The organism is Chryseobacterium shigense, assembly GCF_900156575.1.
GTDB lineage: Bacteria > Bacteroidota > Bacteroidia > Flavobacteriales > Weeksellaceae > Chryseobacterium > Chryseobacterium shigense.
Genome location: NZ_FTNY01000003.1, coordinates 691,284 through 747,190, shown reverse-complemented (window position 1 = coordinate 747,190; position 55,907 = coordinate 691,284). Strand labels below are relative to the sequence as shown.

At 38.1% G+C, this 55,907-nt stretch carries 65 protein-coding genes and 2 tRNA genes (2 of these 67 cut by a window edge); 33 read left to right on the top strand and 34 right to left on the bottom strand.

Translation table 11 applies throughout. The features are described from left to right. On the bottom strand, positions 1-385 hold the start of the coding sequence (locus BW964_RS12895) for an ATP-dependent Clp protease ATP-binding subunit (RefSeq protein WP_076507719.1). It extends 2,144 nt beyond the left edge of the window; 385 of the gene's 2,529 nt are visible here — the first part of the coding sequence; its start codon is at positions 383-385; its stop codon lies beyond the left edge, outside the window. 152 nt (positions 386-537) lie between these two features. Between BW964_RS12895 and BW964_RS12890 the strand changes: the two genes are divergently transcribed. Genes BW964_RS12890 through BW964_RS12875 form a run of 4 tightly spaced genes read left to right on the top strand, consistent with a single transcriptional unit; the run spans position 538 to position 3,297 of the window. Beyond that, positions 538-762, top strand: a complete 225-nt coding sequence (locus BW964_RS12890; RefSeq protein WP_073328390.1) for a uroporphyrinogen decarboxylase — start codon at positions 538-540, stop codon at positions 760-762. Beyond that, a complete protein-coding gene (locus tag BW964_RS12885) occupies positions 762-1,856 on the top strand; it encodes a glycosyltransferase (protein WP_076507717.1) in 1,095 nt (364 codons plus the stop codon). Before BW964_RS12890 ends, BW964_RS12885 begins: the two co-directional genes overlap by 1 nt. Positions 1,857-1,903: 47 nt before the next feature. After that, positions 1,904-2,323, top strand: a complete 420-nt coding sequence (locus tag BW964_RS12880) for a SufE family protein (RefSeq protein WP_073328384.1) — start codon at positions 1,904-1,906, stop codon at positions 2,321-2,323. Between the two features lie 2 nt (positions 2,324-2,325). Beyond that, the gene (locus tag BW964_RS12875; protein ID WP_228432014.1) at positions 2,326-3,297 is read left to right on the top strand and encodes a glycosyltransferase family 9 protein; all 972 of its coding nucleotides are present in this window, start codon (positions 2,326-2,328) and stop codon (positions 3,295-3,297) included. On the opposite strand, the gene BW964_RS12870 is transcribed toward BW964_RS12875, so the two are convergent. The 4 genes from BW964_RS12870 to BW964_RS12855 all read right to left on the bottom strand — a co-directional run bounded on the left by BW964_RS12870 (position 3,287) and on the right by BW964_RS12855 (position 5,963). Next, positions 3,287-4,408 (bottom strand): hypothetical protein, encoded by a 1,122-nt coding sequence (locus BW964_RS12870; RefSeq protein ID WP_123911959.1) that lies wholly within the window; start codon positions 4,406-4,408, stop codon positions 3,287-3,289. The genes BW964_RS12875 and BW964_RS12870 overlap by 11 nt on opposite strands. A gap of 84 nt (positions 4,409-4,492) precedes the next feature. After that, a tRNA-Val gene (locus BW964_RS12865) sits at positions 4,493-4,567 on the bottom strand. A 35-nt stretch (positions 4,568-4,602) separates the two neighbouring features. Continuing rightward, a tRNA-Val gene (locus tag BW964_RS12860) sits at positions 4,603-4,677 on the bottom strand. 41 nt (positions 4,678-4,718) lie between these two features. Continuing rightward, complete coding sequence (locus BW964_RS12855) at positions 4,719-5,963, bottom strand: bifunctional folylpolyglutamate synthase/dihydrofolate synthase (RefSeq protein ID WP_076507712.1); 1,245 nt, start codon at positions 5,961-5,963, stop codon at positions 4,719-4,721. Between the two features lie 97 nt (positions 5,964-6,060). Here BW964_RS12855 and BW964_RS12850 point away from each other — a divergent pair, with 97 nt between their 5' ends. Genes BW964_RS12850 through BW964_RS12830 form a run of 5 tightly spaced genes read left to right on the top strand, consistent with a single transcriptional unit; the run spans position 6,061 to position 10,282 of the window. Beyond that, positions 6,061-7,407, top strand: a complete 1,347-nt coding sequence (locus BW964_RS12850; protein WP_076507711.1) for a TolC family protein — start codon at positions 6,061-6,063, stop codon at positions 7,405-7,407. Position 7,408: 1 nt separating this feature from the next. Further along, positions 7,409-8,008, top strand: coding sequence for a SprT-like domain-containing protein (locus BW964_RS12845; RefSeq protein WP_076507709.1), 600 nt, complete (start codon positions 7,409-7,411; stop codon positions 8,006-8,008). Further along, positions 8,002-9,084: a mannose-1-phosphate guanylyltransferase gene (locus BW964_RS12840; RefSeq protein WP_228432012.1), complete on the top strand. Its 1,083-nt coding sequence runs from the start codon at positions 8,002-8,004 to the stop codon at positions 9,082-9,084. Before BW964_RS12845 ends, BW964_RS12840 begins: the two co-directional genes overlap by 7 nt. Positions 9,085-9,117: 33 nt before the next feature. Next, complete coding sequence (locus tag BW964_RS12835) at positions 9,118-9,780, top strand: hypothetical protein (protein WP_076507708.1); 663 nt, start codon at positions 9,118-9,120, stop codon at positions 9,778-9,780. Beyond that, positions 9,749-10,282 (top strand): GNAT family N-acetyltransferase, encoded by a 534-nt coding sequence (locus BW964_RS12830; protein ID WP_076507706.1) that lies wholly within the window; start codon positions 9,749-9,751, stop codon positions 10,280-10,282. Before BW964_RS12835 ends, BW964_RS12830 begins: the two co-directional genes overlap by 32 nt. A 76-nt stretch (positions 10,283-10,358) precedes the next feature. Here BW964_RS12830 and BW964_RS12825 read toward each other — a convergent pair whose 3' ends face one another. Further along, entirely contained in the window at positions 10,359-12,272 is a 1,914-nt protein-coding gene (locus BW964_RS12825; RefSeq protein ID WP_123911958.1) for a T9SS type A sorting domain-containing protein, read from the bottom strand. 191 nt (positions 12,273-12,463) lie between these two features. Beyond that, entirely contained in the window at positions 12,464-12,913 is a 450-nt protein-coding gene (gene bcp, locus BW964_RS12820) for a thioredoxin-dependent thiol peroxidase (RefSeq protein WP_076507703.1), read from the bottom strand. 33 nt (positions 12,914-12,946) lie between these two features. Between bcp and BW964_RS12815 the strand changes: the two genes are divergently transcribed. After that, entirely contained in the window at positions 12,947-13,567 is a 621-nt protein-coding gene (locus BW964_RS12815; RefSeq protein WP_076507702.1) for an endonuclease III domain-containing protein, read from the top strand. A 79-nt stretch (positions 13,568-13,646) separates the two neighbouring features. Here BW964_RS12815 and BW964_RS12810 read toward each other — a convergent pair whose 3' ends face one another. Beyond that, the gene (locus BW964_RS12810; protein WP_076507700.1) at positions 13,647-14,093 is read right to left on the bottom strand and encodes a DinB family protein; all 447 of its coding nucleotides are present in this window, start codon (positions 14,091-14,093) and stop codon (positions 13,647-13,649) included. Between the two features lie 116 nt (positions 14,094-14,209). Then, positions 14,210-16,006 carry a DUF885 domain-containing protein gene (locus BW964_RS12805; RefSeq protein ID WP_076507699.1) on the bottom strand — a complete coding sequence of 599 codons (1,797 nt, stop codon included), beginning with the start codon at positions 16,004-16,006 and terminating at the stop codon, positions 14,210-14,212. Between the two features lie 168 nt (positions 16,007-16,174). Between BW964_RS12805 and BW964_RS12800 the strand changes: the two genes are divergently transcribed. The 4 genes from BW964_RS12800 to BW964_RS12785 all read left to right on the top strand — a co-directional run bounded on the left by BW964_RS12800 (position 16,175) and on the right by BW964_RS12785 (position 18,923). Continuing rightward, a complete protein-coding gene (locus BW964_RS12800) occupies positions 16,175-16,636 on the top strand; it encodes a hypothetical protein (RefSeq protein WP_076507697.1) in 462 nt (153 codons plus the stop codon). Positions 16,637-16,807: 171 nt separating this feature from the next. Then, complete coding sequence (locus tag BW964_RS12795) at positions 16,808-17,512, top strand: MotA/TolQ/ExbB proton channel family protein (RefSeq protein ID WP_076507696.1); 705 nt, start codon at positions 16,808-16,810, stop codon at positions 17,510-17,512. A gap of 91 nt (positions 17,513-17,603) precedes the next feature. Continuing rightward, positions 17,604-18,002, top strand: coding sequence for an ExbD/TolR family protein (locus BW964_RS12790; protein WP_076507694.1), 399 nt, complete (start codon positions 17,604-17,606; stop codon positions 18,000-18,002). A 33-nt stretch (positions 18,003-18,035) separates the two neighbouring features. After that, the gene (locus tag BW964_RS12785; protein ID WP_076507692.1) at positions 18,036-18,923 is read left to right on the top strand and encodes an energy transducer TonB; all 888 of its coding nucleotides are present in this window, start codon (positions 18,036-18,038) and stop codon (positions 18,921-18,923) included. Between the two features lie 12 nt (positions 18,924-18,935). Here the strand turns inward: BW964_RS12785 and BW964_RS12780 are convergent, their stop codons facing one another. The 10 genes from BW964_RS12780 to BW964_RS12735 all read right to left on the bottom strand — a co-directional run bounded on the left by BW964_RS12780 (position 18,936) and on the right by BW964_RS12735 (position 27,042). Next, positions 18,936-19,328, bottom strand: coding sequence for a hypothetical protein (locus BW964_RS12780; RefSeq protein WP_076507691.1), 393 nt, complete (start codon positions 19,326-19,328; stop codon positions 18,936-18,938). 108 nt (positions 19,329-19,436) lie between these two features. After that, positions 19,437-19,802 carry a four helix bundle protein gene (locus BW964_RS12775; protein ID WP_076507944.1) on the bottom strand — a complete coding sequence of 122 codons (366 nt, stop codon included), beginning with the start codon at positions 19,800-19,802 and terminating at the stop codon, positions 19,437-19,439. A 75-nt stretch (positions 19,803-19,877) separates the two neighbouring features. Further along, positions 19,878-21,281, bottom strand: coding sequence for a nucleoside recognition domain-containing protein (locus BW964_RS12770; protein WP_076507689.1), 1,404 nt, complete (start codon positions 21,279-21,281; stop codon positions 19,878-19,880). 239 nt (positions 21,282-21,520) lie between these two features. Further along, on the bottom strand, positions 21,521-22,030 hold the full coding sequence (locus BW964_RS12765; protein ID WP_076507688.1) for a DUF6973 domain-containing protein: 510 nt from the start codon (positions 22,028-22,030) through the stop codon (positions 21,521-21,523). Positions 22,031-22,084: 54 nt separating this feature from the next. Continuing rightward, positions 22,085-22,939: an acetyl-CoA carboxylase, carboxyltransferase subunit beta gene (gene accD / locus BW964_RS12760; protein ID WP_076507686.1), complete on the bottom strand. Its 855-nt coding sequence runs from the start codon at positions 22,937-22,939 to the stop codon at positions 22,085-22,087. Between the two features lie 99 nt (positions 22,940-23,038). Further along, positions 23,039-24,109 carry a class II fructose-bisphosphate aldolase gene (fbaA, locus tag BW964_RS12755; RefSeq protein ID WP_076507684.1) on the bottom strand — a complete coding sequence of 357 codons (1,071 nt, stop codon included), beginning with the start codon at positions 24,107-24,109 and terminating at the stop codon, positions 23,039-23,041. Positions 24,110-24,179: 70 nt separating this feature from the next. After that, complete coding sequence (locus tag BW964_RS12750) at positions 24,180-25,046, bottom strand: NAD kinase (protein ID WP_076507682.1); 867 nt, start codon at positions 25,044-25,046, stop codon at positions 24,180-24,182. 1 nt (position 25,047) lies between these two features. Then, positions 25,048-25,698 (bottom strand): CBS domain-containing protein, encoded by a 651-nt coding sequence (locus tag BW964_RS12745; protein WP_076507680.1) that lies wholly within the window; start codon positions 25,696-25,698, stop codon positions 25,048-25,050. Between the two features lie 187 nt (positions 25,699-25,885). Continuing rightward, complete coding sequence (locus BW964_RS12740; protein WP_076507679.1) at positions 25,886-26,416, bottom strand: RNA methyltransferase; 531 nt, start codon at positions 26,414-26,416, stop codon at positions 25,886-25,888. A 5-nt stretch (positions 26,417-26,421) separates the two neighbouring features. After that, the gene (locus tag BW964_RS12735) at positions 26,422-27,042 is read right to left on the bottom strand and encodes a toxin-antitoxin system YwqK family antitoxin (protein WP_076507942.1); all 621 of its coding nucleotides are present in this window, start codon (positions 27,040-27,042) and stop codon (positions 26,422-26,424) included. A 55-nt stretch (positions 27,043-27,097) separates the two neighbouring features. On the opposite strand from BW964_RS12735, the gene BW964_RS12730 reads away from it, so the two are divergent. Beyond that, positions 27,098-27,697: a hypothetical protein gene (locus BW964_RS12730; RefSeq protein ID WP_076507677.1), complete on the top strand. Its 600-nt coding sequence runs from the start codon at positions 27,098-27,100 to the stop codon at positions 27,695-27,697. A gap of 9 nt (positions 27,698-27,706) precedes the next feature. On the opposite strand, the gene BW964_RS12725 is transcribed toward BW964_RS12730, so the two are convergent. Continuing rightward, positions 27,707-28,588, bottom strand: coding sequence for a bestrophin family protein (locus tag BW964_RS12725; RefSeq protein ID WP_076507675.1), 882 nt, complete (start codon positions 28,586-28,588; stop codon positions 27,707-27,709). A gap of 527 nt (positions 28,589-29,115) precedes the next feature. Between BW964_RS12725 and BW964_RS12720 the strand changes: the two genes are divergently transcribed. Continuing rightward, positions 29,116-29,997 (top strand): cupin-like domain-containing protein, encoded by an 882-nt coding sequence (locus BW964_RS12720; protein ID WP_076507674.1) that lies wholly within the window; start codon positions 29,116-29,118, stop codon positions 29,995-29,997. Between the two features lie 132 nt (positions 29,998-30,129). Here the strand turns inward: BW964_RS12720 and BW964_RS12715 are convergent, their stop codons facing one another. Further along, on the bottom strand, positions 30,130-30,660 hold the full coding sequence (locus BW964_RS12715; RefSeq protein ID WP_076507672.1) for a GNAT family N-acetyltransferase: 531 nt from the start codon (positions 30,658-30,660) through the stop codon (positions 30,130-30,132). Between the two features lie 143 nt (positions 30,661-30,803). On the opposite strand from BW964_RS12715, the gene mutS reads away from it, so the two are divergent. After that, the gene (gene mutS / locus BW964_RS12710) at positions 30,804-33,392 is read left to right on the top strand and encodes a DNA mismatch repair protein MutS (protein WP_076507670.1); all 2,589 of its coding nucleotides are present in this window, start codon (positions 30,804-30,806) and stop codon (positions 33,390-33,392) included. 19 nt (positions 33,393-33,411) lie between these two features. Here mutS and BW964_RS12705 read toward each other — a convergent pair whose 3' ends face one another. From BW964_RS12705 to BW964_RS22375, 3 genes are all read right to left on the bottom strand, one after another. After that, positions 33,412-33,915 (bottom strand): energy transducer TonB, encoded by a 504-nt coding sequence (locus tag BW964_RS12705; protein WP_076507668.1) that lies wholly within the window; start codon positions 33,913-33,915, stop codon positions 33,412-33,414. Between the two features lie 101 nt (positions 33,916-34,016). Beyond that, complete coding sequence (locus BW964_RS22380) at positions 34,017-34,175, bottom strand: bacteriocin (RefSeq protein WP_123911957.1); 159 nt, start codon at positions 34,173-34,175, stop codon at positions 34,017-34,019. A 27-nt stretch (positions 34,176-34,202) separates the two neighbouring features. Then, positions 34,203-34,367: a bacteriocin gene (locus BW964_RS22375; RefSeq protein WP_123911956.1), complete on the bottom strand. Its 165-nt coding sequence runs from the start codon at positions 34,365-34,367 to the stop codon at positions 34,203-34,205. Positions 34,368-34,609: 242 nt separating this feature from the next. On the opposite strand from BW964_RS22375, the gene BW964_RS12700 reads away from it, so the two are divergent. The 3 genes from BW964_RS12700 to BW964_RS12690 all read left to right on the top strand — a co-directional run bounded on the left by BW964_RS12700 (position 34,610) and on the right by BW964_RS12690 (position 36,270). Then, positions 34,610-35,098 (top strand): TlpA family protein disulfide reductase, encoded by a 489-nt coding sequence (locus BW964_RS12700; RefSeq protein WP_076507666.1) that lies wholly within the window; start codon positions 34,610-34,612, stop codon positions 35,096-35,098. A 7-nt stretch (positions 35,099-35,105) separates the two neighbouring features. Further along, positions 35,106-35,762, top strand: a complete 657-nt coding sequence (locus BW964_RS12695; protein ID WP_076507665.1) for a thioredoxin family protein — start codon at positions 35,106-35,108, stop codon at positions 35,760-35,762. A 121-nt stretch (positions 35,763-35,883) separates the two neighbouring features. Further along, the gene (locus tag BW964_RS12690; protein WP_076507663.1) at positions 35,884-36,270 is read left to right on the top strand and encodes a ribosomal maturation YjgA family protein; all 387 of its coding nucleotides are present in this window, start codon (positions 35,884-35,886) and stop codon (positions 36,268-36,270) included. An 18-nt stretch (positions 36,271-36,288) separates the two neighbouring features. Here BW964_RS12690 and BW964_RS12685 read toward each other — a convergent pair whose 3' ends face one another. From BW964_RS12685 to BW964_RS12670, 4 genes are read right to left on the bottom strand one after another with little or no spacing between them, the layout of a single operon-like run. Next, positions 36,289-37,206 carry a YARHG domain-containing protein gene (locus BW964_RS12685; RefSeq protein WP_076507661.1) on the bottom strand — a complete coding sequence of 306 codons (918 nt, stop codon included), beginning with the start codon at positions 37,204-37,206 and terminating at the stop codon, positions 36,289-36,291. After that, positions 37,203-37,841 carry a DUF2306 domain-containing protein gene (locus BW964_RS12680; RefSeq protein ID WP_185117118.1) on the bottom strand — a complete coding sequence of 213 codons (639 nt, stop codon included), beginning with the start codon at positions 37,839-37,841 and terminating at the stop codon, positions 37,203-37,205. Before BW964_RS12680 ends, BW964_RS12685 begins: the two co-directional genes overlap by 4 nt. Before the next feature lies 1 nt (position 37,842). Further along, positions 37,843-38,268 carry an energy transducer TonB gene (locus tag BW964_RS12675; protein WP_076507660.1) on the bottom strand — a complete coding sequence of 142 codons (426 nt, stop codon included), beginning with the start codon at positions 38,266-38,268 and terminating at the stop codon, positions 37,843-37,845. A gap of 31 nt (positions 38,269-38,299) precedes the next feature. Then, entirely contained in the window at positions 38,300-39,502 is a 1,203-nt protein-coding gene (locus BW964_RS12670; protein ID WP_076507658.1) for a BaiN/RdsA family NAD(P)/FAD-dependent oxidoreductase, read from the bottom strand. Positions 39,503-39,615: 113 nt separating this feature from the next. On the opposite strand from BW964_RS12670, the gene BW964_RS12665 reads away from it, so the two are divergent. The 6 genes from BW964_RS12665 to BW964_RS12640 all read left to right on the top strand — a co-directional run bounded on the left by BW964_RS12665 (position 39,616) and on the right by BW964_RS12640 (position 45,029). Further along, positions 39,616-40,110, top strand: coding sequence for an acyl-CoA thioesterase (locus BW964_RS12665; protein ID WP_076507656.1), 495 nt, complete (start codon positions 39,616-39,618; stop codon positions 40,108-40,110). A 75-nt stretch (positions 40,111-40,185) separates the two neighbouring features. Next, entirely contained in the window at positions 40,186-41,250 is a 1,065-nt protein-coding gene (thiL, locus tag BW964_RS12660) for a thiamine-phosphate kinase (RefSeq protein WP_076507939.1), read from the top strand. A gap of 13 nt (positions 41,251-41,263) precedes the next feature. Then, entirely contained in the window at positions 41,264-41,791 is a 528-nt protein-coding gene (locus BW964_RS12655; RefSeq protein ID WP_123911955.1) for a hypothetical protein, read from the top strand. Between the two features lie 2 nt (positions 41,792-41,793). Continuing rightward, complete coding sequence (locus BW964_RS12650; protein WP_076507653.1) at positions 41,794-42,612, top strand: helix-turn-helix domain-containing protein; 819 nt, start codon at positions 41,794-41,796, stop codon at positions 42,610-42,612. A 169-nt stretch (positions 42,613-42,781) separates the two neighbouring features. Beyond that, positions 42,782-43,972: a multidrug effflux MFS transporter gene (locus BW964_RS12645; protein ID WP_123911954.1), complete on the top strand. Its 1,191-nt coding sequence runs from the start codon at positions 42,782-42,784 to the stop codon at positions 43,970-43,972. Between the two features lie 154 nt (positions 43,973-44,126). Next, complete coding sequence (locus BW964_RS12640) at positions 44,127-45,029, top strand: DUF6268 family outer membrane beta-barrel protein (protein ID WP_076507649.1); 903 nt, start codon at positions 44,127-44,129, stop codon at positions 45,027-45,029. Between the two features lie 149 nt (positions 45,030-45,178). Here BW964_RS12640 and BW964_RS12635 read toward each other — a convergent pair whose 3' ends face one another. The 6 genes from BW964_RS12635 to pepT form a co-directional block, all read right to left on the bottom strand. After that, on the bottom strand, positions 45,179-45,913 hold the full coding sequence (locus BW964_RS12635; protein WP_076507648.1) for a LytR/AlgR family response regulator transcription factor: 735 nt from the start codon (positions 45,911-45,913) through the stop codon (positions 45,179-45,181). Next, a complete protein-coding gene (locus BW964_RS12630; RefSeq protein WP_076507646.1) occupies positions 45,903-46,964 on the bottom strand; it encodes a sensor histidine kinase in 1,062 nt (353 codons plus the stop codon). The genes BW964_RS12635 and BW964_RS12630 overlap by 11 nt, the downstream gene beginning before the upstream one ends. A 77-nt stretch (positions 46,965-47,041) precedes the next feature. After that, positions 47,042-47,638 carry a porin family protein gene (locus tag BW964_RS12625; RefSeq protein WP_076507645.1) on the bottom strand — a complete coding sequence of 199 codons (597 nt, stop codon included), beginning with the start codon at positions 47,636-47,638 and terminating at the stop codon, positions 47,042-47,044. A 150-nt stretch (positions 47,639-47,788) separates the two neighbouring features. Next, a complete protein-coding gene (locus BW964_RS22370; RefSeq protein WP_123911953.1) occupies positions 47,789-48,034 on the bottom strand; it encodes a hypothetical protein in 246 nt (81 codons plus the stop codon). 150 nt (positions 48,035-48,184) lie between these two features. Continuing rightward, the gene (locus BW964_RS12615) at positions 48,185-48,754 is read right to left on the bottom strand and encodes a hypothetical protein (protein ID WP_076507642.1); all 570 of its coding nucleotides are present in this window, start codon (positions 48,752-48,754) and stop codon (positions 48,185-48,187) included. A gap of 5 nt (positions 48,755-48,759) precedes the next feature. Then, complete coding sequence (gene pepT, locus BW964_RS12610) at positions 48,760-50,007, bottom strand: peptidase T (RefSeq protein ID WP_076507640.1); 1,248 nt, start codon at positions 50,005-50,007, stop codon at positions 48,760-48,762. Positions 50,008-50,152: 145 nt separating this feature from the next. On the opposite strand from pepT, the gene BW964_RS12605 reads away from it, so the two are divergent. From BW964_RS12605 to cobA, 7 genes are all read left to right on the top strand, one after another. Beyond that, positions 50,153-50,569: an RrF2 family transcriptional regulator gene (locus tag BW964_RS12605; protein WP_076507638.1), complete on the top strand. Its 417-nt coding sequence runs from the start codon at positions 50,153-50,155 to the stop codon at positions 50,567-50,569. An 84-nt stretch (positions 50,570-50,653) separates the two neighbouring features. Continuing rightward, complete coding sequence (locus BW964_RS12600; RefSeq protein ID WP_084175839.1) at positions 50,654-51,367, top strand: phosphoadenylyl-sulfate reductase; 714 nt, start codon at positions 50,654-50,656, stop codon at positions 51,365-51,367. Positions 51,368-51,377: 10 nt separating this feature from the next. Continuing rightward, entirely contained in the window at positions 51,378-52,286 is a 909-nt protein-coding gene (gene cysD / locus BW964_RS12595) for a sulfate adenylyltransferase subunit CysD (RefSeq protein ID WP_076507636.1), read from the top strand. Between the two features lie 102 nt (positions 52,287-52,388). Beyond that, positions 52,389-53,627: a sulfate adenylyltransferase subunit 1 gene (locus BW964_RS12590; protein ID WP_076507635.1), complete on the top strand. Its 1,239-nt coding sequence runs from the start codon at positions 52,389-52,391 to the stop codon at positions 53,625-53,627. Between the two features lie 3 nt (positions 53,628-53,630). Beyond that, entirely contained in the window at positions 53,631-54,461 is an 831-nt protein-coding gene (gene epsC / locus BW964_RS12585) for a serine O-acetyltransferase EpsC (protein WP_076507633.1), read from the top strand. Between the two features lie 35 nt (positions 54,462-54,496). Then, complete coding sequence (gene cysK / locus BW964_RS12580; RefSeq protein ID WP_076507631.1) at positions 54,497-55,408, top strand: cysteine synthase A; 912 nt, start codon at positions 54,497-54,499, stop codon at positions 55,406-55,408. A 25-nt stretch (positions 55,409-55,433) separates the two neighbouring features. Then, positions 55,434-55,907, top strand: partial view of a uroporphyrinogen-III C-methyltransferase gene (gene cobA / locus BW964_RS12575; protein ID WP_076507630.1) — the 5' portion only. It continues 372 nt past the right edge of the window; the window shows 474 of its 846 coding nt (coding positions 1-474); the start codon lies at positions 55,434-55,436; the stop codon falls past the right edge of the window.

Below are 55,907 nucleotides of genomic sequence, written 5' to 3'. Positions count from 1 at the left end.
AAGCGCCTAAAATATTTGAAGTAGGATCCTCATATTTATAAAGAATGCCTAAAAGCAGGTGAACGGTATTAATTTCATTGCTTTTATATTGTCTGCATTCCAGCTCTGCACGTTTGATGGCATGATCTGCCATCTTGGTGAAAGAAATATTGGTAACCTCTTCAGAAATAGGATTAAGACTTGCTGTATTTAAAGTTTCAATTTTTCTTCTGATTTGTGTTAAATCCGCATTAAGGCTTTGAAGGATTTCTTTTGCAGAGTTTTCCGTTTTTATAATACCTAAAAGTAGGTGTTCTGTATTAAGAAATTCACTTTTCAGCCTTTTAGCTTCGCTCTTGCTTTGTTTGAACACTTGGCTCAAACCTTGTGAAAACTTATAATCCATAATATATCTCATTAGAATAATGGCGGCGGTGCCATTTATTCATTATCTAAATTACAAATATTTTACCAAAAATCAATTAATGACTTTATGGCAGAAAAAATTTTATTATCTTATTGAAAATGATTAAGTTTGTTATCCTTTAAAATTTCCCCATGAATCCCGAAATTACTACTTATATTGGATATTCTGCATCAATTTTCATAGTACTGAGTTTTATACTGAAAGATGTAAGAAAAATTAGAATAGTCAATATGATAGGGTGTATCTGCTTTGTCATTTATGGTATCTTCAATGGAATGCTTTGGCCTGTCATCATTCCGAATGGACTGATCTGCTTTATTCAGGTGTATTATTTGATGGCCGGAAAGAAAAAGTAATGAATAAAAAGATAATTACTTCTGCTTTCAGTAATCTGTATACAGACCAGCGCATAGAGAAGGTATGCCAGACCCTTCACGAAAAGGGATATGAAATAGAATTGATCGGTAATGACTGGAAAGGGGCAGAACAAATGGAACGTCCTTATCCTTTTTCCAGAATCCATTTAGCTTCTAAAAGCTTGAAAACAGCTTATTTTGAGTTTAACTGGAAGCTGTACCACCAATTAAGGAAAAAAGCAGATCATCATACTATACTTCATGCTAACGACCTTGATGCTTTGCTTCCCAATTATCTTATTTCTAAAAAACTCAATATTCCGCTTATTTTTGACAGTCATGAGATTTTTTCAGAAATGCCTGCTATTCAGGGCAAAATGTCACAAAAATTGTGGAGGTATTTGGAAAAAGAAATCGTTCCCAGGCTTAAATGGATGATTACCGCTAGTGAAAGCTACGCAAAATGGTTCCACAAAAAATATGGAGTAAGTGCTGTTGTTGTTCAGAATGCACCAAGAAGTTTAGATCCTATCTGTGAAATTCCTGAAAACAATCCTAAAATATTTTTATACCAGGGATCAATTAACCCTTTCCGTGGGATCGATAAGGCTATTATGGCAATGCATCATCTGGACGGAGTCGTTTTAAAAATAGCCGGAACCGGGCCAAGAAAAAAGGAATATGAAGATCTTGTATTGAAAGAAAACCTTCAGCATAAAGTTACGTTTTTAGGCCAACTGAAGCCTGAAGATTTAAGGAAGATAACAGCAGTAGCAGATGTGGGGATGAGTATAGAGGAAAACGGAGGAGAAAGCTACCTGTATTCTCTGCCTAATAAAGTTTTGGATTATATTCAATCACGGGTTCCCGTATTATTGGCGGATCTGCCGGAGATGCAAAAGATCAAAAAACAATTTGATGTAGGAGAAATAATCCTTGATCATCATCCGGAAAATATTGCGATCGCGGTAGATAAAATTCTGAACAAAGGAAGAAAAAACTATCAGGTAGAACTTCAAAAAGCATCGAAAGCACTTTGCTGGGAAAATGAAGAAGTAAAACTTCTGGAAGTATTTGAAAAAGCATCAGAATAATAATCTTTATAAAAATGGTTATCTTTGCAGAAGATAATTGTTAAAACATGACCATTAAAGAAAAACAGCAGGAAATAATCGAAGAATTTGCATTTCTTGATGACTGGGAACAAAAGTATGAGTATATTATTGATCTTGGTAAAGAGTTAAAAGGTCTGCCAGAAGACAGAAAGACCGATGACAATCTCATCAAAGGCTGTCAGAGTAAGGTTTGGATTGATGCTGAATTTAAAGATGGGAAGCTTTTCTTTGATGCTGATTCAGACGGAATTCTTCCTAAGGGAATTGTTTCTCTTTTAGTAAGCATCTACAGTGGACATTCTATGCAGGAAATTTTAGATTCTGATTTTGAGTTTATTTCAGAAATCGGACTTCAGGAATTTCTCTCGCCGTCCAGAGCCAATGGATTAATGGCGATGACCAAACAGATTAAGTTTTACGCAGTTGCCTATCAGCTAAAATCTTAGCCGTGACCAGAATTCTAGCATATCGTTTTTCCGCCTTCGGTGACGTCGCGATGACCGCACCGGTCTTCAGGGAGTTTCTGGAGCAGAATCCTGATGTAGAGATTGTAATGGTTTCCAGAAAAAATTTTGAAAGCTTGTTTGCTGATATTCCTAATGTTACATTTAAAGGAATTAACCTGGATGAATACAAAGGTCTCTTCGGACTAAGAAGGCTTGCAAATGAATTGATCAATGAATTTAACCCTGATTTCGTTGCCAATCTTCATGATGTGATCCGAACAAAGATCCTGGATAAGATCAACAGGAGAAAAGGACTTAAAGTCTTTAAAATAAATAAAGGAAAAGAGGAAAAGGAAGAGCTGACCGATGTCTGGAACCTGAATAAAGTACAGCTGAAAAAGACGGTTGAGCGTTATGCAGATGTTTTTAGAGCGATGGGTTTTAAATTAGAGCTTTCTCATAAGCTGAGGCCTTTGCCGGGACCTAAATCCGGGATAGGATTAGCCCCTTTCGCGCAGCATAAAGGAAAAATGCTTCCATTGGAAAAAACGTATGAACTGGCTAAAATTTTGGCGCAAAAACATACCATCTATTTCTTTGGAGGTGGAAAAAAAGAAACAGAAACCCTTGAGAAGTGGGAAAGTGAGATTCCCAACACCAGGAGTCTTTCCGGAAAATTAAACCTCTCAGAAGAGCTTGCCAAGATTTCAGAACTGGAATTAATGATCTCTATGGATTCTGCCAATATGCATCTTGCCAGTCTTATGGGAACAAGATGCGTTTCTATCTGGGGAGCAACGCATCCTTATGCTGGATTTTTAGGCTTTGGACAGAGCGAAAATGATGTGGTGCAGGTTGCAGATCTTACTTGCAGGCCGTGTTCTGTTTTTGGAGATAAAGAATGCTATCGTGGAGATTGGGCTTGCCTGGAAGAGCTTAATGTACAGAAAATAGTACAGGCTGTCAATCTTTGAAAATAACTTTGACCATTTCTACAGCTTTTGAATTGTCCGAATATTTCTTTTCCAGAACTTCGCTTCTGATCTCATTTTCAGTATAGTCTTTTGTTGCTGTTGCAATGATTTGTTCGCGGATCTCTTGGGTGGTACAACCCCAATAGCATAAATTCATTAAAGTCCTGTCATCTGTTATATTCTCGTTGATAATGACAAATCTGCTGTTATAGAGAGCATTAAATAGCTTTACTTTCGTTCCGGAATTCTGATAGGAGAGGAGAATGTTAGCATGGGCATTTTCAAAAAGACGATGAAGATTTTCCGTAGTTTCAATAGGAACAAGGCTTATATTCACAATACTGCTGATCTTCTTCTTCAGATCTTTACCTGCCCGGTCGGATGCTATGATAAGTTTGTACTGGGGAAGATTCTGGAACAAACTTATGGTTTCCTCTAATGCTTTTTTATTATCAGACACACTGAGATCACCATGGAAAAGAAAATAATCTCCTTTTTTGTTCAGTCGTTTTACCAATTCGTTGCCATGGAAAATATGAATAAGATGCGCATTTTTCGAATAGGAATCTACCTCATTATATTCCTTCTCGGAAAGGCAGAATACTCCTTCAAATTCTTTTAAAGTTCTTTTTTGATAGGCAGCATACTTAAAAGATTCAATTGTATAAATGATCTTTTTGAATATATTTTTTTCTGAAGAAGACAGGCCTTTATAATACTCAGTTTCATTATTATGATAGCGCAGATAAAGCTTGTAGCCTTTATCTTTTAGCCTGCTGATGCTATTGGAGGTTTGCAGTCCTTCAAAAAGAATAGGTGCTTTTATGCTCGTCAGATTTTTAAGAAGATTTTCTGAATTTCTTATGGCAGCAGCAAAAGGAACTCGTGAAAAATAAAGAAGTGGGTTTTTCTTTTTTTTGTAAAAGAAAACATTTTCCGTAATGTTCTTGATCTCCCGATCAATTTTCTCTGGGATACGGTCCACAAAACAGTGAAGATGGATCTTTATGCCAAGATCTGATAACGCTTTAACCTTATAGTAAACATCAATAATGCCTCCGTAAGAGGGAGGATAGGGATAGTTGAAGGATATAAGATGGATTTCTTTCAAAAACAACGTATTTTAGGCTATTAGAGGGCAAAGGTAAAGAATATCTGGAAATAAAAAAATCTCCCAGTTTCCTGAGAGATTTTGTGGGCCCTGAGGGATTCGAACCCCCGACCCTCTGGGTGTAAACCAGATGCTCTGAACCAACTGAGCTAAGAGCCCTGAACTTTTTTTGAAAGGCTTCAGTTACCTTTGTGTGGGCCCTGAGGGATTCGAACCCCCGACCCTCTGGGTGTAAACCAGATGCTCTGAACCAACTGAGCTAAGAGCCCCTATACTTGTTTCCTTGTTTAGAGTGGTGCAAATATACGACTTATTCAGAAATCTCCAAATTTTTTTCTAAAAATTCTCCCACAACAAAATTACTTCCGCCGATAAAAATCATTTCTTCATTTGTACATTGTTGTTTTGCAGAAAGATACGCTTCCTGTACCGAATCGAAAATTTTGTAAAAAATTTTTGCCTCCTGCAGCAGATTTTCATAGTCTTCCGGGTGTCTTCCCCTATTGATTACAGGTTTTGCAAAATAAAAGTCAGAATTTTCCGGAAGAAGAGCCATGACTTCATCTATTTTTTTGTCATTTACAAATCCCAGAATGACATGCTTGTGCCTGTCAATAGAATTCAATTGCGAAAATACATACTCCAGTCCGGCCTGATTGTGCCCCGTATCACAAATGGTAAGCGGATCTTTGGAAAACTCAAACCATCGGCCAATAAAGCCTGTGTTTTGATGAACATGAAGCAGTCCTTTTTCAATATTTTCCTCAGAAACGGGAATGTTTAATTTTTTTAATTCACTGATCAACGCAAGAACCAAACGGATGTTTTTCTTCTGATAGTTTCCTTTAAGATCGGAGGCAAGCTCAGATTGTATCGCTGTGGCGTCTATAAAAGGCGCATTTTCCCTCTCAGCTTTTTGTCTGATGATATTCTTGACCAGATCAGTTTCTTCTCCTGAAATGACGGGAATGTGAGGTTTTATAATTCCTGCTTTTTCTGCGGCGATTTCTTCAATAGTATCTCCTAAAATATTCTGGTGGTCCAGCTGTACATTCGTAATGGCTGCAACCAGAGGCTTAATAATATTCGTTGAATCAAGTCTTCCGCCAAGCCCCACTTCAATGATGGCAAAATCTACCTGCTGCTGATAGAAATATTCAAAAGCCATGATCGTTGTAAATTCAAAAAACGAGGGCAGGATGTCTTCGGGAAGAGTCTTAAGTTTCTGAATAAAATGAAAAACAAACTCTTTATCACAGTTTTTACCATTTACCTTGATGCGCTCCGTGAAGTCAATAAGGTGAGGGGAATTGTATAAGCCTACTTTATAACCTGCCTCCTGCAGTACTGAGGCTAGCATATTGCTGGAAGATCCTTTGCCGTTTGTGCCACCGATGTGGATGCATTTTATTTTTTCCTGGGGATTTCCAAAAAAATCACACAACTTTGTAATATTTTCTAATCCAGGTTTATAGGCCTTCAGGCCATCGATCTGATAGTTGGGAGCCTGTACGAAAAGCCAGTCTACAGCTTCCTGATATTGTCCGTTTGTCATGGTGCAAAATTCACAAAAGTTTTTTTAAAATAAAATATTAATTATTAAAACTGTAACTTTTTTATATTTGGTTCGTCTAATATTGAAAATTATTAATATGAAAAAAGTTTGGATTATCGTTTTTGGATTAAGTTATCTGGGACTAAGCGCTCAGAAGAAATGGTCCTTAAGAGAATGTGTAGACTATGCCGTGGAGCATAATCTTCAGGTTATCCAAAATCAATATTCTAAACAGATCCAGGATTCCAACCTTAAAATAGCAAAAAATCAATACCTGCCTTCAGTATCCGGAAGTATGTCGAACAGCGTAAGTTTTGGGCAAACCTCATTTGGAACAGGAAGTTTAAGGAACGACAGATTCAGCAACAGTGCTAATCTGGGAGCAGATATTTTACTGTACAATAATGGGAGACTGGAGAAAACAATCAGAAAAACCCAGTTTGATGTTGAAGCCAGCCAATATGATGTAGAAACGATTAAAAATGATATTTCCCTGCAGATTGCCCAGCAATATCTTACCACCCTTCTGAACAGAGAAATTGTTAAGATTTCGGAAAGTGCTGTGGAGAATGCCCAGAAGCAATACGACAGAGCAAAAATTACAACGCAGGTCGGTACTACAGCCCAAACTATTTTGGCGGAAGCGGAAGCGGCATTGGCCAGAGAAAAGCAAAATCTTAAGACTGCTGAAATTAATGTCGGGAGAAGCCTTTTTGCCATGGCACAGCTTTTACAGCTTCCTGATTATAAGGATTTTGATGTGGAGTATGTCGAAGTGCCGGATCAACTGCAACCTCAATTAAAATCAGTGGATGAAGTTCTTACCACAGCTTTTGAAAACCAGCCTCAGGTAAAAGCTGCAGAAAGCAGGATTAATTCTGCAATAGCACAAACAGAAGTGAGCAAAACGGCTTTCTGGCCTACGCTTACGGGAAGTGTGGGAATAGGAAGTTTTTATAATAATCTTTTAACGACCAATACCACAGGAATTGATTCTGCAGGAAATCTTGTATTGGAAAGAAATTTATTCGGACAGTATAAAGATAATTTTGGTCAGCAGGCCAGCATTTCACTTAACGTTCCTATTTTCAATAAAGGAATTACCAGGCTGCAGGTAGAACAGTCTAAAATAAATGAAAGTGTCGCCAAAATCACTCTGGAGCAACAAAAACAGACCGTAAGACAGAATGTACAGAAAGCACAATTTGACGTAGACGCCAATTTTGAGACTTTCCTTTCAGCTGTTGAAACAGAGAAAAGCACAAAATTGGCTCTAGAGTTTGCAGATAAAAGTTATACAGCAGGAAGAACGACGATTTACGATGTGAATGTCGCCAGGAATAATTATGCAAACGCACAGGGGTCTGTGGCACAAGCAAAATACAATTATCTTTTCAGTCTTAAATTACTGAACTTCTATGCAGGAATTCCATTAGCTTTGTAAAATGCCTATCCAATCATTAGAAAAATATTTACCTCAAAATACACTTAAATACTTAAAGGTTTGGTTTGCAGATTATTTTATTCACATAAAAGTGACGCGCAGCAGAAATTCTAAATTGGGAGATTATAGAAAACTTCCGGATAAATCGCATGAAATAACGGTGAATTCTACTTTGACTCCACCGCTTTTTTTCTTCGTCTTAACCCATGAACTGGCTCATTTGATCGCCTTTGAAAAATATGGACGAAGAATATCACCCCACGGAATAGAGTGGAAGGAAACTTTCAGAAACATGCTTCTTGAAAGTCTTGAAGTATATGATGATGATCTAAGGCCTATTATTGTCAGGTTTTCAAAATCTCCAAAAGCCAATTTTATGGCCAGCCCGGATCTTGTAAGATATTTTCATACTGAAAAACAAGATGATAGGTTGCTCTTTATTGAAGAACTTCAAAAAGGGGAATTTTTTATGTACCGGAACGAAAAGTATTTATTAGAAGGTCTGATTAAAAAAAACTATCTTTGTAAGAACCTGGCTACGGGAAGAAAGTATTCTTTCAAGCCTCTGGCAAGGGTTGAAAAATGTAGGCAAGAATGTTAAAATCAGATAGATACTGTGTTATCATGGCAGGAGGAATCGGGAGTCGGTTCTGGCCCATGAGTACACAGAAATTTCCAAAACAGTTTCAGGATATTTTAGGAACAGGGCGTACTATGATTCAGCAGACTTATGACAGAATCAGTCGGATCATTCCTAAAGAACAGATATTCGTGATCACGAATAAAGAATACGTTGCGCTTTCCCATCAGCAGCTTCCGGAAATTCCTGAAGAAAATATTGTGGGAGAACCTCTGATGAAAAATACAGCGGCCTGTAATCTGTACATGGCCAACAAAATTGCTGAAATTAATCCTGATGCGACGATGATTGTGCTTCCGGCAGATCATTTGATCTTAAAAGAAGACATATTTCTCGAAAAAGTAGAGCTTGCCTTTGACCTGGCTGCAAAACATGATTATCTGCTTACTCTTGGAATTACGCCTACAAGGCCTGATACGGGATATGGGTACATTCAGTTTGTAGAAAAAAAGAGTTCAGATTATTTTAAAGTAAAAACCTTTACGGAAAAACCCATTCTTGAGATTGCACAGAGCTTTTTAGAAAGCGGAGATTTCCTTTGGAATGCAGGAATATTTATCTGGAATGTGAAAAGTATTCATCATGCATTCGAGCTGTATCTTCCTGAAATGATGCAGCACTTTATGGCTTGTGAATATAATTCTGAAAAAGAAGACAGCTGTATTGAAACCATTTATCCTAAAGTTCAGAAGATATCCATCGACAACGGAATTCTGGAAAAGGCTAAAAATGTATATGTAATTCCTTCAGATCTGGGGTGGAGTGACCTTGGAACATGGACGTCCGTGTATGAAAATACTGAAAAAGATAAAGATGGAAATGCGGTAAGACTCAAGCATTTCCTCAACTATAATTCTAAGAGAAATATTATCCGAATGAAGAATAATAACAAGGCCGTGATCATTGACGGGCTTGAAGATTTTATTATTGTAGACACGGATAAGGCACTACTGATCTGCCCCAGAGACAACGATCAGCTGATCAAAGACTATGTTCTTGACCTGAAAAGTTTCAAGAAAGGAGATAAATTCATGTAAAATAATGGGTATCTTTATGCTGATTTTTTAATTATGATAAAAACTGCTATACGATCAATTGTTCTTCTGTTTCTTCTTTTGGGATTCTTTGGATATTCTCAGGATAAGAAAAACTTTTCCAATATCCCGAATATTTTACAGCAAATCATTCCCAACGACCGGATAGATTCATGGGTACTGGTTTATAACAGCTATGGAAAAAACCAGGAGATCAGAACATCGGGTGATAAAAAAGAGTATACCCCTCAGTTTTCGGGATTTAATCTGTTTCCCAGTGAAGACAGTTTTTATTATATTGCTTATTTCACCGGAGGAAAGGTGAATTATGTTACGGATCTTGAAGGTCTTAAGAAGTTTGTCGGAAAAATTGACAATGCAGAGGAAGCCGCTATCATTTTGACTACTGAAGGCTATATGGTTGATGAGGAATTCAAAAATATTGCAGGGAATTATTATGAAGATTCTGCCAATTATTATCTCGATATGGGAAAACTTACCTCAAAAGAATGTCCTTACCAGAAAACTCATTTTGCCCTTACGGTCAACAAGTCTTCAGGGGTGATCTCCCAGATAAAAGATAATGGAACTTATATTGAATTGTATAATAAAAAGTGCGCCAATAATCCGAGGCTTTTAAAAATCCAGAAAAAAGAAGAACCCAAGAATGAGCCTAAAAAATCGACCCAACGAAAATAACGTTTATGAAACGGAAAGACTGATTATCCAAAAGATATCAGTGGATGACCAGGAGTTTATATTTGAACTTTATAACAGGCCAAAATTCATCAAATACATCGGAAACCGTGGAATAAATACCATTTCCGATGCAGAAAACTATATCAAAAACAGGTTTCTTCCTCAATTTGATCGATTGGGTTTTGGAAACTATCTCTTGGTAACAAAAGATAAAGGTGAAAAAATAGGAGCAGTAGGAATCTTTGAGAGAGAAGGTCTGGATGTAGCGGATATTGGGTTTTCACTGCTGGAAGAATTTGAAGGCAAAGGCTATGCATTTGAAGCGGCTCAGAAGGTAAAGTCTATCGGAATGGATCTATTTGGCTTAAATAAAATTTCTGCCATTACGACAAAAGATAATTTTTCTTCCCAAAATCTTATTAAAAAACTAGGACTTTCATTTAAAAATTATGTTACGCTTCCCGATGATGAGGAAGAGCTCATGTATTACGAAACAGAGTAATAACACAATTTTACAGCATCATAAAATAGAGATCAGCGGCCCATCGGGCCGCTGATCTCTTTATAGATAAAAACAACTACTTTTTAATTACTTTAACAGCTTTTGTTGAACCGTTTTCAAAAAGGAAAGAGACGATATACAATCCCGTTTTCAGATCTCTAAGATCAATTTCTGCAGAAGGAACAAGTGTTTTTAAACTTCTTCCTGAAATATCACTGATCTGAATCGTTTTTATTCCTTTCACATCTGAAATTTTCAGAACATCAGTAAATGGATTTGGATAAACAGACATTTTAATGTGATCTGCATTCACATCTGATACAGCCAAAGCAGCATAGGTAAATTCATATGCTCCCATATCTGGTACTGCACCTCTTGTAACACCACTGAAATCTACTGTTACTTCAGCCAAAGCCATTCCTTTATTGTCGAGTCCTGCATTGGAATTTGATTTTAAATGAAGATCTGTAGCACTTACAAAAACAGGCGCTATATTGAGTGAATTCACATTACCTCCGAAGCCGGTTTGGATGTCCGCCAATGTAGTTTTGTCAGAGCCTCCAATAAAGCCTAAAGCTGTTCCGGTGCTATAATAATTATTATAATTGATATTGGCGAATACTGAACTGGCTGCAGTGGAATAAATTGAATATCGGCTTCCGCTTGTTCTGGTATTAGCAAAAATATTGTTTCTGATATCCAAAGCGCCTGCAGCAGTAATATTGGTCCCAAAAACATACATAGCAGCAGTCAATCCCGTTTCAGCGTTGGCTGTATTAAGGTTAACGGTGTTGTTGTAGACTTTATATCCTGCTCCTGAATAAGCATAAATTCCAAGGACCTGAGCCGCGCCACTTGCCTGAATATCGGAAATTACATTGTTGTATATGATGCTATTGGCCGCTGTGGAAGAGGAACCCAAGAGGATTCCCTGCATTGGAGTTCCTGTTGTATTATTGTTTTTAAGACCTGATATTTTATTGGAATAGATGCTTACATTGGGTGTCGCACCGCCCATATATATTCCATTACTGTTTATATAAGTCAGAACTCCGCTTACTTCTGAAATCGTATTACCGTATATTTTAGTTGATATATTGGAAGCACCCGGGGTAACGTAAATTCCTGATGCATAGCTAACTCCGGAAGTAGCTGTGTTTTTTACACTGATGGTATTGCTAAATATAGAAGCATTATTTGTACCCGTACCAAGATTTATACCTACAGAAGCTGCCGGTGTAGTGGAAGTTCCTGAGCTTGAACGGATTACTCCTACTGTATTATTGCTGACGGTAGAAGTTCCGCCCACTCCGGCCACGTAGATTCCATTTTGAGCAATATTGGTATTGACAGTATTACCGCTGATTAACAAATTATTTCCATTTCCTGCTGCTGTTGCATCTGCAATGACAAACAGACCGTTATATCCGGCTCTGATATCATTGTTTTGTATTGTAATATTATTGAAGTATCCTGCAGTTGTTGTTCCGTTAGCCACTACGAAATTGGTGGTTAGATTGCTGGTATTTAAAAAGACAGCATTTTTGACTGTTACATTAGCCAGCGGAGCAGAGCTCGTTGCAGATCCCATAAAAAATACAGAGGGGCTGGTTGCTGAAGTATTGCTGAAGGTAAGATCTCTTGTCGTTCCTCCGGCAGCAGTAGATCCATCAATAGTAACGTTGGAGCCTAAAATACGGACCACAGGATTCGAAGCAATAGCACCACCTATAGTCGCTGTTACGGTAGGTTTGATTAGTATAGAAGAGTAGGTGGTGACAGCATTTAGAACTGCAGTCGCTGTTTCTGTAGTACTTGCAGTAATGCTGAGATTAATGTTTCCCTGGTGTGTTCCTGTGTTTATAGCATCAAATGCATCTTTCAGGGTAGTATAGGTTGCTGCTGGTGTTCCGGCACTTGCCGTTAAACTGATTTGTGCTTTGGCACATAGCCCGATAAGCATCAGGCCAGAAAATAGTATTTTTTTCATATTGATTATGATATTAATGTTTTTATCAAATATAGCATAATCCATCAGATGTTCTGATATTTATTCAAAAAAAAACAAACTTAACAGTTTGATTGTTAAATTTGTTCTTTAATTAGAATCAATTCCATTTTAGGCCGAGGTTTGTATTCATTCATAAGCTATTAATGAAACCAATAAATAAAATTCAAGTTTTATCCCTCCAAAATCTGCTCAGCCGCCGTTTTTGATGTCACCTTTTCTATAACTCTCGTACAAATTCCGTTTTCATCAAAGATAAACGTTGTTCTTACAATTCCCATATACGTTTTTCCAAACGTCTTTTTTTCCTGCCAGACACCGAATTTCTCAATGACATCGTGTTTTTCGTCGGCAATAAGATCATAAGGAAAAGCAAATTTGCTGTGGAAATTTTTCTGCTTCTTGATCCCGTCTCCACTTATTCCAAGCAATTGAAAGCCTTCTTTTTTAAGCTTTGAGTAATTGTCGCTCAGGTTACATGCTTCCACGGTACAGGTAGGGGTACTCGCTTGAGGATAAAAGAAAACGACTAATTTCTCTCCGATTAATTTTGATGAGGATACGATGTCCCCGTCCTGATTTGTTCCTTCAAATTCAGGTAATTTATCTCCAACTTTCAACATAATGATTTAATTTTGTTCAAATTTAACGGTTAAATGACAAAAAAGCAAAGAGCTGAACTCGTTCAGAAAGAATTGGAAAAATTATATCCTACCGTACCCATTCCCTTAGATCATTCGGACCCTTACACCTTAATGGTTGCAGTAGCCCTTTCTGCACAGACGACCGACAAAAAAGTGAATCAGGTCACTCCTTATCTTTTTGAGGTGGCCGGAACCCCGCAAAGGATGGCCAGACTGGAAGAGTTTGAAATTAAAGAACTCATCAAAGAGATAGGTTTGTCTAATACAAAAGCTAAAAACCTTAAAAGAATGGCTGAGCTTTTACTGGAAAGACATGAGGGTATCGTTCCTCAGACCTACGAAGAACTGGAAGCACTTCCGGGAGTAGGCCATAAGACGGCTTCCGTTGTGATGAGTCAGGCCTTCGGATTTCCTGCCTTTCCGGTCGATACACATATTCACAGACTGATGACGCAATGGAAACTTACTTCAGGGAAAAACGTTGTAGAAACAGAAAAAGATGCTAAGGCAATATTTCCTGAAGAAGTTTGGAACAAGCTTCATTTGCAGATCATTTTCTATGGAAGAGAGTATTCGCCAGCTAGAGGAAAAGGAGAGAAAGACTTTCTTACAAAAATGATGTTTGAAAAATAGTTTTATTGTGCATTAATTCCCCTTCACTGAAGGGGTGGATTTTTGCGCAGCAAAAAGACGGGGTAGGTAATGAAGATCATCAAATATCCAATAATCTTCTATGATAATTAATCTGCCCCAAATGATAATCCAGATGCGTGATGAGGTGAATCAGGAAATATCCTGTGGTCATTTTACTTTCAAAAACAACCAGAGGATATTCTTTTTCAAGATCTTCCTGTGTCAGTCCTTTAAGAACATCATCTACCGTGGCTGTTGTTGCTTCTATCTTTTCAATAAGTTCAGATCTGGGAATGTCTTTTAATGAAAATTCAAGTTCCCTGTTTCTGATATAGCCGGTATTTCCAAGCTCCGTGCCTACAAAATTGTTGAGGTTTCCCACCAAATGGAGGCAAAGGTTGCCTGCTGAGTTGGAAATATTTCCATCCGTTTTCCAAAGAGAACTTTCATTCTGATAAGACTCTATTTCGCTTTTTAATTTGTTTAAATCTCTGCTGTAGAGAGATCTCAGGCTTTCTATAATCATTTTAATTTGCTTGTATTAATAAGAATTTCCTTTTGGGAGATGACTCAAAATTAAATAAAAAAATGGGACATTAAAACTAATGATCCCATCTTCGGTTTTTATCTTTTAAAATAATGCTATTGCTGCTTTTTAGCCCAGAGTTCCATCTTTCTGTTTAAAACATCAAGTGGAAGACATCCCTGACTCAGAATCTCATCATGGAAGCTGGCCAGCTTAAACTTACTGCCAAGCTCTTTCTGATATTTTTCTCTCAGTTCACGGATTCTCAGAGATCCGATTTTGTAGCCTAAAGCTTGTCCCGGCATTGCCATGTATCTTTCCACCTCTGCAGTCGCGCCGGCTTCATCATAAGAAATATTGCTCAGGAAATATTGGATCGCTTCCTCTCTGGTCATCGTTCCCGTATGAATTCCGGTGTCCACAACCAACCTTACCGCTCTCAGCATCTGATCGCTCAAATACCCCATTTTCTGATACGGATCTGTATAAAGCCCGAACTCTGGTCCTAAGGTCTCACAATAATGCGCCCAGCCCTCTCCATAAGCTCCGAACCATCCGAACCTCATGAATTTAGGGAGCTTTGTGTTCTCCTGTTGAAGAGAAACCTGATAATGATGTCCCGGAATAGCTTCGTGAAGGAAAAGAGATTCCATTCCGGAAGTTACGTTAAACTTTGAAGGATCAGGAAGCGGGATGTAAAATATTCCCGGTCTTTTTCCATCCGGTGTTCCCTGAATATATTCTGCACTGGCACTGGCCTCCCTGAATTTTTCTGTCTGTCTGATCTCAAATTTAGTTTTTGGAGTTACGCTGAACATTGTTTTCAGCTTAGGGGTAATCTTGGCTAGAATAATGTTGAATCCATTCAGAACCTCCTTAGACGTTTTGTAAGGCATCGCTTTAGGATCTGTTTTTACAAAATTGATAAATTCTTCCAGAGTTCCCGAAAAGCCAACCTGCTGCTTTACTTTTTCCATTTCTGCCCGAAGCATAGCCACTTGCTGTTGCCCGATTTTATTGATTTCTTCGGGCGATTTCTTAGTTGTTGTCCAGCTTTTGGTATAATATCTGTAAATTTCATTTCCATTCGGAAGACTATTGTAGCCGTCTGTGTCTCTGGATTTAGGCAAGTATTCTTTCTCAAGAAACACCCCCATTTTAGTATAAGCAGGAATAATCTTTTTGCTAATGGCATCTGCGTAAAGCGCCGAATATTTATCTTTTTGAGCTTTTGTAAAGCTTTTAGGGAAATTTTTTATCGGTCCGTAGAAGATATTTTTGTCCATATCGGAGGTCGTGATCTCTTCTGCTCGCATTTGAGGGATCATTTTTACCACCAGTTTCTTAGGAAGAACGATCTTGTTATTAATTCCTTCACGGAAATTTTCTGTGGCGGCGTTCATCCATTCCGGGAATTTTTCCATTCTTTTCAGCCAGTCGCTGTAGTCTTTTTCTGTTTTAAAAGGCTGCCTTCCTTCTCCGCTTCCATACAGAGGGAAATTCAGAGGAAGTCCTCCAAACTGGGTAAAAGGGATATATTCAGGATGATAAGCATACGCTTCAATTTTATCTTTTAAAGTATAATCCAGCACATCATAAACCACTTTATCATCGTCTGTAAGGTCTTTATAATTAACGCTTTCCAGCTGTTTTTGTACAGAGTTGTAAAATGCGACCTCTCCCGAAATAAAATCTTTATCAATATTGATGGGAAGCTGGTCATTATATCGTGTATCTCCCTGAGAAGTCGCTTCCAGTGGATACAATTTCAGATACTGCTCATAATAGTTGGAGGCAATAGAATCCATATTCGTGGGCGTTACCTTAGTCAGCGGAGAATCAGATTTTTTACAGGCTGTGAGGCAGATGACCAGTCCCAGTCCTAAAATACCTTTTGATAAAATGTTTTTCATTTTCAGAATCTTTATGCAGCAAAAGTAAGTATTATTGGCTTATACGGAATAATCAATCATAATGATTTAAAAAAATAATTTTCAAAATATTTTCAACTTTGAATCAATTTTTTATCTTTGTCCATAACATTTAACAATCATAGTATTACAGCTCTTTTTTAAGAAATAATGAAAGGGATTTTAAAAATTTACCATCCGGAGGAGACCCTAAAATACAATATTAGAAACACTTATTGTAAGGCGGTCTACAGCAATCAACAGCATTTTTTAGAAGTTGAAATTTTAACGGATGACAGTTTGGATCATGTAGATGATGATTCATTACAGTACAACTTTCCGCAGCTTTCACTTGAAATTTTTGATTTCCCTATCGATTCGAAGGACATCGAAGGAAAATTGATCAAGATTAATGATTCTGAGGAAGAAACCTACACCGAAGTTGATTTATTCGATGACGAGGATGCTTTTATCTATGATAATGAGCTCCTGTTTGAGACAAACGAGGAAGGCGAGCTTCAGGTCATCTGGAAAGGAACGATTGATGATTTCTATACGGGGTCAGATACACCGATTCCATTCCGTTTAAAATGCGAATTTAAGCAGGATGCTATCAATATAGACGAAGACTAGTCGTTTTCTCATCCTTTTTATATCGAATATCTTTTCAAAATTTCTTTTGGAAAGATATTTGCTGTCTTCTAAATCATAACAAACTTTAAGTTGTTTTTAAGCAATTTTTAAGAGAGCAATTCATAATATTCCACTACATTTGTCGTTAAAATTTTATAAAAATTCACATTAATGCTGTTAACGGAACTTACTCAGATTTTATTTGCACAGATTACTGCTCCTGCAGTGGCAACAGACGATTTAGAATTTTCATTTTGGAAAATCATGTTTCATGGAGGGGCTTTCGCTAAAATAGTGATGTTTGTCGTTCTAGCTTTAGGTGTGTTTTCACTGTACCTGTTTTTTGAACGTTTTTTCTTTATCAAAAGGCTGACTTCAAAAACAGATGCCAATTTCATGGAGAATATTGAAGATTTTATCAGAGAAGGAAACATAGAATCAGCAGCAGATTACGCTAAAAAACAAAACTCTCCCGAAGGAAGAATTTTGGAAAAAGGAATTTCAAGGTTGGGACGCCCTGTTTCGGACATTGTCAGTGCAATGGAATCTCAGGCTCAGGTAGAGGTGGCCAATATGGAAAAGAATCTTAACCTTTTAGCGGTAGTACCAAGTATCGCCCCGATGTTGGGACTTCTGGGAACGGTTATCGGGATGATTATTGCCTTCTTTAACCTTTCTCATGCAACAGGCTCATTCTCTCCGAAAACATTGTCTGAAGGTATTTATACGGCGTTGGGACAGACGGCGGTAGGTTTGGCTGTAGCAATTCCGGCTAACTTTTTCTACAATATCCTATTAACCAGAATTGACAGGTTTGTATTAAAAGCACAGAATATGTCCGGAGAATTCTTAGACCTTATCAACAAACCTTTATAGATCTTTCTTATGAAATTGCTTACCAGACTATTTTCAAATACTAAGGGATTGAGCAATTCCATCTGACCATTAAAAAAGTAAAAGTAAACAGATGAAAATTCAAAGAAGAAATAAAGCGAATCCCGAATTCAGTTTAGCTGCGATGACCGATGTTATCTTGCTGATGCTGATCTTCTTTATGATCACTTCATCAGCCGCCAATCAAAGTGCGATTGATGTAAAGCTTCCCAAAGCAGGTGCGGTAGAAGATAATATTCCCAATCCTTTGACGGTGAGCATCAAACCTGATGGGTCTTATTTTGTAGATGACAGTCCGGTGACCAGAGAACAGCTGGAACCACTGATTGTAAGTAAATTAACTGGCCAGGCCAATCCATCGTTTACTATTCGTGCAGATGAAAATACCATGCATAAAGATGTGGTCTTTGCCATGGAAATCGCGGAAAAGAATAAATTTAATATTGCCATTGCAACAGTTAAAGATAAATAATGCCTCCGAAAGAGCCGGAAAGAATCATTTAAAATGAAAAGTTACACAGTAAACAAAAGCGAGCAAAACAGAGACAGGATAAAAAGCGCAGTACTTTCTATCCTTATTTGGTCTGGAATTTTGCTTTTTGTTTTTCTTTATAAATTAAAGCCGGAGCTGGATAAACAACCCGATGAGGTGATTACGACAATGCTTGTGAATTTCGGCGACAACAGAAACGGAAAGGGCATTGAAGAACCTGCAGACCAGCCCGGAAGTTTAGCGGCGGCTACAGAAGAAGTCACTCCTGAACCTGCTGAAACGCCAGTTCCCGAAACGAAAACGGTTATAAAGCCTGAGCCGGCACCGGAACCTAAGAAAACAGAAGTTAAAGAAAAGGTGATTACCGGAAACAATTCAAAAGTAAGCGTTCCTAAAAAAGAAGAATCTAAAAAAACAGATCATAAAGTCGCTACAAGTTCAAGTGCCTCCAAGAATACTAAAAAATCAGGTGCGGCAACAGCCAACTCTAAAACAGGCAACGGTGACGGAAAAGGAACTGCAGCCATCGGAAATCTGATCAGAGGTAGAGGAACAAAAGCCGGAAGCCAGGGAACAGGCGAGGGAATCGGAAACGCAGGAGATCCTTTAGGTGGAGACGGAAACGGAGATAGTAAAGTAGGAATCGACAGAAAGCTGATAGGGTATATCCCCGGAACCATGGGAAGAGGCGGTGCACAGCCCAGCAATAGCTGTACGGCAAGCGGAACCATCACGATTTCCTATACGGTGGATAAAGCTGGAAATGTAGTCTCAGCAAGAAGATCAGGAGGCACATCAGATCCCTGTATTTCTTCTACCGGAGTATCCTGGGTCAAGAAATATGTAAAAGCGGAGAAAGCAAGTACATCCTCCACCGGAACTTATAAAATTACATTCTAAAATACAAGCACTTTATTCAAGTGCTTTTTTTATTTCATTAATTCTGTTGATCACCGGTAGTGCGAAAATACCACTGGTCTGCAGATACAATTCGTAGAACGTTTTTGCTTTGTCTAAAAACTCATTATTTTTTTCTCCTCTGCCTTTAAAGTAGAATAAGTTGCCCAGCATTTCATAGTAGTCTTTGTGATCTCTTTCCTGCCTTTCATTAACGATCTCTATAGTTTCTTCTTTTGTTTTTGAGGAAAGGGTAGTAAAATCAAATTTGAAAATATCTTTCATCAAAGACTCAAAATCTAATTCTTTCTGCATTAAACTTTCTTCAGGCTTGTCTAAGATCAGTTTTTCTAATGCCTGACTTAACTGACGTATTAATCTTAAGGTGAATTCTTTATCTGTGATCATAATTGAGTTTATTTAGTTTACTTTGCTAGTTGCTAGTTGCTAGTTGCTAGTTGCTAGTTGCTAGTTGCTAGTTGCTAGTTGCTAGTTGCTAGTTGCTGGTTTTGTAGTTTATGTTCGCCAGCTTAACTGGACGTATTTTATAAAATTATTTATTTTTCCTCCTAAGCGTTGATATTGTTCTGTTTTATCCTTTAAATCTGGGGTCAGGTCTGGATAAAGTCTTATTATTTTGGATAAATGGCTTACTGTTTCGTCACAACTTGCCTGTGAATAAATCAGAAATCTGATGAAATCTCCTTTATAAATTTTCCTGCCATAACCCTCAGCAATATTGGTCACTACAGAATCTGCAGATCTCCTTAGTTGGCTTCCCAACTCATATAATTCGTATTTTGGTAATTTCAATGAAAGCTGATGAGTCTCAATAAACAGGTCAAAAGCAATAGTATAAATGTCAAGTTTTAGGTAGCTCATAAGTGTTTTTTTTAATAAATCATAGATACAGTCGGTTGGAAACAAGAAATCCAGTAACCAACAACTGACAACAAATTAAGCAAAAAACAAATACGCCAGTACAATCGAAGTAATAACCCCTACTAAATCGGCCAGAAGCATGGCAACAACTGTATATCTTGTATTCTTTACGGCTACGGCGCCAAAATAAACCGCAATGACATAAAACGTCGTATCTGAACTCCCCTGAAGAACCGCGGCTAATTTTCCCTGGAAACTGTCAGCTCCGAAAGTGGTCATAGTATCCACCATCATTCCACGGGCTCCTGAACCTGATAATGGTTTGATTAAAGCAGTAGGAAGTCCGTCTACAAATCTTGCATCCAGATTGGCATGATAGGCAACCCATTTCATTCCGTCAATAATAACGTCAAAAACTCCGGAAGTTCTTAGCAGAGAAATAGCAATCAACATTCCAACCAAATATGGAATAATCTTCACACAGGTTGTGAAACCTTCTTTTGCACCTTCAATAAAAGCATCAAAGACATTAATTTTCTTATAAACCGCACCAAGAACGATCGCTAAAAAGATAAAGAGAATCAGGCCGTTACTTAAAACTTTACTGAAATCATCCAATTCGTCTTTACTCAGCTGAACCAGATATAAAACCAATAAGGCAATAATGGCTGAAATTCCTCCTACATAAGCCAAAACAACAGGTTTTAGTAAATTTATTTTTTGGTATAAAGAAACAACAATCATGGCAGCTAAAGTGGCTGCAAATGTTGCGATCATACAAGGAAGAAAAATATCAGTCGGCGTTTTTGAACCCATCGAAGCCCGGATGGCAATTATAGAAACCGGAATCAAGGTCATTCCACCTGCATGAAGACACAGAAACATAATCTGTGAATTGCTGGCAGTGTCTTTATTGGGATTTAACGTTTGTAGACTTTCCATCGCTTTTAAACCAAATGGAGTAGCGGCATTGTCCAGTCCCAGAAGATTGGCGCTGAAGTTCATCAGCATGTGCCCGAAAGCCGGATGGTTTTTAGGAATATCAGGAAATAATTTTGAGAAAAAAGGTTGGATAAAACGGCTTAAAAGGTTGATCCCGCCTGCTTTTTCAGCAATACTCATGAACCCCATGAAAAGGGTCATGATTCCAATAAGGCCGATACAGATTTTTACGGCAGTTTCGGACGTTCCGATCACACCGTCTGATTCCTGAACCCGATATACTTTTACATTTTGCTTTAAAGAATCTGTTGTATAATGAATCCTGCTGTCTGCAAAATCATTTTTTTTCATCAGACTGTTCCTGACAATCGGGGTGAGCGCATTCATCGGCTGTGTAGCGATCTGAACCGTATCACCGCCTTTTCCTACCACCATATCGTTAAATATGGTTTTGTAGTGGCCTGACGAAACGTATTTAATACTGGCAATGGCAATGGCGATGATAATGAAAGCCGACCAAATTCTGCTGAGGACCATTTTATTGAATTAAGATTGTTAAACTTATCAAAAAAACTTTAAACCACAAAGAGGCACAAGTTTTTTAAACCCTTAAGTTTCTATAAAGTTACTATCATACTCCTGATAAGAGCACTTAAGTTGGTGAAAATCTTAGATTTTCATCCCATGTGTACTTCTTTATAAAGAATTATATTAAAGCCTTTTTAAGAGTTCTGAAGTTTTATTTTGAAAAAGACTTTTGTGATGGATACTGGAAACTATTCTTCAAGATAAACCAGATACCCTTCAAAGTCATCATCCAGGTTTTTCAAAACCTTGGCATCATCCATTTTCCTGGCGAGGCTGTCAATAAAAAAGCTTTTCTCAAAAAACTGGCGGTGGATTCCAGGTAGAAGCTCCATGAAATAGTCCATGCCGATCTTGTTGTTATGGAGATCCATTTTGGTTTCCAAAGGCTTATTGGGAAATAATTCCTCGTGCAGATCTGTTATTCTTTTACAGAAATCCAGTGCTTTTTCAGGTGAAGATACCTTACAGCAGTACATCATGATGAAACAACACCACAGCGCGTGCCTGAAAGCGTTCCCAATACCATTATTAGAGGCCGTTTTTGGGAATTTTTTCTGAGCAATGGCAAAAGCCTGTACCGTTGCATGAAAACTCATTAATGCAAAAAGAGGATGGGGTAGAAGCAATGATAAAAGACGCATGATCTTTTTCAGGCTCATGCTTCGGATGGTATTAAAAAAAATCTTGAAAGTCCTCATAAATAAAAATCTCTCCCTAATTAGAGAGAGATTGTATAGTGTTTGTTACAGATCTTAAGCGTTAACAGCTAATAAATTAACTGTTTTAGCTACTGTATCTTTAATTTCAGTTCTTTTTACGATAAAATCTACAAATCCTTTTTCCTGTAGGAATTCAGAGGTCTGGAACCCTTCCGGAAGATCTCTTCCGATGGTTTCACGGATAACTCTAGGACCTGCAAACCCGATCAATGCTCCCGGCTCAGCCATAATAATATCGGCTGTCATCGCAAAAGAAGCAGTGATTCCTCCAAAAGTAGGGTCGCAAAGGTAAGCGATGTACAGAAGGCCTGCTTCAGAAAGCTGTGCAAGTTTAGCCTGTACTTTAGCAAGCTGCATCAGAGAATAAGTGGCTTCCTGCATTCTGGCCCCTCCGGACTGACAGATGATCATATACGGAAGTTTGTTGGCGATACAGTAATCTACCGCTCTTCTGATCTTTTCACCCATTACAGAGCCTAAAGATCCACCGATAAAAGCAAAATCCATACAAGAAACGACCATTTCAGTTCCTTTTACGGTTCCTACTGCATTTCTGATAGAGTCTGTAAGCTTTGTTTTGGCTCTTACTTCTTTTAAACGGTCTTTATAAGGCTTTGTATCTTTGAAGTTTAAGATATCAATACTTTCCACATGGGCATCCAGTTCAGTGAACTTACCTTCGTCAAAAAGGATTTCAAAAAATTCTGCACTTCCTATTCTCACGTGAAATCCGTCTTCAGGAGAAACGTAGCTGTTTCTTCTCAATTCATCATGCTCCACTATTTTTCCTGATGGAGTCTGATGCCAAAGACCTTTGGGAACATCCTTTTTTTCATCAGTAGAGGTGGTAATGTTTTTTGCTTTTCTTTTAAACCAGTCGAATGCCATTTTTTGTCTGTATTAATGTATAATGTAAAAGGTAAAATGTATAAAGACAAAAGCATTCAATCTACTCTGTACTTTATACATTTTACTTTTTACAAAAAATTATTTTAAAGTATTTACGTTATTTAAGTCTTCAAACGCTTTAACCAGTCTTGCAGAGAAAGTTTCTTCACCTTTTCTTACCCAAGCTCTTGGATCGTAGAATTTCTTGTTAGGTTTTTCTTCTCCCTCAGGGTTTCCGATTTGCGCTCTTAAATAATCGATATTGTTAACCATATAATCTCTGATTCCTTCTGTGTAAGCAAACTGAAGGTCAGTATCGATATTCATTTTGATCACTCCGTAGTCGATTGCTTCTCTGATTTCCTCTAAAGTAGAACCAGAACCTCCGTGGAATACGAAATTAATAGGCTTTTCAGTTGTTCCGAATTTTTCCTGAACAAATTTCTGAGAGTTGTCAAGGATTTTTGGAGTAAGAACCACATTTCCTGGCTTATAAACTCCATGTACATTACCGAAAGCGGCAGCAATGGTAAAGTTATCAGAAATCGCTTTTAATTTTTCGTAAGTATACGCGATATCTTCCGGCTGAGTGTATAGTTTAGAGTTGTCTACATCAGAATTATCTACTCCATCTTCTTCACCACCGGTAACACCGATCTCCACCTCAAGAGTCATCTGCATTTTAGCCATTCTTTCGAAGTACTGAGCTGAAATTTCAAGATTTTCCTCTAAAGATTCTTCAGAAAGATCAAGCATATGAGAAGAATAAAGAGACTTTCCGGTCTGCTTGTAATGCTCTTCGCTGGCCTCTAATAATCCGTCGATCCAAGGTAATAATTTCTTAGCACAATGGTCTGTATGTAAAATAACAGTAGCTCCGTAAGCTTCTGCAAGAGTATGAATATGTTTTGCTCCGGCGATAGATCCTAAAATAGCCGCTTTCTGCCCATCATTGCTTAATCCTTTTCCTGCGTTGAAAGCTGCTCCACCGTTTGAAAACTGAATAATTACAGGAGAGTTTAATTTCGCTGCAGTTTCCATAACAGCATTGACGTTGCTTGAACCAATTACATTGACTGCTGGAAGTGCAAATTTGTTTTCTTTAGCATACTGAAAAATATCGGTAACTAATTGACCTGTGGCAACTCCTGCCGGAAAAATTCTGCTCATGTTATACTTTTTATTTTAATTATTAGGCGTTTTTAAAATTCCTGTAAAGGTAATCATTTTTGAGGAATTACTAATTTCTTTTATCCCTTCCCCAAAGGAGCTTCTGACGGATCGTTTCGTAGAAACTTAAGTGGTTGGGCTGTACCAGAAGGATCTGGAAATTTGCCTTTTTGATGATAATCTCTTTGTCGGTTTCTATATGTACCAATCTGGAGTCCAGCGAAAGAGAATACTGGGGCACTCTGCTTTCTACTTTAAACTTGATTTCCACTCGGTCATTGACGACTAAGGGTCTCACGTTCAGGTTATGAGGAGCGATAGGGGTAATGACAAAATTTTCGTTGTTTGGAGAAATGATCGGTCCGCCGCAACTTAACGAATACGCCGTAGATCCTGTAGGGGTGGAAACAATAACCCCGTCACCCCAGAAAACATTTAAAAATTCATCATTAATATATGAATCTACCGTAATCATGGAGGTTGTTTCTTTTCTGGATACCGTAACATCATTCAGTGCATACGGGAAAAAGTCACCGGATTTTGGAGAAACCACTTCAATCACGGCACGACGGCTTGTTTTTACATCCCCTTTTAAAATCGCATCAAGTTCTTTGAAGGCTTCTTCCTTTGTAAAACTGGCCAGAAATCCTAATCTTCCTGTATTTACCCCTACAATAGGGATTTCCAGATCTTCTATAAAGGTCAGAGAATTCACAATGGTTCCGTCTCCGCCAAAAGTAAAGAATAGGTCTACCTCTTTATCAAGAAGATCCTGCTTGCTGTTGAATGTTTCAAATATCTTGGAGAACTGAAGTGCTTCAGCCATTTCATCGTACAGAACAGATTTTACGCCTCTGGTTTCAAGTTCTGAAATAAACTTGCTTAAATATAAAAAAGTATCGAGGTCTTTTTTCTGAGAATATATGGCTGCCTTCATGTTATATTTCTATGAATTTTTGGAAAAATCCGAACCGGTCATTAAACAGATCTGATTTTTCATCAGAATAGTATTTTTGAACAATTCTGTAATCATACCGGTCAAAAGTAGCGTCTATGGAGGATAGATTTTCATTGCTGATCTTGATGGTTATCTGGATCATCTCATCAGACATCGAGGTGATAAATCCACCATAGAATTTCGAATTATTGCTTTCCACGATATTGGCGATCTCCGTCATCGAATATTTTCTCGCCGGTGTTTCTATCGTAAGGATAGCTCCGGTTTCTGAAAACAGGGGATAACGGGAAAAATTCTGAAAAATATCCTCACAGGTGATATACCCGAGGTATTTTTCATTTTTATTGATCACCGGAATTACATTGGAATTAAAAGTATAGAACAGGCGAATGCTGTCCATAATATTATTGTCTTCCAGAATAGCAAAGCGTTCGATCTGATGTTCAAGATCCTTCAGTGTCCCATCTCCTTCATAAAGAAAATCTTCTGCGATAGCACCGTAGAAATGATGGGATTTTTTGATGAAAATATGGGAATATCCAAAATCCTCCAATGTATTCCTTGCTGATTCTATTGAGTCAGTAAGGCTAAAACACGGAAAGTCTTTTGAGATATAATCCTTGATAAACATTGTGCTAATTTATAAAAAATTAAATGAAACTTTTTCCCAAAACATCACTTTTTTTCGTGAAAATTAAAAAAAATGATGTTAAAATTTGTTTGTAAAGAAAAAAAAAGTACCTTTGTCGCCTTTCATTTTTACTTTTTATTAGATTTATTTCAAACTGCACTGTCTTTTAAGGACATATGCAGTTTTTTTATTTTAGGGCTTTTGCAAATTCCCACATCACAATTCCACCGCATACACTTACATTCAGAGAGTGTTTGGTTCCCAATTGCGGAATTTCAAGAAATGTGTCAATATGGGGAAGGGCCTCATCACTTATTCCTTCTACTTCATTGCCTAAAATTAAAGCATATTTTTTTGACGGGTCGATGCTGAAATCGGTGATCATCACGCTGTCAGTCGTTTGTTCGATTCCTATCATCTCGTATCCGCGGCTTTTATAATCGCTGATCGCTGTATTGATATCACTTTCGTGGCTCCAGTCTACACTTTCTGTAGCGCCTAGTGCTGCCTTATGGATTTCACGGTGCGGCGGTTGAGGGGTAATCCCGCAAAGAATGATTTTTTCAATCAGAAAAGCGTCAGCTGTCCTGAAAGATGCCCCCACATTGTGCATACTTCTGAGATTATCTAAAATGATGACCAATGGAATTTTCTCAACCTTCTTGAATGTTTCTACATCGATTCTGTTAAGTTCTTCCAGTTTTAATTTCTGTACCAATTGTTTTATTTTGTTGAGATTAATTTTCCGTCTTTGTATATTTCTGTCTTTTCAACGCTTCCGTCTTCACGGTAATGAACCCTGGTTCCATTCCATTTATCGTTGGCAAATTCCGTTTCACGCTGTACCTTTCCAGACGGATAAAGGGCTTTCCATTTTCCTACAGCAAGCCCGTTTTCATATTGCCCGATCTGCTTTACCGACTTCCCGTTTTCGTAAAAAATTTTACTTTCACCATGTAATTTAGCGAATTTATAATTAGAAATTTCCGATACTACGCCGGAAGGAGTATAAAAAGTAGCGGTAAAGCTATTGTCATAAATATTTTTATCGCCGTTTCTGAACACTTCTTTAGATGTAACAACACCGTTTTTGTCATAATAAACCCATTCTTTTACTTTAAAATCTTTCTTGTACTCGCCCTTAGCCTGAATTTTTCCATTCTCATGATAATAAGTAGCGTCTCCATCCACTTTTCCTTTTCTCCATTCTAGAACCTGTTTTACCTGTCCGTTATCGTAGAAGGCCTTACATGATCCCTCCTGAAGACCGTCTTTAAACCCGCACGGTTTTTGTGCTGCTGCGAACGAGGATGCAGCGATGAATAGCAGAAAAATGTATTTCATAGATTTTTTTATTTCAAATATAAGTAATTTGCTATTTTTGAAGTAAAAATATAACATGAAAAAAATATCCACCTTACTGTTGTTGGTACTCGCTTTTATATTTATTCAAGCTCAAAACACCTATTATCCGCAGGCTTTTTTTGATAAAAAGCTGGCCCGTGAGATGCTGAGTTTCGGAAATTCTACGATTGAAGGAGTGGCTTCTACAAAACAGAAAGGAAAATTCGGGATCAAACCTTTGCTTGGTGAAAAACATTATGCTCCCAAGGGAACCGTCGTGATGCTTTTTCCTGTAACGCCTTATTTCGATGAGTTTTACAGCATGAGAAGAAAGTACGAGAATAAGAAAACTACTGTATATATGTCTGAAGATGCTTTTAAATACAGAGTTGAAGCTTTAACGGATGAGTACGGAAGGTTTAAATTTGAAAAATTGAAACCCGGAAAATATTATATTGAAACCATCGTGAATTTTACGGCAACAGGCAATTACCAGCAGCAGACCGGAAGAACAGATTCTTATAATGCGTATGGAGGCTATCTATACTCATCCCCAATATACCAGACTTTTTTCTATGGATATTCTGCTGCCAACAGAGAAAGTAAATTTGTCGAAATAAAACAAGACGGAGAAATAAAAGAAATCAACCTTTAAGGTTGATTTTTATTTTTTTAGGCCCATAATCTGATGAACGTTCTTCTCGATATTCTGCGCTAGTATTTCCATTGGAATATCATTTTCATCATTATTAAATGGATCTTCAATTTCTTCTGCGATCATTTCCAGGCTCATCAATACATAATAAACAAAAACCGTTAAGGGAATCATGAAGAGTCCGATGTTGATAACATAAGCAATAGGCAAAGCAAAAACATAAAGAATAATAAATTTCTTGATAAACGAAGAGTAGGAATAGGGAATCGGGGTGTTTTTAATTCTCTCGCAACCACCACAAACATCCAGAAATCCTGAAAGCTGGGTATCCAGATACAACATTTCGATCTCTGAAATCTTTCCTTCTTTTTTCAGCTGCGTGAGTTTATGCGTCAAAAGAATCACAATTTCACTCGGACCATGATGCTTAAGAGATTTTTCAATTTCAGAATAATCTTCATCCAGAGCCAGCCTCGTTGATTCCTTAGACAAATGTTTGGCCAGAAAATGAGGGAAATATTTTAAATATCTTGAGATCTGTTCTGCATTCTGGCGGTCGTCCCCTAGAATAGCATTGATTTTTACTGCAAAATTTCGGGTGTCATTCACCAGTTTCCCCCAAAGTTTTCTCCCTTCCCACCATCGGTCGTAAGCCGTATTGGTCCTGAAAACCAACAATAAAGAAAGTACAAAACCTAATAAAGAATGAATCATTCCTACATTGCTTACGCCTGATTTTGACGTCAGGTGAAGATATTCTACTTCTAAATACTGAATACCCCTTGAATATAACCCCACAAGAATCATGCTTGGAAAAAGGATTTTCAAAGTATCACTTTTATGTAAGCTGAAAAGGATTTTCAGGAAATGCTTGGTGTTGTAGGCTCTCATAAATTTGCTTAGTCCTACAAATATAATTTTTTCATTTCAGCTCTGCTTTATCGGAAAGCTTAAAATAAGTTTAAAAAGGCAAAGCGTGAATTGGCTTATGCAAGATGAAAGAGACTAAACCATCAAGTTTCTTAAAAATCGATTGCTTCTTTTGTGATTTGTTTTCTTTTTGCCATAAATTTCTGGATTGCGAATCATTTTTTGAAACATTAAGAGCATTGAAGATGGTAAGAAAAGTTAACAGAAAATCTAAAGATTTTTTAAGTTGTAGTCCTTAAAGCGAAGCTCTCTTAATGATCTTAAAAATTTAATTCTCCTTTAATGGTTCAATTAGAAAAATCTTTGATTTTTCAAGCTTAAGTGCACTTTTATCCTCAATACATTTTACTTAAAATAACTAAAGTGTTTAAAAACTTTTGTCACTTTTGTGGTTTAAATCAGGCTTCCAAAGTCCCCGATACCATTTTTTAATTTTCACAGATTTGAAAAAAATACTATTTTTATTTTGCATTAAATAACAAAACAAGATGATCCTCGAAAACGTAGATGTAGTTCAAGATATCAGTAAAGAAGATTTTCAGAAAAATTATTTCAAAAAACATAAGCCCCTTTTGATTAAAAATTTTGCGGCCAGATGGGATGCCTTTGATCAATGGAATCTTGCCTACATCCGTAAAAAAGCAGGGGATCAGAATGTACCCCTGTACGACAATAAGCCCGCTGACGCTTCTAAAAGTTCAGATGCACCGGTGACAAATATGAAGATGAAGGATTATATAGACAGGATCAAAAGCGGACCTTCGGATCTTCGCATCTTTTTCTATATCATCACGGACAGGCTTCCTGAGTTGCTGAAAAACTTCACCTATCCTGATCTTGGGATCAAATTCTTTAAAAGACTTCCTACGCTTTTTTTCGGTGGAAGTGAAGCCCATGTACTGATGCATTACGATGTGGATCTCGGAGATTTTCTTCACATTCATTTCGAGGGAAAAAAAAGAATTCTTTTATTTGATCAGAAACAGTCTGCATTTTTATATAAGGTACCGCTTTCTGTTCATACCATTTATGATATCGATTATGAGAACCCCGATTATGAAAAATTTCCGGCTTTACAATGTGCTAAAGGCTACGAGATTTTCATGGAGCATGGTGATGCCCTTTTCATTCCCGGAGCATTCTGGCACTTCAACCGGTATCTGGAGCCGGGCTTTTCAATGTCGCTCAGAGCACTTCCGAATAAACCCGGTGTATTTGCCAATATGTTGTATCACGTTTTTATCATGAGGTATACAGATAAGCTTCTTCGCAAACTATTTAAGGCTAAGTGGGTGGATTACAAGCAGAAGTGGGCGTATGAAAAAGGGACGGAAGCTTTTGAAAAGAAGAGAAAATCTGGAAGGAGATAAAAAGATGGAAGCAGGAAGAAGGAGGCTGGAAGCTATTGTTGGGATCCTTGTCAAGGTTTTAAACATTGATAAGGATAGTTCAATTGAATCACAAGGTTTTCCGTTTCCAATACTGAACTTCCATCTTCTACCTTACTCATTAATAAGTCCGAAAATTTTAGCATCCACAAATTTTCCCTTTTCAAAAAAGTAGTCACGAAGTGTTCCTTCCTCTTTAAAATTTAATGAGTGCAGAAGTTTTTCTGACGATATATTGGAGGGATCTATAAATGCGTCTACCCGGTGAAGTCTCATGCTTTCGAATCCGAATATAAGAATAGGAAGAACCGCTTCCTTCATGTAAGAGTTTCTCCAGAATTTAGGATTCAGTTCGTAGCCGATCTCTGCCCGGGAATGTTCAGGGAACCAATTATGATAACCGCATGTTCCTATCACTTTCTTTTCAGACTTTAATTCCAGAGCCCAGCGGAATCCTTTTCCTTTCTCGAATTCATTATTAAAATGGGTGATGATATTTTGAGCGTCTTCCAATGTTTTAAAGGTTTCCAGATCATAATATTTCATGACTTCGTCCTGGGAAAAATATTCGAACAGATCTCCTGAGTCATGGGAAGACAGTTGCCTTAAGAGAAGCCTTTCAGTTTCTAAAACCGGATAAATCATATCACTTATTTTACTGAAAAATACGATAAATATTTTGTTCTGAAATATATAAGTACGATTTTTGATCCCTGAAGCGAGATTAATTGTATCACCAATCCCAACCCTGAATTTATTTTATTTAAATTTGGGGCTCATTTTTTATTATGGCAAAAACGAAGAAGGAAACTCCACTCATGACGCAGTACAATACCATCAAGGCAAAATACCCTGATGCACTGCTGTTGTTCAGAGTAGGAGACTTTTATGAAACTTTTGGGCAGGACGCCGTGAGAACATCTCAGGTCCTGGGTATTGTTCTTACTAAAAGAGCCAATGGAGAAGGTCATATAGAACTGGCCGGATTTCCTCACCATTCGGTAGATTCTTATTTGCCGAAACTGGTAAGAGCCGGAATGAGAGTGGCCATCTGCGACCAGCTGGAAGACCCGAAAACGGTCAAAGGAATTGTAAAAAGAGGAGTTACAGAGCTTGTAACCCCCGGAGTGACGTTCAATGATCAGGTATTAAATTCAAAAAAGAACAATTTTCTGCTTTCCCTTCACAAAGAAAAAGAAAAGTATGGGATTGCTATGGTAGATGTTTCTACAGGTGAATTTTTAGTAAGTGAAGGCAATCTGGAGAAGATCCTGCATATCATCAATACTTTTGATCCCAGCGAAATTGTTTATCAGAGAAGTGTCCAATTGCCGGAACAGCTTAAAAATAAAAGTGCTTTTAAGCTTGAAGATTGGGCTTTCCAGTATAATTTTGCTTATGAAAAACTGACTTCTCACTTTAAAACAAATTCTTTAAAAGGTTTTGGGATTGAAAATCTTCCGTTGGCTATTACAGCAGCAGGAGCTATTTTTGCTTATCTGGTAGAAGATACCCACCACAATCTGCTTGCTCACATTACAAAGCTTCAGATCATTCCGCAGGAAGATTATCTGATGATGGATAATTTTACCTTGAGAAACCTTGAAATTGTATATCCGAGCAATCCACAAGGAAAATCGTTGCTCGATATCATCGATAAAACATCTACCCCGATGGGAGGAAGATTGCTGAGAAGAAGGATTATTCTTCCTTTAAAATCCGTGGAAGAGATCATGAGAAGGCTTTCTCTGATCGATTTCCTGAATGAAAATGATCATCTGAAATACGAAATTTGCCAGCTTCTGAAATCCATTTCAGATCTTGACCGATTGATGGGAAAACTGGCTGCCGAAAAAATATCACCAAAAGAATTGGGCTACCTGCGGCAGAGTCTGATCAATATCCACCAGATAAAAGCTTTGCTTCATCCGCATGCCGATGTTCTGGCCTGGCTGGAACCTTTGTTCGATATGGAGGAACTGATCAAATTTTTACAGAATCATCTGAACGAAGAACTTCCTGTGAATATTTCAAAAGGGAATGTCATCAAAGGAAATGTATCTGAAGAATTGGACAGGTTGAGAAACCTTCAGAATAAAGGCCGCGGGTTCCTGGATGAAATGTGCCAGAGAGAAATAGAAAGGACAGGGATTTCAAGCCTTAAAATTGATTTTAATAATGTTTTCGGATACTATATAGAAGTAAGAAATGCCCATAAAGATAAAGTTCCTGCGGAATGGTTAAGAAAGCAGACTCTTGTCAATGCAGAACGCTATATCACCGAAGAACTCAAAGAATATGAAAGCCAGATCCTGGGCGCTGAAGAGAAAATAGGGGTTCTGGAAAATGAGCTGTACAGAAACGTATGTGCAGAAACCATGGTCTATATGGATCAGATTCAGGGAAATTCGCATATCATTGCACAGCTTGATGTAGCTTCAGGACTATCGGAACTGGCTGTTTCTGAAAGCTATACGAAGCCTGTTCTTAATCAGGGGTATGCCATCGATTTAAAAGAAGCAAGACACCCGATTATTGAAAATGCACTTCCTTTGGGAGAAAAATATATCCCGAATGATATCTTTTTAGATAAAGATTCCCAGCAGATCATTATGGTTACGGGGCCCAACATGGCCGGTAAATCAGCGATTCTGCGCCAGACTGCGATTGTTTGTCTTTTGGCTCAGATTGGAAGTTTTGTTCCCGCAAAACATGCTGAGATCGGCGTATTGGATAAAATTTTCACAAGGGTAGGCGCTACCGATAATATTTCAGCCGGAGAATCTACTTTCATGGTAGAAATGAATGAAGCGGCCAATATTCTGAATAATATTTCAGAACGCAGTCTGATTCTTCTGGATGAGATCGGGCGTGGAACATCTACCTATGACGGGGTTTCCATTGCGTGGGCTATTGCCGAATACCTTCATCAGCATCCTACTCAGGCTAAAACATTGTTTGCTACACACTACCACGAGCTGAATGAAATGACGGTGAACTTTGAACGGGTGAAAAATTTCCACGTTTCGATTCAGGAAAATAAAGGAAATATCATCTTCTTAAGAAAGTTGGTTCCGGGAGGCAGCGAACATAGTTTCGGTATTCATGTGGCTAAGCTGGCAGGAATGCCTGCAAAGGTAGTCAACAGGGCCAATGAGATTCTGAAGACCCTTGAAGCAAGCCGTAGCCAGACTACGAGCACTTCTGAAAGTATCAAAAGAGTAACGGAAGAAAATATGCAACTCTCATTCTTCCAGCTGGATGACCCGGTTCTGGAGAACATCCGCGAAGAATTGACGAAAATAGATATTAATACGTTGACTCCTATTGAAGCTTTGATGAAGCTGAATTCAATAAAAAAAATGATTGGAGGGTAGCTTTTAACTACCCTTTTAATTACTCTACATCGAAGTTGAAGTGTACAGGGAATGAGAATAAAGAATTGACCCGCATTCCTTTTCTTTGTGCAGGTTTCCAGCGGGTTTTTATTTTTTCCAGCGCGGATTTCATCTCTTCTTTAAGATTATTGCTTGCCGTTTGAACAAAAAGATCAGTTATTTTTCCTTTATCGTCAATGATGATGTAAACGGTTCCCCAATGAGAAAAACTTGTCAGATTATAGGGATCCACTGTTTCATAAATCTTTTGTTTTAAAGTTTTGATACCACCCGGAAATTCTGCAGGCTGATCAGGTTTAAAGACTACTTTTTCTAAATTCATTTTCCCCACAACATCCTTTGGCGCATCATGTATTGAAACTCCGTCATAGGGATCCCGAAGTTTTCTGTCTGTAGAATAGCTGGGAGCGGGAGGAAGTTCAGAAATACGGTCTGTACTTGTCTTCTGGCTTTTTATAAAAATATGAAAGCAGGCAAAAAGGAAAATAAAAGTTTTATTCATTTTTTAATTTGATGCAAAATAAAAAAAATGATCTAAAATACTACTGAAGCATAAAAAAAATGACCGGAATCGATTCCAGTCATTTAATGTTTGTATAATGATTAACAGCAATATCCATCTTTGCCTCTCGGTCCGATAATCATAAAATGACTGGGTACTCCTCTGAGTTTACAAAGGCCTTCAGCACATGAAGCACCTCCGTTGATCTCCTTTAGCTCCTTTTTAGAGAGCTTTCTGCTTTGAATGTTTGAATTTTTCATACATTTTGGATTAATGGTGATCACTATTTAGCAGCACGGTCCATCCTGGATTCCATGTACTCCGTATTGTTCTTCACCTGTTGCAGGATCAAAGCAGCTCACCACCAGTGGGCAAATAGGTCTAGCTCCTCCACTAATTTTCTTAAGCTCTTTTTTAGTCAGCTTTTTAGGCTGAGAATTTGATTTTTTCATAATATTTTGTTTTGATTGTATGCTAATTTACATTTAATTTCTTTTAATTCAATGGGTTGTGATTAAAAAATAGTGTTAAAATTATCATCAGAAAATCAATAAATGCTTTCTTTACTGCATTCTTAGCTATGACAGCATTTGATTTCAGAGAGACTATCAAAAAGATATTTAACTATTTCTCTCTCTTTTGATCCAACCACAAAGCCCATAAGATCATCCCGGATTAATGACTATTTTTGAATATGAAGAATTTATTAATTTTATTAACTGTATTTCTTTGCGTTACAGCTTTTACTGCCCAGCAGACAGAAGTCCCGACCATGAAATACGAAGACCTTGAAAAAGACATTCAGAAGGAGAATGACAAGTTATTGGTAGTCAATTTCTGGGCTACAACCTGTGCACCGTGTGTAAAAGAACTGCCTCATTTTATGGAGATTCATAATAAGTTCAGGGATAATCCAAAATTTAAAATGATCCTGGTTTCATTGGATAGGCTGGTGGATAAAGAAAGAGTCATTAAGTTTATCAAAAATAAAGACCTGACCGCTGAAGTGATTCTGCTGGATGATGTCAAAAGAATGAATACATGGATTCCGAGATTTGAAAAAGACTGGGACGGAAATATTCCTGTAACTATTTTTTATAAGAACGGTGAAAAAGTAGATTTCAATGACGGCGAAATGAGTAAAGAAGCCCTTGAAAAAACAATTATCCATAATTTACAATAAAATAAATATGAAAAATCTGAAAATTTTAATGACGGCATTCATTGCCGGGCTTGGATTGCTAAGCTTTACCTCAGTTGGGCATGAGAAGGAAGGTTCTCAAAAAGTAAATCCGGCTTCAGCAAAAGGCTACGAAGTAGGAGACGCCGCTGCTGATTTTAAGCTAAAAAATATTGACGGAAAAATGGTTTCGTTAAGTGATTTTAAGAGCGCAAAAGGTTTTATAATCGTTTTCACCTGTAATCACTGTCCGTATGCAAAAAAGTATGAGGACAGAATAGTAGAACTTGATAAAAAGTTCAAAGATCAAGGCTATCCGGTGATTGCTGTTAATCCCAATGATCCGAATGTGCAGCCTGAAGACGGCTATAAGCAGATGATTGAACGAGCAAAGGAGAAAGGCTTTACATTTCCATATCTGGTAGATGAAGGACAGAAAATCTATCCTTTGTACGGAGCTACAAAAACCCCTCATGTTTTCGTCCTGCAAAAAGAAAACGGAAAGAATATCGTGAAATATATCGGTGCAATCGATAATAACTACGAAAATCCAAATGATGTTTCTGAATACTATGTTCAGGATGCTGTGAATGCACTCATCAAAGGGGAAGCGATAAAAATGAATAAAACAGTTGCTATTGGATGCACAATCAAAGTAAAGAAGTAATATATTTGCTTCAGAATAATAGGATCGGTATTCTTTGGATACCGATTTTTTATGGCCCGAAATGTAATTTTGCACGATCAATTCAATAAACTTCAGCTCCAGCTAAAACATACCTAAAGAAATGAAACTAGCCTTCAACCTGAAATATCTTCTTCTTACCGTCTTCATTTTTCTTATCGAAGTCCTGATTGCCACAAAACTGGCTGATATCTTTTTTGTAAGAGCTTATCTTGGAGATGTTATCGTCGTTATGCTTCTTTATACTTTTGTGAAAAGCTTTGTCAAGATGAATGATGAAAAGCTTATCCTTGGAATTTTGATTTTTTCCTGCCTGGTAGAATTTGCCCAATACTTTACGGTGGCCGAAAAATTAGGCTTCCGTCCTGGAAGCCTGATGTATATTGTGATTGGAAATTCTTTTTCGTGGATCGATATCCTTTGCTACGCCGCCGGATGTCTTCTGTTGTTTCTGTTTGTAAAACTAAATTCTAAAAAACAGAATAACTGATTCAACTAGACTTACAAACTATCTTCCGAAGCTGTCGTACTTATCTTCTGCATATTTGATGAAACGATTGAGCAAGGCTACATTTTCTTTTTCCATCGGAGAAAGTTCCTTGTCTACATTATTGGAAACAGGAATATACCAATCTGTTTGCTCAAAGAAATACCGGTAGGTTTCCTTTTTGAAAGAATAGCCATGTCTGGCAAAAACAGAATTTTTAATGATCTCAAGATCCAGTTTTCTTAAGTTTTTAAGTTCTTTTTCAGTCAGTTTCTGCTTGGAGGCGTTTATTTTAAAAATAGCATCAGATGCAGCCCTGTTTTTTGAAGTAGTATAGCTTTCTGTTTTTCCGGTTTCTTCATCTTTGTATTTTTCAACAAAGCTTTTAGGATTAGACCAGTCCACAAGGTCTGAGTTTTCATCCAGCATAAAATTCGGATTATAAACAAATTCCTTCTTGGAGAGTTTAATTGTTTTTAAAGGCGCTTTGACGGCGGTTTTATTAAAAGCATTCCATTTTCCGGTGATACTGTCGCCACTTAACTTTATTTCAAACCGGCCGTCAGTTTTGTCGTTTCCGGGTTCATCCAGAACAAAGGATTTCGAACTTTCATTAAAGATGCCTCTGAAAGGACGCTGATTTCCGTTCACAATACTTTGTCCGTAGACACTGTCTTTGGTGATTCTATTGATCTTCAGAGAAATTCTCTTATTGACAAAATCCTCATATTGCTCGCCGTCTTCAGCGGTAATCATTTCCTTACCGGCAAAATCACCCATATAAATTCCGTAGTATTCTTTATGAATTTCGGGAACTATAACAGAGTCTTTTTTTGCGATCACAGAATCCTTTCCTGTGTCATTCATCTTCCCGTCTTTATTGCAGCTCAGTAGCGAAACAGCCAGTAAAGAAGCAAGGGTATAATTTAAAATTTTCATAGATGTTTTTTGGTGATTAAATATTCAATTAAAAGGATATTGGGAATCCAGCCCAGCCATGCAATAATCTGATAGACATCCATAGGATTGGGGTGGAATAAATATACAATAATTACTTTCCAGATACGTAAGGTAAGCGCAGATAAAGTAAGGACAAAGCTTCGCCACATCCAGTGCTTGTGTTCTTTAAATCTTTTCTGTCTTGCAGACTGATAGGCTTTATACGTAGAAAACCACCAGAAAGAGCCTAAAATAACGAATGATATTTTGGAAAGGTAGCCTCCGTTGGCAAAAAATCCCATGTAGATCCCGGAGGGTGCAGCCAGAATCAGAATTAAAAAAATATAGACTTTTCCAATATTCCTGTGAAAGTTTTTCATACTGAAATCCTTTCTGAGAATAGCCAGAAATCCGGAAAGCAATACAAAAATACTGGTGTAGACATGCGTATAGAAAAAAGGAAGATATTCCGGTCTGTCCTGAACTTCCGTTTGCTTGATCATCAGGAAGCTTACATCAGGAGCAAAAGGAATATATTCCAGTGTAATTTTAAGCATTAGCCAAAAGAAGTATCCAAACCCTATGATGATGATGGTTTTAAAGAAAGAAGAAATATTTTTTTTGACTGACAGCACTTTAATTATTCATTGTTAAGGTAAAAGGAACCGAATAATATGAACGGACAGGTACTCCATTGCGTTCTGCCGGTTTCAATTTAGTTTTTAAGGATTTGATTGCCCTTTCTACTTCCTTATTGAAGTCGGGATCATTTCCTGTTACTAGAATATTTTCTATTCTGCCATTGGCTTTAACTGTAATTTTTGCATTCGAAAAGAGGGTTCCTTTTTTCAAATTTATATCCTTTATCCGGGTTAAAGTTATTTTGTCAGCGAGATCTTTTCGAAATTTCATCATTCCTCCGGGATAGGGTTCAAATTTATCGTCTGCAGAATTATACTGATCTGTTGAATGATCTTCTACAGGTTGTGTTTGAGTTTCCTGCGCTTGACAAAAAGCAAATTGCCCTCCTAGGAGTAAAACGAATATTAAGATTTTTTTCATGTTTATAGTGTACAGTAAAAATAATACTTTTTTACAATGTGTTGAGATCCTGTGCAATCAGCCATCCCTCACTCCAGCATGCCTGAAAATTAAAACCGCCCGTTACCGCATCAATATTCAGAACTTCACCGGCAATATAAAAATTAGAAAGAAGTTTTGATGACATATTTTTGAAGTTAATTTCCTTCAAATCAACCCCTCCGGCAGTCACGAATTCGTCTTTAAAAGTTGATTTTCCTGAAACTTTCAGCTTTTTTTTGCACAGATTTTCGAGAATCATCTGCATTTCTTTTCCTGAAATATTGGAGATTTGTTTATTCAGATCAACTTTCGAAACGGATACTATTTTCTGCCAGAACCTGTTGGTGATGTCAAAGATTTTCGCCTGTCCAATTGTTTTCTTAGGATTAGACTGCTTAAAATTCTGGAAGCTTTCCTCCGCTTCATCGATAGACCTGGAAATAAAGTTCACCTCAATCTCAAAATTATACTTTAATTTGGACAGACTTAATGCCTCCCACGCTGATATTTTCAGCACAGCAGGTCCGGAAAGACCCCAATGCGTGATCAGTAAAGGTCCGCTTTCTTCCGTTTTTAGAGATGGAATTGAAATCTCTGCGTTTTCAAAGCTGGTTCCTGGAATATCCTGTAATAACTCATCTTTAATATTGAAGGTAAAAAGGGAAGGAACGAGATCAATAATCTTATGTCCCAGGGTTTCAACTATTTTCAATGATTTTGGAGAACTTCCTGTGGTGTAAACAATATAATCTGCTTCAAAATCTCCCAAACTGGTCCTGACAAGATATTTTTCATCCTGTTTTTCAATCGCTTTTACAGAGCATTTTGTTTTGACCTCCACATTCTTCTTTTGGATTTCATTCAGGAATGTATTGATAATTGTCTGTGAAGAATTGCTTTCAGGAAATGTTCTGTTATCATTTTCAATTTTCAGAGGAACATTGCGTTGGTCGAACCATTCCATTGTGTCTCCGGGCTGAAATTTGGTAAAAACGCTTAATAATTCCTTGTTGCCCCTTGGGTAAAACTGAACCAGTTCTCTTGGGTCAAAGCAGGCATGCGTTACGTTGCAACGTCCGCCGCCTGAAATTTTTACCTTCTGAAGTACATCCGAGTTTTGTTCTAGGATGGTGATGTTGTATTTTTTTTCGTCGAGATTCGATGCACAGAAAAAGCCTGCAGCACCGCCTCCGATAATGATGATCTGTTTCATGTATTGGTAATCCTATGCGGAAGATTATTTTTTCAAAAGTACAATTTTTATAAACCATCTTATTTGAGTAATTTTGAAGAATATAATTTAATCATACTAAAAACGATTTTTAAATGATTTTTTACCATAAATTTGAAGTACGTTGGAGTGATCTTGACGCAAACAAGCACTTAGCCAACTCATCATATGTACAGTACTGTGCCCAGTCCAGAATGGCCTTTATGACCAAAGAAAAAATGGGAGTTACTCAGTTAAGCCGATGGGGAATAGGCCCGGTCATCATGCATGAAAGATATTCGTTCTTCAAAGAGATTTACGCTGACCAAACTGTCATTGTAAGTCTGGAGATAGACGGATGTTCGGAAGACTCATCAATCTACAGATTTGTTCATAAATTTTACACGCCGGACGGCGTACATTGTGCTACTGCGGAAGCTACCGGAGTGTGGATTGACATGATGCTGAGAAAAATGACCACCCCGCCGGACGATGTGGTAGAAGCCATGAACAAATACAAAAGCCCCGAAACCATCGTGATGACGAGAGAAGATTTCAAAAAACTTCCTTTCCGTCCGGATAATGTTGATCCGGCAGAATTCACTCTATAGTCCGAAATTTAAAACAGCAGATCTGATTTTAAATCAGAAATGTATTTTACACAGGACCTTAATACAAAAGAAATTATGTTTGAAGATAAATCACAGGAACTGACCCCCATCTCGAAATTAGGAGAGTTTGGTCTTATAAAGCATTTAACAGAGCATTTTCCTCTATCCAACGAGTCTTCGGAACTTGGAGTAGGAGATGATGCGGCTGTTATTAATCCTGGAAATAAAAAAGTTGTACTGACAACGGATGTCCTTGCAGAAGGTGTTCACTTTAACCTGGGCTATGTTCCTTTAAAACATTTAGGATACAAAGCTGTTGTGGTCAACCTGAGTGATGTAGCAGCAATGAATGCGGTTCCCACACAGATTTTAGTCTCGCTGGCTGTTTCCAACCGTTTTCCGGTGGAAGCTCTTGAAGAAATTTATTCAGGAATCCAGGCAGCATGTGCAAGGTATAAGGTGGATCTGATAGGAGGTGATACCACAAGTTCCAATGCAGGACTTGTCATGAGTATTACTGCTGTTGGAATGGAAAGCGATGAGAATATTGTAAAAAGAAGCGGAGCAAAGCCTAATGACCTTCTGGTGGTAACCGGAGATCTTGGCGGTGCCTATATGGGACTTCAGATTCTTGAAAGAGAACACGCGGTTTTCCTTGCTGACCCCAATATGCAGCCGGAGATGGAAGGGTATGACTATATCCTGGAAAGACAGCTTAAACCTGAAGCGAGAACGGATGTTAAAGCCATTTTGGAAGAACTGGATATCATGCCAACCTCAATGATCGATATTTCTGATGGTTTAGCCTCTGAAATCCTGCATCTTTCTGATCAGTCTAAAACAGGTTTCAGACTTTATGAAGAGAAGATTCCAATGGATAATCTGACCATTTCCACAGCAGATGAGATGAACCTTAATCCGGTAATGACTGCGCTGAGCGGTGGTGAAGATTATGAGCTGCTGTTCACTATTTCTCCCAATGATTTTGATAAAATTAAAAACCATCCTGATTTTACCATTATCGGTCATGCAGTAGAAAGTGCAGAAGGGAATCACATGGTAGCAAGAGGATCCAATCAATTGGTTCCGCTTACCGCACAAGGTTGGGATGCTTTTTTAGGCAACCAGCAAAATGGATAAATTATAATTAATTTTGAATATTGTAGAAAACCGCAGCACTTTTTGCTGTGGTTTTTGTTTATTGGATGAGATGGAAATTCTTAAAAAAATAGAAATGAAATATGTAAGATGGATCATACTATTTATTGTTTTTATCGGCTTGGTACTGTATGTAACGAATGAAGAGACAAAAGAATATGATAAACAAAATCAAGCTTTAAAAAACGGAGTTGTGTTTGAGGGATTGATTACAGGCATAAAGAAATCAAATAATCATAGTTTTGGCGTGTTGACTTTAAGTGTTTTTAAATCAAATTTTAAGGAGTTTTCAGAAGAGTTGAAAGAGGGAATGTATCCTTACCAGATTAAAGATAAAAAGGCTGAAATTTATCTGCCCATCTATATGGAAAGACAGATTGGAGATCATGTACAGTTAATATCAGACAGGCAAATTATTTATTATAAAGGGAAAAATACCGAAGACAAGGGAGAAGTTTATATTATTACAGACCCTTCAGATATAGATTTTGTTAAAAAAAATTCAATATTTAATAATCATTGAAAATGAATTCATCAGAAAAAAACATTCCCGTCCACCATCTCACTTCTGAACAATTTCAGCTGATGACCCTTGACACAGGACATCCGGAAAATTTTAATGATGTTCACAGGCATAATTTCTTTGAGATCATCTGGTTCAGTCATGTAAAGGAGAACAGCCGTTTAGAACTGGATTTTGAACATCATATTCTCAAAAACAATCAGATCTGCATCATTGCACCGGGACAAGTATTTAATATGAAACTGAGAGGCGAAAAAGGTTATGTAATGGCCATCAGCAGGGAAATATTTAAAGAAGCTTGTGACATCGAAACAATTCTTACCGGAGGGAGCTGTCCTTTTTCTTTAGATCCTCAAAGTGCAGAAATCTGCAATACCATTATCAGGCTTATGGAAGGGGAATATACTGGTTCATCAAGGATCGATTTATTAAAAACTTATCTCAGAGCATTTTGTATCATTATTACGGAACAGATCAATCTGCAGGATCCTTCAATCAATGACAGACAGCGCATCCAAAAGTTGGTAAGCTTAATCGAAGAACATTATACCGTTCAGAGAGACACCCGTTTCTATGCAGATGAAATAAAAGTAAGCACCCATCATCTCAATGATATGGTCCGTCTTTCAAGAGGGACGACGGTGAAAAAGATGATTGCCCAGAGACTTCTGCTGGAAGCTAAAAGAGAACTTCGCTTTGGTGCTTTAACCATTAAAGAAATTGCTTTTAAACTGGGATTTAGCGACGCTTCTTATTTCTCGCGTTTTTTCAAAAAACAGACTGGTCAGAATCCGGAAGGATTTAAAGAGCGAAAAGTATAATCTTCAGAAAGTTCTTTTAAAATAGTGATTTTTACGAAAAATCATTGATGATAATCCTCAGTTTGTGCTGGTATTCCTTCAGTTCCTGTATTGAAAAGCTTTGTTTTTTAGAAGAATTTTGCAGACAGAAAATCCTTGTTACGGATTCTCTAATGACACCCCTTTTTTTATGAGAAATTTAAGTATCGTCGTGTTTATTCTGGCACTGCTCAACACCCTGGAATCACTGAGTATAGACCTTTATTTGCCTGCTTTTCCAAGCATGGCGCAGATTTTTCAAACCGATATCGGGCATATTCAGATTTCAATTTCTGTATTTTTTGCAGGATTTGCTTTTGGACAGTTATTTTGGGGACCTTTGTCTGATAAAACCGGACGTAAACCCATGTTGTACTGCGGACTTTTCCTTTTCATTATAGGTGCTACAGCTATATTTTTTACAGAAAATATTTATGTGCTTTGGGCCATGCGTTTCCTGCAGGCATTTGGCGGGAGTGCGGGCATTGTAATCGGAAGAGCCATCGTTATTGATCTTTACGACAGACAAAAATCAGTAGCCATTTTTTCCCAGCAATCTCAGATCAGTGGAATAGCTCCGATTGTAGCTCCGCTTTTAGGAAGTGTATTTCTCAAATTCTGGGGATGGAACAGTTCGTTTGCTTTTTTGAGTGTAATGGGCCTTTTAACTTTGCTAATGGTATATAAATACGTTCCCGAAACCAATTCAAGAACGGCTGTTTCCGAGCATACAGATGATGAAAAAGGATTGAAACATCATCTGAAAACCATCATCTCTAATAAAGAATTTATCAACAGTACAATGATCGGAAGTATTGCCTTCGCTTCCCTGATTATTTATATTTCTAATGCTCCGTTTTTATTTATGAAACTTCATGGATTTTCCAGTGGCACTTTCAGCCTGATATTTGGTTTTAATTCATTAGCCTTAATAACCGCAGCGTATATTACACCTAAATTAATAAAGAAAATAAGCGACACAAAGCTTTTATTAGCAGCCACTGTTATATTGCTAATCGTTTGCGGTCTTCATATTCTGATTGCTGCAGGGAATCTTTCTATAGCATTGGAAATTATGATGTTATATTTATCATTGCTCGCTATTGGAATTCTCTTTCCTATTACTTCTGCTCATGCTTTGTCACCTTTCAAAGAAGGAAGGGGAACTGCCGCGGCAGTAATGGGATTTATGCAGCTGATGGTTACTTTTTTGCTTTCAGGGCTCGCCGGTTTTTTAGAAGCAGATTCCATTATGCCGATGGTTATTATCCGGGCGAGCATTGCATTGTTTGCAGTTGGTTTTGCTTACCTTTCATTTAAGAATAAAAAAGCTTTTGTATAAGTGAACATTAAAGGGGTGGTTTAGTTTAAAACAGAAGATTATTCTATTAATATAATCATGTCATTCTCCCGCTTGGTCATACCATCCCGACACTTAATCAAGTAATTTTTGTCAACCACCTTCAAAAGGATCTCTTTGCATAAAAATTTAAATTATGAAGAGAAATCTTTTGGCGGCCGTTTGTAGTTTGCTCGGATACTACGGTAGTGCACAGTCCGGAATATCCGGAGAGCTTAAAACGGAATATATTCCTTTTTCCAGCTACATACGCCCGGAAGACAGTGTAAAAACAAATTCCAAAAGCAGTTTTAAAAGAGCAGATCTTAACCTCAGCATTCCCTTGTCAATCAAAAAAGACAGCAGCGGAAGAATAAAAGCATGGTCCCTCATGCTTAGCGGATCTTATGCAAAAATGACCCATAAAGACTATGAAAAACAGCTTTTTCCGGACCAGATGCTGAACGCTCAGGTTGGAATCCAGCATATGAGGCCTTTAGGAAAAAAATGGAGCATGATGATGACAGCGGCAGTAGGGGTTTACACAGATCTTGACCCAATAAATTCCGATGATATTCTAGGCCAGGGTGGAGTTTTGTTTATCAGACATTTTAATCCTAATCTGGCTCTAGGAGGTGGCCCCGTACTGACGACTGCTTTCGGGGTGCCAATGATCCTGCCATGGATTTATTTCGACTGGAAAACCAAGGGTAAAATTAAATTTAATATCAACTTCCCGGAAGGAATGGAAGCAGGATACCTGTTTTCAGATAAATTCGCTCTGAAGGCGGTAGTCAACCTCAGCGGTATGACCGTAGAAAGAAATAAAGACGGAAAATCCATGTTACTCGGTTATCAGCAGATCACGGCGGGAATAAGACCGGAACTAAAGTTAAATGATAAACTCAGCCTTCGCCTAACAGGGGGAACAGCCCTGCTGAGAAGTTTCAGTGAGAATGACAGAAAAATTAGCAGCATTTTCAAAGACAAGAAAATAGCAGATCCTAAATTTGCCAGTACGTTTTATGCAGCAGTATCTTTGAGGTGGAACCTGCCTTAGGGGATCAAGAGGGAAGGTGGAAGTGACTGTCCGACAATTATTTGCTTTTAGTCTGTTGATTATCAGAATTCTTGTACATTCAAATGAAAAAGACAGTTATTTAATTTTCGACAGCAATAACTGCGCTCTTCCAGCTTCCCTCTTCCTTTTTATTTACTAATAAGCTTCTTATACACCACCTGATTGAGCAATTCCTCCTTTCGGGTACGGGAAATAGGAAGCTCAGTTTTATTAATGAAAAGACGTCCGCCGGAGATCATATCGATATGGATAATATTAATCAGGAAAGACTTGTGGATCCTGAAAAAATGCTCGGAGGGCAGGGACTCTTCAATAGCCTTCATCGTTTGATGGATCACCAGAGATTTATCTTTAAAATGGAGTTTTGTATAGTTCTGCATACTTTCAATATATAAAATATCTACCCAGGACACTTTGATAAAACTGTCAGATTGCCTTACATACAGAAAGGGATCATCGAAGGGAGAATTTTTCTTCATCTTTTCAGACACAATAAACTGCTGCTGCGCCTTATTGACCGCCTGATAAAAGCGATTAAAAGCAATAGGTTTCAGAAGATAATCTACAACCTGAAGACGGTAACCTTCCAAAGCATATTCGGAATACGCGGTTGTAAGAATGCTTAAAGGTGGATTTTCAAGCTGTTCCAGAAACTCAAGGCCAGTTAAATACGGCATATTGATGTCCAGAAAAAGAAGATCAATTTCCTTCTCCTTGACTATTGTACCCGCTTCCAATGCTGTTGCGCAAGTATCTTCAACCGATAAAAAGTCGATCTGATCGGCTAATTCTTTAAGATGAAATCTGGCCAAAGGCTCATCATCTATAATTAAGCATTTCATTTTGGGAATATTACTGCTCATTATTGTCGGATAATTGGAAGGTTAAAGTGACTTTATATACATTATGGTCTGCCTCGATGGTAAGCTCATGAGCATTCGGATACTGTAATTTTAAACGTTTTTGTACATTTTGAAGCCCGATTCCACCAGCGCCTTCTTTCTTTTTGTAGGTAGCCAATTCTGAATAGCAGTTTTCGACATAAAAGAATAGAAAATGGTCTTTTTCCATACAGGAAATCTTTACATAACCCTTGTGTCCGGGTAATCTGCAGACATACTTGAAGGCATTTTCAATGAAAGGAACCAGCAGGAGAGGAGCAATCGATAATCTTTTATTTCCTATATTCCAATCTGCACTCACCTCAAGCTCATTGCCCCATCGTAATTTCTCCACTTCCACAAGGTTCTGAAGATGATCAATGTCCTGACCGAGCGGAACAAGATTTTGACTGCAATGATAAAGCTGATATCGTAAAATATCAGAAAATTTGAGCAGCAGATAATCCGCAAGTTGGGTATCTGTTTTCATCAGAATATGAATGTGATTCAGAATATTGAAAACCACATGAGGGTTGATCTGATCTTGCAGTAATTTAAGCTGGTTTTCCAGATGAGCCTGTTGCAGCAGGATATGATCCCGTTCTATTCTTCCGTGTTCCTGATAAAATTTGATTCCACAGGCAGATCCGTTGATAAGAAAAGACGCAGGAAGAGCAAGGTAGAACCCTTTCCATAAAAAAGGAAGATGATTAACAAAATCGTGAGGAAGCTCGTTCTTGGAGTTGACTTCGATATAAGTGAAGATCAAAGAATAGATAAAACTCAGTAAAAGAATAACGCCTGTTGCCTGAATAAGAAATAATTTCATCTTTTTTGCCCGCAAAGCACGAGGAAGGAGTCTCGTCGTAAGAAAATGAGTGAAAATAAAAGAAGCAATGACAAGAGTAATGGTTTGGAATACAGCTGAAGGTTTATCAGAATTAGCCTGAAAGTTGATGTACACCGCTGCTGCAAAAACAAGCCAGAAAAGACCAACAAAAATATATTCTCTTAAAATAAATGGTTTTGTCATGAAGAAGAGTAAGGTAATTTATAAAAAATTAGAAACTGCAGGTCGCAGTTTCTAACACGTAAAGATAATTTAAGTTTTTAGAATAAGAAATATCCAATCCCCAACGTAAAGCTGTGTGGTTTAGATTTAAATTCCTTGCTGATGCTTGAAAGTCCCGTTTCATACCTTAGGTCTGCCGTGAAATTTTTATAGTCTATACCCACACCTCCCGTGATTCCGATATTGGATTTGTCAAAGGTTTTAAAACCTTCCTGCAATGCTCTGGAAGTTGATAAATTGTTCTTGAATGCATAGCTGTATACACCCCCTGCGAACGCTCTTACATTAAAATCCTTCGTGTTAACGAATTTATACCCAACCACTACCGGAATATCCACAGAAGTCCAGCTTAATTTTGTTGAGGTACCTTCATGAGTCTCAAAAGTAGTCTTCCTTTTGTTCAGTAATGCTTCTCCTTGTACATAAAGACTTCCGAAATCCATTCTGGTCATGATTCCCCCCTGATAACCCAGGCCGTATTTCCCTTCCAATGTTGAAGATTCTGTTGAGGTTTTTGTAAAATTGGCACCCCCTTTTATCCCGATATGGAAAACCCGGGTTTGCTGTGCGTTGGTTTCCACTGAACAGGTGATACATAATAAAAGTGAGCTGAATGCTAAAAACTGCTGTTTCATAAATTGCTTTTAATAATTTCATGCAAAACAACAACGATCAGAAGCCGGATAAAACTTTATTTGATGAACAGCACAGATGCTTTGACGAGGATCTCCTTCCAGCTGAAAAGCGAAAAAAAATCGGAAAAGGGTACTTCCGATGAATGTCTTTTAAAAAGGCTGCTCCTCACAAATAGAAGGTGGATTGCATCCGCCACCGCCAGGATTTCCACCGCCGCCACCTGCGGAAACACATCTTCCCGGATTCCCGTCATCATCCATCTCACAAGCCCTTCCAAATGCACATTCACAATCCGTCCAGCAGTAAGCAGAGTCGCCATTCATATGGCAACCATTGATACCAGCCCCAAGGATCGTAGAGAGGTCCTTTCTTAATAGTTTTTTTATTTTTCCCATAATAAATTAATTTTTTAAGTTAATGATTTGATTTATAAGTAAATATAATCAAAAAAAATAAACGCTTTTCATTAGTAGGAGAAATAATAAATAAAAATTCTCTGCAAAACAAAATAAAAAACCCACTGCTGAAGCAATGGGCTGAACTATTTATTTACTGAAATTCAATTGTAAAGGAAGGTTGACCACAGAGAGAACAGGTCGGCCGTTCGATTCTGCAGGTTTCCATTTGCCCTTGTCCCTGATCCGGTAAAAAGCGGCCTCTATAAATGCATTCACATCTTCATTGTTACCCTTTACCTTCACATGAGAAGCATTGCCCTTGGAATCTAAAATAAATTTTAAATTGATCTTATAGGGATTAACTGCAAAATTCAGGAAAGTAAGATCCACCGCTTCGTTTAAAAGTTTCTGGAATGAAGCTTTTCCGGTTTCATACTCTGCTTCCTTTGTGATTTTAGGTGCCACAGGAGGTGGAACATCCGTTATCATTTTCTTTTCTTCCTCTGAAATTTTATCTAACGCATTTTTATAGGCGGATATTTTTTCTTCAGTGAGAAGCCACTCCTGTTTAGTCCTTTCATCATTAGGCTTCGGATATTTCCTGTACAGTGACTTTATTTTTCTTTCATAGCGGGAATCGGCTTTCTGGAATTCAGATACCTGAGCGCTGCTGAAAGAAAAAATCAAAATAAATGCTAATGCTGAAAGTTTTTTCATCAGAACTAAGCTTTTACAATATTAAGGATCACTTCAACTGCTTTTTCCATGCTTTCCAGCGCTACATATTCATAAGGTCCATGGAAATTCATTCCTCCTGCAAAAATATTAGGACATGGAAGTCCCATATAAGATAGCTGAGCGCCATCCGTTCCTCCTCTGATAGCTTTGATTTTCGGTTCAATATTGGCCTCTTTCATCGCTTTTGCCGCAAGATCAATGATGTGCATTTTTCCTTCAAACTGCTGCTTCATATTTCTGTATTGCTCCTTAATCTCCACTTCCGCAGTACCTTCCCCATGTTTTTGGTTGAATTCAGCGACTTTTTCCTCCATGAATTTCTTTCTCGCTTCATACTTTTCTTCATCATGATCACGAATGATGTATTGAAGCTTAGCCTCAGAAATATCAGCCGTAATATCCATTAAATGATAAAATCCATCGAAACCTTTAGTTGTGGCCGGAGTTTCATTCGCTGGAAGCATTTGGATGAATTCAGCGGCTAAAAGACCCGCATTGACCATTTTTCCGTAAGCATAACCCGGGTGAACACTCAATCCGTGGATTTTTACCACTGCTCCAGCTGCATTAAAGTTCTCGTATTCCAATTCTCCAACTTCACTGCCATCCATGGTATACGCCCATTCTGCACCGAATTTAGCTACATCAAATTTATGAGCACCTCTTCCGATTTCTTCATCCGGCGTAAATCCTACAGCAATTCTTCCGTGCTTGATTTCCGGGTGGGCAATAAGATATTCAGCAGCCGTTACAATTTCTGCACATCCTGCTTTATCATCGGCTCCAAGAAGGGTATTTCCGTCTGTAGTAATCAGCGTTTGCCCGATATATTGTTTTAAACTTTCAAATTTTGAAGAAGATAGGGTAAATCCTGTCGTTTCATTTAAAACAAGATCACCTCCGTCATAGTTTTCCCAAATCTGCGGTTTTACATTTTCCCCGCTAAAATCAGGAGAAGTATCATAATGCGAAATAAAACCTATGGTTGGCCTCTTATCATTTTCTACATTAGAAGGAACATATCCCATAATATAACCATGTTCATCAATGGAAACATTTTCTAAACCAATCGTTTTCAGTTCCTCGGCAATATGGTTGGCGATATCCCACTGTCTTGGAGTAGAAGGGGTTGCTTCGCTTTCAGCATCACTGGTTGAATATATTTTTACATACGTAAGAAAACGGTTCAGTAATTTCTCTTTCCACAATGGGTTGAATTCTATTATACTCATCGATCATAAATTTCCAACAAATATACAATGTAAATTTTCAAATCTGGGCTTTAAAGGATATTTTCAAACGGTAACTTAGATTCATTTTTTTAATCTGGAGCTGCAATTTCGTTAATCAAATAAATTATCATAACTTGCATCAATTATGATGTCCAAACGTTGCAAATACGCTCTGAAAGCAATGGTTAGGTTGGCAAGAAATTACAATCAGGGATTTTTGTCAACAGCGATTATTGCACAGGATGAGAATATTTCCAAAAAATTTTTAGAACAGATTCTTCTTGAACTGAAAAGAGCCAAGTTGGTCAACAGTAAGCAGGGAACCGCCGGAGGATATTATCTCCTGAAGTCTCCTGATGAAGTTTCATTGGCGGATATCTACCGTATTTTCGAAGGCCCTATTGCTTTAACTCCCTGTATCTCTCTGAATTTTTATGAAGCCTGTGACGACTGTGTAGATGAGGCGACCTGTTATCTCAGAAATGAATTGATAATTGTGAGAGAAAAAACAAGAAAAAGCATGATGGAAGCCACTCTTACTTCCTTTATAAAAAACAGCTGAAATTTTTTTTAATTTTTATATCCTACTAATTTGGTAGGATAAATAGGATTTATATATATTTGCAGGAGTTAATTTCAATTACAAATGGAAAATACCCTGAAAATAGAATTCGATAAATTGCTTGAAAACGCCTCTGAAGGCGCTTTAAGTGATGGGTTTTTAGAAATTCTTGCCAACAGGTTCCCTGGTGAAGTCATCTTTTCTACAAGCTTCAGTTATGAAGATCAGGTCGTGACTCATCTTATCAAAAACCTGAATATTGATATTTTCACCCTCGATACAGGAAGGCTTTTTGAGCAAACCTATGAAACCTGGACTTCCTCCAGAGCATTCTTTAAAAAAAATATAAAAGCATACTATCCGGATCCGGAATCACTGCAGCAATTTGTTTCAGAAAACGGACCCGATTCCTTTTATCAATCCGTAGAACAAAGAAAAGCCTGCTGCAATATCCGAAAAGTCATTCCTTTGAAAAAAGCACTTCAGGGATACAAGGTGTGGATCACGGGTTTAAGGTCTGAACATTCGGCGGGCAGAAAAGAAATGCCACAGCTGGAATGGGACGCTGATCATCAGATTATCAAATTTCATCCCATCCTTCACTGGAGCACAGAACAGGTGACAGAGTATGTCAAAACACATCATCTTCCTTATAATCAACTTCACAAAAAAGGATTTGTAAGCATCGGATGCGAGCCCTGTACAAGAGCAATTAAAGAAGGCGAAGATTTCAGAGCCGGCCGATGGTGGTGGGAAGATGCCGATAAGAAAGAATGCGGCTTACATGTTCATCAATAAAAAATAAAATATGTCATTATATCATTTAAACTATTTAGATCAGTTAGAAGCTGAATCCATCTATATTTTACGGGAAGTGGCAGGACAGTTTGAACGTCCGGCTTTACTATTCAGTGGGGGAAAAGACAGTATTGTACTGGCACATCTGGCCGCAAAAGCATTTCCTTATGGAAAAATTCCCTTCAAGTTTGTTCATGTGGATACCGGACACAACTTTCCGGAAGTTTTAAGCTTCAGAGATCAGCTTGCTGCCGAATTGGATGTAGATCTTGTGGTAAGAAAAGTGGAAGATACCATTAACAAAAAAAAACTGACAGAGCCTAAAGGGAAATTTCCAAGCCGGAACTGGCTGCAGACCTTTACTCTTCTTGACACGATTGAAGAATTCGAGTTTGATGCCTGCATCGGAGGGGCTAGAAGAGATGAAGAAAAAGCCCGTGCAAAAGAAAGAATATTCTCTGTTCGTGATGAATTCGGACAATGGGATCCCAAACTTCAGCGGCCGGAGCTGTGGAATATCTTTAATGGAAAAATTCATAAAGGAGAAAACGTAAGAGTATTCCCCATTAGCAACTGGACAGAACTTGATGTCTGGAACTATATCCGTCGGGAAAATATTGCATTGCCTTCCATTTACTTTTCGCACGAAAGAGAAGTGGTAGACCTCAACGGACAGTGGATCGCCAATTCTGAACACGCTGCACTGGAAGAAGATGATATCGTCACCATAAAAAAAATAAGATATCGGACCGTAGGAGATATGACCTGCACGGCGGCCGTAGAATCAGAAGCCGCCACAGTGGATAGAGTGATTGAAGAAATTGTGGCCACCAGAATATCAGAAAGAGGAGAAACCAGAATTGATGACAGGGTAACCGAAGCCGCTATGGAAGACCGTAAAAAAGGAGGTTACTTTTAATAGGTAATGAGCAGTGAGTAATAATACAATGTGCAAAATATCAATAGTAAATAAATTACTCATCATTAATCAATCATCATTAATCATTTATACAAAAAAGACGTGGATATATTAAGATTAATAACAGCAGGAAGCGTAGATGACGGGAAAAGCACCCTCATCGGAAGACTGCTTTACGATAGCAAAAGCATTTTACAGGACCAGCTGGAAGTTCTGGAAAAACATTCTAAAAACAAAAATGATGACGGGGTAGACCTTGCTCTTTTAACGGATGGGCTCCGTGCAGAAAGAGAGCAGGGAATCACGATTGATGTCGCTTACAGATACTTTTCGACATCAAAAAGAAAATTTATTATTGCAGATGCTCCGGGGCATGTCCAGTACACACGAAACATGATTACCGGAGCTTCTAATTCAGACCTCATGGTCATTCTCATTGATGCCCGTAAAGGAGTTATTGAGCAAACCAGAAGACATTCCATTATTGCCTCTTTGCTAAAACTGAACAAAGTAGCCGTAGCCATCAATAAAATGGATATGGTAGACTACTCACAGGATGTTTTTGAAACCATTAAAGAAGAGTATGCTAAAATGGCAGAAGGGTTGGGCTTAAACCATGTTACCTATTTCCCCATTTCTGCATTGAAAGGAGATAATATTGTTTCCTTGTCATCTGCTACAGCATGGTATCAGGGAAGTTCGCTTCTGGAATATCTTGAAGAAATTCATCTTGATCAGGAGCAAAACAGCGGTAGCCGCTTTCAGGTACAGTACGTTATCCGGCCTCAGACCGAGGAGCTGCATGATTACCGCGGATATGCCGGACAGATCATCAGCGGAAGTTTTCAGAAAGGAGATAAAATAGCAGTGCTTCCGGCAGGAATGATTACCGAAATTGCATCCATAGAAGTGAATGGAACCGAGGTTCAGGAAGCTTTTGAGGGGCAACCGGTCTTGATTCAGGTCACAGACGATATCGATATTAGCAGAGGAGATATATTCGCTGCGGCAGAAGAACTTCCTTCAGTTGAAAAAGAAGTGGAAGTATTACTTTGCTGGCTTGATCATAAAGCCTTGCAGCCGGGCAATAAATATTTGATACAGCATCACAGCAGACAGTTGAAAGCAGTCGTAAAACAGGTGGATTATAAGATCAATGTCAATACATTGGAAAAGGAAGCAGCTGAAGGCGAAATAAAACTTAACGAAATTGCAAAAGTAACCATACGAACGGCACAGCCTCTGGTATTTGATGATTTTATAAGCAATAAAAAAACAGGATCAGCCATTCTGGTCGATGAAACCTCTAACGCTACTGTTGCAGCGTGCATAATTCAATAGAAGATGAAAGTGTCAGATCAATTTATTAAGAAAATTCTTGAAAAAAAACAGACGAGTTCCGGAGGATTCTTTGATAAGGGTAAGATGGAAAACTTTGTCAATAATCTGTATAATATTCTGTTTCTTTCGCAAGAAATACATGCTGAAAACCAGATTTATATAGAGTTTGAAGAATTGCATGAAGTTCTTTTTGACCTGATCAGAAATACATCCGAGGATGAGGTTTTCTCGGAAAAGCAGACCGATCATTTCTTTCATGTATTGCCAGAGCTTTACAATAGTCTGATTCTGGATGCTGAATCTATTTTAGAATTCGATCCTGCGACGGAATCTCTGGAAGAAATACTCCTCTCATACCCAGGCTTTTTTGCGACATATGTCTATAGAATTTCCCACCAGCTATGGATTCAAAAAGTAAAAATCTTACCTAGGGTAATCTCAGAATATGCCCACAGCAGAACAGGAATTGATATTCATCCGGGGGCGGTCATTGGAAAACATTTCTTTATTGATCATGGAACAGGGATTGTGATCGGGGAAACCACCGTCATCGGCAACCATGTAAAACTCTATCAGGGCGTAACCCTTGGAGCTTTACATGTTTCAAAGGATAAAGCCAATGAAAAAAGGCACCCCAATATTGAAGACCATGTCATTATCTATTCCGGAGCTACTATTCTGGGGGGGAATACCACCATTGGCAGAGGCAGCATCATTGGAGGAAATGTCTGGATCACACAGAATGTTCCTTCCAGCTCTCTGGTCTATAATAAAAGTGAAATAAAAATAAAAGATAACGGAACGCTTCCCGAATCTTTAACCTTTGTGATATAAAAACAAACAACAAAACAACATAAAATTGAATCGGTATGAAGTTCCAAAACACACTAGAAACCATCGGAAATACCCCGGTCGTAAAAATTAATAAACTCTTCGGTGCAGAAAATGAAATCTGGATCAAGCTGGAGAAAGCCAATCCCGGCGGAAGCATTAAGGACAGAATTGCTTTAAGCATGATTGAAGATGCTGAATCCAAAGGAGTATTGAACAAAGACAGTGTTATTATAGAACCGACCAGCGGAAATACGGGGATCGGACTTGCTTTGGTAGCCGCTGTAAAAAACTATAAGCTGATTCTTGTGATGCCGGAAAGTATGAGTTTGGAACGCCGGAAAATTATGGAGTCTTATGGAGCAGAATTCGTTCTCACTCCACGAGAAAAAGGAATGAAGGGAGCCATTGAAAAAGCGGAAGAACTGGCGAAAGAAACTCCAGATTCATGGATTCCGAGACAGTTTGACAATCCTGCCAACGTAAAAGTACATATCGAAACCACCGCTCAGGAAATCCTGAAAGACTTTCCCGAAGGACTGGACTACCTGATTACAGGGGTAGGAACAGGAGGTCATATTACCGGGATTGCGCAAGTGCTGAAACAGAAATTCCCCAATATCAAAGTGATTGCTGTAGAGCCGGAACTCTCTCCCGTACTGAGTGGTGGATCTCCCGCTCCGCATCCTCTGCAGGGCTTGGGAGCCGGATTTGTTCCTTCAATCCTTGATACCGGAATCTTAGACGAAATTATTAAGATCAGTAAAGACGAAGCCTATGAATTCACGAAGGAAGCCGCAAAAAAAGAAGGACTTTTTGTAGGAATCTCTACCGGAGCTGCTTTAGCTGCAGTCGCCAAAAAACTTCCTGAAATTCCCGCCGGATCTACCATTCTGACCATTAATTATGACACAGGCGAAAGATACCTGTCCATCGAAGGACTGTTCTAGAGACCACTAATAAGAAGATTTAAAAATGAAAGAATTCAATAGCACACCAAAGGTTTACCTTGTCGGTGCAGGACCCGGCGACCCTGATCTCATCACTGTAAAAGCTGTAAAAGCCATTGCCGCTGCCGATATCATTTTATGTGACCGCCTGGTAAGTCCTGAGATACCGGAACGCTACGCAAATAAAAATACCGAAATCATTTATGTAGGAAAAGAATGCAGTAAAAATGCTTCTACACCGCAGTCCCGGATCAATGCATTAATAGTAGAGTATGCTTCTCAGGGAAAGACAGTCGTACGACTTAAGGGGGGAGACCTCTCCTTTTTCTCCAATGTTTTGGATGAATTGAAAGCTTTAAAAGAGCATCATATACCATTTGAAATGATCCCCGGAATTACTGCCGCTTCCGGAGCAGCGGCCTATGCCGGAATACCTTTAACAGCAAGAGGATATGCTACCTCCGTCCGTTTTCTGACCTATTATAAAACAGAAATTCTG

What these genes read in the sequence shown, in the direction of transcription:
- BW964_RS12890 (WP_073328390.1), top strand. Translation starts at nt 538, where the DNA reads ATGAATCCCGAAATTACTACTTATATTGGATATTCTGCATCAATTTTC.
- BW964_RS12885 (WP_076507717.1), top strand. Translation starts at nt 762, where the DNA reads ATGAATAAAAAGATAATTACTTCTGCTTTCAGTAATCTGTATACAGAC.
- BW964_RS12880 (WP_073328384.1), top strand. Translation starts at nt 1,904, where the DNA reads ATGACCATTAAAGAAAAACAGCAGGAAATAATCGAAGAATTTGCATTT.
- BW964_RS12855 (WP_076507712.1), bottom strand. Translation starts at nt 5,963, where the DNA reads ATGACAAACGGACAATATCAGGAAGCTGTAGACTGGCTTTTCGTACAG.
- BW964_RS12850 (WP_076507711.1), top strand. Translation starts at nt 6,061, where the DNA reads ATGAAAAAAGTTTGGATTATCGTTTTTGGATTAAGTTATCTGGGACTA.
- BW964_RS12845 (WP_076507709.1), top strand. Translation starts at nt 7,409, where the DNA reads ATGCCTATCCAATCATTAGAAAAATATTTACCTCAAAATACACTTAAA.
- BW964_RS12840 (WP_228432012.1), top strand. Translation starts at nt 8,002, where the DNA reads ATGTTAAAATCAGATAGATACTGTGTTATCATGGCAGGAGGAATCGGG.
- BW964_RS12835 (WP_076507708.1), top strand. Translation starts at nt 9,118, where the DNA reads ATGATAAAAACTGCTATACGATCAATTGTTCTTCTGTTTCTTCTTTTG.
- BW964_RS12830 (WP_076507706.1), top strand. Translation starts at nt 9,749, where the DNA reads ATGAGCCTAAAAAATCGACCCAACGAAAATAACGTTTATGAAACGGAA.
- BW964_RS12825 (WP_123911958.1), bottom strand. Translation starts at nt 12,272, where the DNA reads ATGAAAAAAATACTATTTTCTGGCCTGATGCTTATCGGGCTATGTGCC.
- bcp (WP_076507703.1), bottom strand. Translation starts at nt 12,913, where the DNA reads ATGTTGAAAGTTGGAGATAAATTACCTGAATTTGAAGGAACAAATCAG.
- BW964_RS12815 (WP_076507702.1), top strand. Translation starts at nt 12,947, where the DNA reads ATGACAAAAAAGCAAAGAGCTGAACTCGTTCAGAAAGAATTGGAAAAA.
- BW964_RS12810 (WP_076507700.1), bottom strand. Translation starts at nt 14,093, where the DNA reads ATGATTATAGAAAGCCTGAGATCTCTCTACAGCAGAGATTTAAACAAA.
- BW964_RS12805 (WP_076507699.1), bottom strand. Translation starts at nt 16,006, where the DNA reads ATGAAAAACATTTTATCAAAAGGTATTTTAGGACTGGGACTGGTCATC.
- BW964_RS12800 (WP_076507697.1), top strand. Translation starts at nt 16,175, where the DNA reads ATGAAAGGGATTTTAAAAATTTACCATCCGGAGGAGACCCTAAAATAC.
- BW964_RS12795 (WP_076507696.1), top strand. Translation starts at nt 16,808, where the DNA reads ATGCTGTTAACGGAACTTACTCAGATTTTATTTGCACAGATTACTGCT.
- BW964_RS12790 (WP_076507694.1), top strand. Translation starts at nt 17,604, where the DNA reads ATGAAAATTCAAAGAAGAAATAAAGCGAATCCCGAATTCAGTTTAGCT.
- BW964_RS12785 (WP_076507692.1), top strand. Translation starts at nt 18,036, where the DNA reads ATGAAAAGTTACACAGTAAACAAAAGCGAGCAAAACAGAGACAGGATA.
- BW964_RS12780 (WP_076507691.1), bottom strand. Translation starts at nt 19,328, where the DNA reads ATGATCACAGATAAAGAATTCACCTTAAGATTAATACGTCAGTTAAGT.
- BW964_RS12775 (WP_076507944.1), bottom strand. Translation starts at nt 19,802, where the DNA reads ATGAGCTACCTAAAACTTGACATTTATACTATTGCTTTTGACCTGTTT.
- BW964_RS12770 (WP_076507689.1), bottom strand. Translation starts at nt 21,281, where the DNA reads ATGGTCCTCAGCAGAATTTGGTCGGCTTTCATTATCATCGCCATTGCC.
- BW964_RS12765 (WP_076507688.1), bottom strand. Translation starts at nt 22,030, where the DNA reads ATGAGGACTTTCAAGATTTTTTTTAATACCATCCGAAGCATGAGCCTG.
- accD (WP_076507686.1), bottom strand. Translation starts at nt 22,939, where the DNA reads ATGGCATTCGACTGGTTTAAAAGAAAAGCAAAAAACATTACCACCTCT.
- fbaA (WP_076507684.1), bottom strand. Translation starts at nt 24,109, where the DNA reads ATGAGCAGAATTTTTCCGGCAGGAGTTGCCACAGGTCAATTAGTTACC.
- BW964_RS12750 (WP_076507682.1), bottom strand. Translation starts at nt 25,046, where the DNA reads ATGAAGGCAGCCATATATTCTCAGAAAAAAGACCTCGATACTTTTTTA.
- BW964_RS12745 (WP_076507680.1), bottom strand. Translation starts at nt 25,698, where the DNA reads ATGTTTATCAAGGATTATATCTCAAAAGACTTTCCGTGTTTTAGCCTT.
- BW964_RS12735 (WP_076507942.1), bottom strand. Translation starts at nt 27,042, where the DNA reads ATGAAATACATTTTTCTGCTATTCATCGCTGCATCCTCGTTCGCAGCA.
- BW964_RS12730 (WP_076507677.1), top strand. Translation starts at nt 27,098, where the DNA reads ATGAAAAAAATATCCACCTTACTGTTGTTGGTACTCGCTTTTATATTT.
- BW964_RS12725 (WP_076507675.1), bottom strand. Translation starts at nt 28,588, where the DNA reads ATGAGAGCCTACAACACCAAGCATTTCCTGAAAATCCTTTTCAGCTTA.
- BW964_RS12720 (WP_076507674.1), top strand. Translation starts at nt 29,116, where the DNA reads ATGATCCTCGAAAACGTAGATGTAGTTCAAGATATCAGTAAAGAAGAT.
- BW964_RS12715 (WP_076507672.1), bottom strand. Translation starts at nt 30,660, where the DNA reads ATGATTTATCCGGTTTTAGAAACTGAAAGGCTTCTCTTAAGGCAACTG.
- mutS (WP_076507670.1), top strand. Translation starts at nt 30,804, where the DNA reads ATGGCAAAAACGAAGAAGGAAACTCCACTCATGACGCAGTACAATACC.
- BW964_RS12705 (WP_076507668.1), bottom strand. Translation starts at nt 33,915, where the DNA reads ATGAATAAAACTTTTATTTTCCTTTTTGCCTGCTTTCATATTTTTATA.
- BW964_RS22380 (WP_123911957.1), bottom strand. Translation starts at nt 34,175, where the DNA reads ATGAAAAATTCAAACATTCAAAGCAGAAAGCTCTCTAAAAAGGAGCTA.
- BW964_RS22375 (WP_123911956.1), bottom strand. Translation starts at nt 34,367, where the DNA reads ATGAAAAAATCAAATTCTCAGCCTAAAAAGCTGACTAAAAAAGAGCTT.
- BW964_RS12700 (WP_076507666.1), top strand. Translation starts at nt 34,610, where the DNA reads ATGAAGAATTTATTAATTTTATTAACTGTATTTCTTTGCGTTACAGCT.
- BW964_RS12695 (WP_076507665.1), top strand. Translation starts at nt 35,106, where the DNA reads ATGAAAAATCTGAAAATTTTAATGACGGCATTCATTGCCGGGCTTGGA.
- BW964_RS12690 (WP_076507663.1), top strand. Translation starts at nt 35,884, where the DNA reads ATGAAACTAGCCTTCAACCTGAAATATCTTCTTCTTACCGTCTTCATT.
- BW964_RS12685 (WP_076507661.1), bottom strand. Translation starts at nt 37,206, where the DNA reads ATGAAAATTTTAAATTATACCCTTGCTTCTTTACTGGCTGTTTCGCTA.
- BW964_RS12675 (WP_076507660.1), bottom strand. Translation starts at nt 38,268, where the DNA reads ATGAAAAAAATCTTAATATTCGTTTTACTCCTAGGAGGGCAATTTGCT.
- BW964_RS12670 (WP_076507658.1), bottom strand. Translation starts at nt 39,502, where the DNA reads ATGAAACAGATCATCATTATCGGAGGCGGTGCTGCAGGCTTTTTCTGT.
- BW964_RS12665 (WP_076507656.1), top strand. Translation starts at nt 39,616, where the DNA reads ATGATTTTTTACCATAAATTTGAAGTACGTTGGAGTGATCTTGACGCA.
- thiL (WP_076507939.1), top strand. Translation starts at nt 40,186, where the DNA reads ATGTTTGAAGATAAATCACAGGAACTGACCCCCATCTCGAAATTAGGA.
- BW964_RS12650 (WP_076507653.1), top strand. Translation starts at nt 41,794, where the DNA reads ATGAATTCATCAGAAAAAAACATTCCCGTCCACCATCTCACTTCTGAA.
- BW964_RS12645 (WP_123911954.1), top strand. Translation starts at nt 42,782, where the DNA reads ATGAGAAATTTAAGTATCGTCGTGTTTATTCTGGCACTGCTCAACACC.
- BW964_RS12640 (WP_076507649.1), top strand. Translation starts at nt 44,127, where the DNA reads ATGAAGAGAAATCTTTTGGCGGCCGTTTGTAGTTTGCTCGGATACTAC.
- BW964_RS12635 (WP_076507648.1), bottom strand. Translation starts at nt 45,913, where the DNA reads ATGAGCAGTAATATTCCCAAAATGAAATGCTTAATTATAGATGATGAG.
- BW964_RS12630 (WP_076507646.1), bottom strand. Translation starts at nt 46,964, where the DNA reads ATGACAAAACCATTTATTTTAAGAGAATATATTTTTGTTGGTCTTTTC.
- BW964_RS12625 (WP_076507645.1), bottom strand. Translation starts at nt 47,638, where the DNA reads ATGAAACAGCAGTTTTTAGCATTCAGCTCACTTTTATTATGTATCACC.
- BW964_RS22370 (WP_123911953.1), bottom strand. Translation starts at nt 48,034, where the DNA reads ATGGGAAAAATAAAAAAACTATTAAGAAAGGACCTCTCTACGATCCTT.
- BW964_RS12615 (WP_076507642.1), bottom strand. Translation starts at nt 48,754, where the DNA reads ATGAAAAAACTTTCAGCATTAGCATTTATTTTGATTTTTTCTTTCAGC.
- pepT (WP_076507640.1), bottom strand. Translation starts at nt 50,007, where the DNA reads ATGAGTATAATAGAATTCAACCCATTGTGGAAAGAGAAATTACTGAAC.
- BW964_RS12605 (WP_076507638.1), top strand. Translation starts at nt 50,153, where the DNA reads ATGATGTCCAAACGTTGCAAATACGCTCTGAAAGCAATGGTTAGGTTG.
- BW964_RS12600 (WP_084175839.1), top strand. Translation starts at nt 50,654, where the DNA reads ATGGAAAATACCCTGAAAATAGAATTCGATAAATTGCTTGAAAACGCC.
- cysD (WP_076507636.1), top strand. Translation starts at nt 51,378, where the DNA reads ATGTCATTATATCATTTAAACTATTTAGATCAGTTAGAAGCTGAATCC.
- epsC (WP_076507633.1), top strand. Translation starts at nt 53,631, where the DNA reads ATGAAAGTGTCAGATCAATTTATTAAGAAAATTCTTGAAAAAAAACAG.
- cysK (WP_076507631.1), top strand. Translation starts at nt 54,497, where the DNA reads ATGAAGTTCCAAAACACACTAGAAACCATCGGAAATACCCCGGTCGTA.